55 protein-coding genes and 1 riboswitch (2 of these 56 running past the window's edge) are annotated in these 55,961 nt (G+C 73.3%); of the genes, 32 read left to right on the top strand and 23 right to left on the bottom strand.

All coding sequences use genetic code 11. The annotated features are described in order from the left end of the window. The 5 genes from infB to AC4OR8_RS11930 form a co-directional block, all read left to right on the top strand. Positions 1–428 carry the 3' portion of a translation initiation factor IF-2 gene (gene infB, locus AC4OR8_RS11950; protein WP_492165781.1) on the top strand. The gene continues 2,506 nt to the left of window position 1, outside the view, so the window shows 428 of its 2,934 coding nt (coding positions 2,507–2,934); its start codon lies beyond the left edge, outside the window; it ends in the stop codon at positions 426–428. 97 nt (positions 429–525) lie between these two features. Beyond that, positions 526–1,005, top strand: a complete 480-nt coding sequence (gene rbfA / locus AC4OR8_RS11945) for a 30S ribosome-binding factor RbfA (RefSeq protein ID WP_492165780.1) — start codon at positions 526–528, stop codon at positions 1,003–1,005. Then, the gene (truB, locus tag AC4OR8_RS11940; protein WP_492165779.1) at positions 1,002–1,874 is read left to right on the top strand and encodes a tRNA pseudouridine(55) synthase TruB; all 873 of its coding nucleotides are present in this window, start codon (positions 1,002–1,004) and stop codon (positions 1,872–1,874) included. The genes rbfA and truB overlap by 4 nt, the downstream gene beginning before the upstream one ends. Positions 1,875–1,937: 63 nt before the next feature. Further along, on the top strand, positions 1,938–2,885 hold the full coding sequence (locus tag AC4OR8_RS11935) for a bifunctional riboflavin kinase/FAD synthetase (protein ID WP_492165778.1): 948 nt from the start codon (positions 1,938–1,940) through the stop codon (positions 2,883–2,885). Continuing rightward, positions 2,882–3,913, top strand: a complete 1,032-nt coding sequence (locus AC4OR8_RS11930; protein WP_492165777.1) for a hypothetical protein — start codon at positions 2,882–2,884, stop codon at positions 3,911–3,913. Before AC4OR8_RS11935 ends, AC4OR8_RS11930 begins: the two co-directional genes overlap by 4 nt. A 258-nt stretch (positions 3,914–4,171) precedes the next feature. Here the strand turns inward: AC4OR8_RS11930 and AC4OR8_RS11925 are convergent, their stop codons facing one another. Genes AC4OR8_RS11925 through AC4OR8_RS11910 form a run of 4 tightly spaced genes read right to left on the bottom strand, consistent with a single transcriptional unit; the run spans position 4,172 to position 8,371 of the window. Further along, entirely contained in the window at positions 4,172–4,429 is a 258-nt protein-coding gene (locus tag AC4OR8_RS11925) for an HPr family phosphocarrier protein (RefSeq protein ID WP_492165776.1), read from the bottom strand. 36 nt (positions 4,430–4,465) lie between these two features. Then, the gene (locus AC4OR8_RS11920; RefSeq protein WP_492165775.1) at positions 4,466–6,673 is read right to left on the bottom strand and encodes a PTS fructose transporter subunit IIABC; all 2,208 of its coding nucleotides are present in this window, start codon (positions 6,671–6,673) and stop codon (positions 4,466–4,468) included. Next, on the bottom strand, positions 6,666–7,634 hold the full coding sequence (locus tag AC4OR8_RS11915) for a 1-phosphofructokinase family hexose kinase (RefSeq protein ID WP_492165774.1): 969 nt from the start codon (positions 7,632–7,634) through the stop codon (positions 6,666–6,668). Before AC4OR8_RS11915 ends, AC4OR8_RS11920 begins: the two co-directional genes overlap by 8 nt. Then, positions 7,631–8,371, bottom strand: a complete 741-nt coding sequence (locus tag AC4OR8_RS11910) for a DeoR/GlpR family DNA-binding transcription regulator (protein WP_492165773.1) — start codon at positions 8,369–8,371, stop codon at positions 7,631–7,633. The genes AC4OR8_RS11915 and AC4OR8_RS11910 overlap by 4 nt, the downstream gene beginning before the upstream one ends. 131 nt (positions 8,372–8,502) lie before the next feature. Here AC4OR8_RS11910 and ptsP point away from each other — a divergent pair, with 131 nt between their 5' ends. The 4 genes from ptsP to AC4OR8_RS11890 all read left to right on the top strand — a co-directional run bounded on the left by ptsP (position 8,503) and on the right by AC4OR8_RS11890 (position 14,586). Beyond that, positions 8,503–10,185, top strand: a complete 1,683-nt coding sequence (ptsP, locus tag AC4OR8_RS11905; RefSeq protein WP_492165772.1) for a phosphoenolpyruvate--protein phosphotransferase — start codon at positions 8,503–8,505, stop codon at positions 10,183–10,185. A 192-nt stretch (positions 10,186–10,377) separates the two neighbouring features. Then, positions 10,378–10,653: a 30S ribosomal protein S15 gene (gene rpsO, locus AC4OR8_RS11900; protein ID WP_492165771.1), complete on the top strand. Its 276-nt coding sequence runs from the start codon at positions 10,378–10,380 to the stop codon at positions 10,651–10,653. 312 nt (positions 10,654–10,965) lie between these two features. Next, a complete protein-coding gene (locus AC4OR8_RS11895) occupies positions 10,966–13,212 on the top strand; it encodes a polyribonucleotide nucleotidyltransferase (protein WP_492165770.1) in 2,247 nt (748 codons plus the stop codon). A 102-nt stretch (positions 13,213–13,314) separates the two neighbouring features. After that, the gene (locus AC4OR8_RS11890; protein ID WP_492165769.1) at positions 13,315–14,586 is read left to right on the top strand and encodes a M16 family metallopeptidase; all 1,272 of its coding nucleotides are present in this window, start codon (positions 13,315–13,317) and stop codon (positions 14,584–14,586) included. Between the two features lie 93 nt (positions 14,587–14,679). Here AC4OR8_RS11890 and AC4OR8_RS11885 read toward each other — a convergent pair whose 3' ends face one another. Then, positions 14,680–15,195, bottom strand: a complete 516-nt coding sequence (locus AC4OR8_RS11885) for a class I SAM-dependent methyltransferase (protein WP_492165768.1) — start codon at positions 15,193–15,195, stop codon at positions 14,680–14,682. 51 nt (positions 15,196–15,246) lie between these two features. Between AC4OR8_RS11885 and dapB the strand changes: the two genes are divergently transcribed. Further along, positions 15,247–16,008: a 4-hydroxy-tetrahydrodipicolinate reductase gene (gene dapB / locus AC4OR8_RS11880; protein WP_492165767.1), complete on the top strand. Its 762-nt coding sequence runs from the start codon at positions 15,247–15,249 to the stop codon at positions 16,006–16,008. Positions 16,009–16,540: 532 nt separating this feature from the next. Here the strand turns inward: dapB and AC4OR8_RS11875 are convergent. Next, positions 16,541–17,599, bottom strand: coding sequence for a zinc-dependent dehydrogenase (locus AC4OR8_RS11875; RefSeq protein ID WP_492165766.1), 1,059 nt, complete (start codon positions 17,597–17,599; stop codon positions 16,541–16,543). Between the two features lie 257 nt (positions 17,600–17,856). On the opposite strand from AC4OR8_RS11875, the gene AC4OR8_RS11870 reads away from it, so the two are divergent. Beyond that, positions 17,857–19,860 carry a PTS mannitol transporter subunit IICBA gene (locus AC4OR8_RS11870; RefSeq protein WP_492165765.1) on the top strand — a complete coding sequence of 668 codons (2,004 nt, stop codon included), beginning with the start codon at positions 17,857–17,859 and terminating at the stop codon, positions 19,858–19,860. A 92-nt stretch (positions 19,861–19,952) separates the two neighbouring features. Here AC4OR8_RS11870 and AC4OR8_RS11865 read toward each other — a convergent pair whose 3' ends face one another. Genes AC4OR8_RS11865 through AC4OR8_RS11855 form a run of 3 tightly spaced genes read right to left on the bottom strand, consistent with a single transcriptional unit; the run spans position 19,953 to position 21,564 of the window. After that, positions 19,953–20,258: an AzlD domain-containing protein gene (locus AC4OR8_RS11865; RefSeq protein ID WP_492165764.1), complete on the bottom strand. Its 306-nt coding sequence runs from the start codon at positions 20,256–20,258 to the stop codon at positions 19,953–19,955. Next, on the bottom strand, positions 20,255–21,007 hold the full coding sequence (locus tag AC4OR8_RS11860; protein ID WP_492165763.1) for an AzlC family ABC transporter permease: 753 nt from the start codon (positions 21,005–21,007) through the stop codon (positions 20,255–20,257). The genes AC4OR8_RS11865 and AC4OR8_RS11860 overlap by 4 nt, the downstream gene beginning before the upstream one ends. Beyond that, on the bottom strand, positions 21,004–21,564 hold the full coding sequence (locus tag AC4OR8_RS11855; RefSeq protein ID WP_492165762.1) for a GNAT family N-acetyltransferase: 561 nt from the start codon (positions 21,562–21,564) through the stop codon (positions 21,004–21,006). Before AC4OR8_RS11855 ends, AC4OR8_RS11860 begins: the two co-directional genes overlap by 4 nt. Before the next feature lie 77 nt (positions 21,565–21,641). On the opposite strand from AC4OR8_RS11855, the gene AC4OR8_RS11850 reads away from it, so the two are divergent. Continuing rightward, the gene (locus AC4OR8_RS11850; protein WP_492165761.1) at positions 21,642–22,655 is read left to right on the top strand and encodes an aldo/keto reductase family protein; all 1,014 of its coding nucleotides are present in this window, start codon (positions 21,642–21,644) and stop codon (positions 22,653–22,655) included. A gap of 82 nt (positions 22,656–22,737) precedes the next feature. Here AC4OR8_RS11850 and AC4OR8_RS11845 read toward each other — a convergent pair whose 3' ends face one another. Then, positions 22,738–23,325, bottom strand: coding sequence for a DUF3043 domain-containing protein (locus tag AC4OR8_RS11845; RefSeq protein ID WP_492165760.1), 588 nt, complete (start codon positions 23,323–23,325; stop codon positions 22,738–22,740). A gap of 177 nt (positions 23,326–23,502) precedes the next feature. On the opposite strand from AC4OR8_RS11845, the gene AC4OR8_RS11840 reads away from it, so the two are divergent. The 5 genes from AC4OR8_RS11840 (at position 23,503) to AC4OR8_RS11820 (ending at position 27,512) form a co-directional block, all read left to right on the top strand. Beyond that, positions 23,503–24,297: a PspA/IM30 family protein gene (locus AC4OR8_RS11840; protein WP_492165759.1), complete on the top strand. Its 795-nt coding sequence runs from the start codon at positions 23,503–23,505 to the stop codon at positions 24,295–24,297. Next, positions 24,294–24,572, top strand: a complete 279-nt coding sequence (gene pspAA / locus AC4OR8_RS11835) for a PspA-associated protein PspAA (protein WP_492165758.1) — start codon at positions 24,294–24,296, stop codon at positions 24,570–24,572. The genes AC4OR8_RS11840 and pspAA overlap by 4 nt, the downstream gene beginning before the upstream one ends. Positions 24,573–24,659: 87 nt before the next feature. After that, the gene (gene htpX / locus AC4OR8_RS11830; RefSeq protein ID WP_492165757.1) at positions 24,660–25,586 is read left to right on the top strand and encodes a zinc metalloprotease HtpX; all 927 of its coding nucleotides are present in this window, start codon (positions 24,660–24,662) and stop codon (positions 25,584–25,586) included. Then, positions 25,586–26,158 carry a PspA-associated protein PspAB gene (gene pspAB, locus AC4OR8_RS11825; RefSeq protein ID WP_492165756.1) on the top strand — a complete coding sequence of 191 codons (573 nt, stop codon included), beginning with the start codon at positions 25,586–25,588 and terminating at the stop codon, positions 26,156–26,158. Before htpX ends, pspAB begins: the two co-directional genes overlap by 1 nt. Positions 26,159–26,300: 142 nt before the next feature. Next, positions 26,301–27,512 (top strand): sensor histidine kinase, encoded by a 1,212-nt coding sequence (locus tag AC4OR8_RS11820; RefSeq protein WP_492165755.1) that lies wholly within the window; start codon positions 26,301–26,303, stop codon positions 27,510–27,512. 41 nt (positions 27,513–27,553) lie between these two features. Here AC4OR8_RS11820 and nadA read toward each other — a convergent pair whose 3' ends face one another. Beyond that, complete coding sequence (gene nadA / locus AC4OR8_RS11815; protein ID WP_492165754.1) at positions 27,554–28,738, bottom strand: quinolinate synthase NadA; 1,185 nt, start codon at positions 28,736–28,738, stop codon at positions 27,554–27,556. Positions 28,739–28,843: 105 nt separating this feature from the next. Next, positions 28,844–29,722, bottom strand: coding sequence for a GNAT family N-acetyltransferase (locus tag AC4OR8_RS11810; RefSeq protein WP_492165753.1), 879 nt, complete (start codon positions 29,720–29,722; stop codon positions 28,844–28,846). Positions 29,723–29,762: 40 nt separating this feature from the next. Between AC4OR8_RS11810 and AC4OR8_RS11805 the strand changes: the two genes are divergently transcribed. Both AC4OR8_RS11805 and erpA read left to right on the top strand, forming a co-directional pair. Next, positions 29,763–30,848 carry a glycerate kinase family protein gene (locus AC4OR8_RS11805; RefSeq protein WP_492165752.1) on the top strand — a complete coding sequence of 362 codons (1,086 nt, stop codon included), beginning with the start codon at positions 29,763–29,765 and terminating at the stop codon, positions 30,846–30,848. A 113-nt stretch (positions 30,849–30,961) separates the two neighbouring features. Further along, the gene (erpA, locus tag AC4OR8_RS11800) at positions 30,962–31,324 is read left to right on the top strand and encodes an iron-sulfur cluster insertion protein ErpA (RefSeq protein ID WP_492165751.1); all 363 of its coding nucleotides are present in this window, start codon (positions 30,962–30,964) and stop codon (positions 31,322–31,324) included. A gap of 123 nt (positions 31,325–31,447) precedes the next feature. On the opposite strand, the gene AC4OR8_RS11795 is transcribed toward erpA, so the two are convergent. Beyond that, a complete protein-coding gene (locus tag AC4OR8_RS11795) occupies positions 31,448–31,690 on the bottom strand; it encodes a hypothetical protein (RefSeq protein WP_492165750.1) in 243 nt (80 codons plus the stop codon). A gap of 151 nt (positions 31,691–31,841) precedes the next feature. On the opposite strand from AC4OR8_RS11795, the gene AC4OR8_RS11790 reads away from it, so the two are divergent. Further along, the gene (locus AC4OR8_RS11790; protein WP_492166416.1) at positions 31,842–32,783 is read left to right on the top strand and encodes a carbohydrate kinase family protein; all 942 of its coding nucleotides are present in this window, start codon (positions 31,842–31,844) and stop codon (positions 32,781–32,783) included. Here AC4OR8_RS11790 and AC4OR8_RS11785 read toward each other — a convergent pair. Together AC4OR8_RS11785 and AC4OR8_RS11780 are read right to left on the bottom strand one after the other, a co-directional pair. Then, on the bottom strand, positions 32,767–33,015 hold the full coding sequence (locus tag AC4OR8_RS11785; protein ID WP_492165749.1) for a sulfurtransferase TusA family protein: 249 nt from the start codon (positions 33,013–33,015) through the stop codon (positions 32,767–32,769). The genes AC4OR8_RS11790 and AC4OR8_RS11785 overlap by 17 nt on opposite strands. Then, positions 33,012–34,154 carry a cysteine desulfurase family protein gene (locus AC4OR8_RS11780; RefSeq protein ID WP_492165748.1) on the bottom strand — a complete coding sequence of 381 codons (1,143 nt, stop codon included), beginning with the start codon at positions 34,152–34,154 and terminating at the stop codon, positions 33,012–33,014. The genes AC4OR8_RS11785 and AC4OR8_RS11780 overlap by 4 nt, the downstream gene beginning before the upstream one ends. Before the next feature lie 92 nt (positions 34,155–34,246). Between AC4OR8_RS11780 and ctaC the strand changes: the two genes are divergently transcribed. The 4 genes from ctaC to AC4OR8_RS11760 all read left to right on the top strand — a co-directional run bounded on the left by ctaC (position 34,247) and on the right by AC4OR8_RS11760 (position 38,805). Next, entirely contained in the window at positions 34,247–35,140 is an 894-nt protein-coding gene (gene ctaC, locus AC4OR8_RS11775) for an aa3-type cytochrome oxidase subunit II (protein WP_492165747.1), read from the top strand. Further along, positions 35,137–36,924 (top strand): aa3-type cytochrome oxidase subunit I, encoded by a 1,788-nt coding sequence (ctaD, locus tag AC4OR8_RS11770; RefSeq protein ID WP_492165746.1) that lies wholly within the window; start codon positions 35,137–35,139, stop codon positions 36,922–36,924. The genes ctaC and ctaD overlap by 4 nt, the downstream gene beginning before the upstream one ends. Next, positions 36,921–37,337 (top strand): cytochrome c oxidase subunit 4, encoded by a 417-nt coding sequence (locus tag AC4OR8_RS11765; RefSeq protein ID WP_492165745.1) that lies wholly within the window; start codon positions 36,921–36,923, stop codon positions 37,335–37,337. The genes ctaD and AC4OR8_RS11765 overlap by 4 nt, the downstream gene beginning before the upstream one ends. 214 nt (positions 37,338–37,551) lie before the next feature. Further along, entirely contained in the window at positions 37,552–38,805 is a 1,254-nt protein-coding gene (locus AC4OR8_RS11760) for a L,D-transpeptidase (RefSeq protein WP_492165744.1), read from the top strand. A gap of 7 nt (positions 38,806–38,812) precedes the next feature. On the opposite strand, the gene AC4OR8_RS11755 is transcribed toward AC4OR8_RS11760, so the two are convergent. Continuing rightward, positions 38,813–39,745: a DMT family transporter gene (locus AC4OR8_RS11755; RefSeq protein ID WP_492165743.1), complete on the bottom strand. Its 933-nt coding sequence runs from the start codon at positions 39,743–39,745 to the stop codon at positions 38,813–38,815. Here AC4OR8_RS11755 and AC4OR8_RS11750 point away from each other — a divergent pair. Then, complete coding sequence (locus tag AC4OR8_RS11750; RefSeq protein ID WP_492165742.1) at positions 39,744–41,195, top strand: aminotransferase-like domain-containing protein; 1,452 nt, start codon at positions 39,744–39,746, stop codon at positions 41,193–41,195. The genes AC4OR8_RS11755 and AC4OR8_RS11750 overlap by 2 nt on opposite strands. A gap of 95 nt (positions 41,196–41,290) precedes the next feature. Here AC4OR8_RS11750 and qcrB read toward each other — a convergent pair whose 3' ends face one another. From qcrB to ctaE, 4 genes are all read right to left on the bottom strand, one after another. Next, positions 41,291–43,039, bottom strand: a complete 1,749-nt coding sequence (gene qcrB, locus AC4OR8_RS11745; protein WP_492165741.1) for a cytochrome bc1 complex cytochrome b subunit — start codon at positions 43,037–43,039, stop codon at positions 41,291–41,293. Continuing rightward, complete coding sequence (qcrA, locus tag AC4OR8_RS11740) at positions 43,036–44,118, bottom strand: cytochrome bc1 complex Rieske iron-sulfur subunit (protein ID WP_492166415.1); 1,083 nt, start codon at positions 44,116–44,118, stop codon at positions 43,036–43,038. The genes qcrB and qcrA overlap by 4 nt, the downstream gene beginning before the upstream one ends. 68 nt (positions 44,119–44,186) lie before the next feature. Then, the gene (gene qcrC, locus AC4OR8_RS11735; RefSeq protein WP_492165740.1) at positions 44,187–45,056 is read right to left on the bottom strand and encodes a cytochrome bc1 complex diheme cytochrome c subunit; all 870 of its coding nucleotides are present in this window, start codon (positions 45,054–45,056) and stop codon (positions 44,187–44,189) included. A gap of 57 nt (positions 45,057–45,113) precedes the next feature. Then, on the bottom strand, positions 45,114–45,758 hold the full coding sequence (ctaE, locus tag AC4OR8_RS11730) for an aa3-type cytochrome oxidase subunit III (RefSeq protein WP_492165739.1): 645 nt from the start codon (positions 45,756–45,758) through the stop codon (positions 45,114–45,116). Positions 45,759–45,831: 73 nt separating this feature from the next. On the opposite strand from ctaE, the gene AC4OR8_RS11725 reads away from it, so the two are divergent. From AC4OR8_RS11725 to trpD, 3 genes are read left to right on the top strand one after another with little or no spacing between them, the layout of a single operon-like run. Further along, positions 45,832–46,815 (top strand): cytochrome c oxidase assembly protein, encoded by a 984-nt coding sequence (locus tag AC4OR8_RS11725; RefSeq protein ID WP_492165738.1) that lies wholly within the window; start codon positions 45,832–45,834, stop codon positions 46,813–46,815. Between the two features lie 10 nt (positions 46,816–46,825). Further along, positions 46,826–47,236, top strand: coding sequence for an Rv3143 family two-component system response regulator (locus AC4OR8_RS11720; protein WP_492165737.1), 411 nt, complete (start codon positions 46,826–46,828; stop codon positions 47,234–47,236). Positions 47,237–47,241: 5 nt separating this feature from the next. Beyond that, positions 47,242–48,264, top strand: a complete 1,023-nt coding sequence (gene trpD / locus AC4OR8_RS11715) for an anthranilate phosphoribosyltransferase (protein WP_492165736.1) — start codon at positions 47,242–47,244, stop codon at positions 48,262–48,264. 38 nt (positions 48,265–48,302) lie between these two features. Here the strand turns inward: trpD and AC4OR8_RS11710 are convergent, their stop codons facing one another. The 3 genes from AC4OR8_RS11710 to AC4OR8_RS11700 form a co-directional block, all read right to left on the bottom strand. Continuing rightward, a complete protein-coding gene (locus AC4OR8_RS11710) occupies positions 48,303–49,778 on the bottom strand; it encodes a hypothetical protein (protein WP_492165735.1) in 1,476 nt (491 codons plus the stop codon). A gap of 106 nt (positions 49,779–49,884) precedes the next feature. Beyond that, positions 49,885–50,163, bottom strand: a complete 279-nt coding sequence (locus AC4OR8_RS11705) for an Lrp/AsnC family transcriptional regulator (protein ID WP_492165734.1) — start codon at positions 50,161–50,163, stop codon at positions 49,885–49,887. A gap of 64 nt (positions 50,164–50,227) precedes the next feature. Further along, positions 50,228–52,009, bottom strand: a complete 1,782-nt coding sequence (locus tag AC4OR8_RS11700; RefSeq protein WP_492165733.1) for a DEDD exonuclease domain-containing protein — start codon at positions 52,007–52,009, stop codon at positions 50,228–50,230. Between the two features lie 160 nt (positions 52,010–52,169). Between AC4OR8_RS11700 and AC4OR8_RS11695 the strand changes: the two genes are divergently transcribed. The 4 genes from AC4OR8_RS11695 to AC4OR8_RS11680 all read left to right on the top strand — a co-directional run. After that, positions 52,170–53,498, top strand: coding sequence for an NYN domain-containing protein (locus AC4OR8_RS11695; RefSeq protein WP_492165732.1), 1,329 nt, complete (start codon positions 52,170–52,172; stop codon positions 53,496–53,498). A 95-nt stretch (positions 53,499–53,593) separates the two neighbouring features. Next, complete coding sequence (locus tag AC4OR8_RS11690) at positions 53,594–53,800, top strand: hypothetical protein (RefSeq protein WP_492165731.1); 207 nt, start codon at positions 53,594–53,596, stop codon at positions 53,798–53,800. Positions 53,801–53,991: 191 nt separating this feature from the next. Next, positions 53,992–54,141: riboswitch (cyclic di-AMP (ydaO/yuaA leader) on the top strand. 64 nt (positions 54,142–54,205) lie between these two features. Then, complete coding sequence (locus AC4OR8_RS11685; protein WP_492165730.1) at positions 54,206–55,198, top strand: C40 family peptidase; 993 nt, start codon at positions 54,206–54,208, stop codon at positions 55,196–55,198. Between the two features lie 69 nt (positions 55,199–55,267). Next, positions 55,268–55,961: the 5' portion of a peptidase MA family metallohydrolase gene (locus AC4OR8_RS11680; protein ID WP_492165729.1), read on the top strand. Its footprint extends 527 nt past the window's final position; the window shows 694 of its 1,221 coding nt (coding positions 1–694); it begins with the start codon at positions 55,268–55,270; its stop codon lies off the right edge, out of view.

Below are 55,961 nucleotides of genomic sequence, written 5' to 3'. Positions count from 1 at the left end.
TCCGCCCGCAGGGCAAGGCGACCGAGATGGCCGACAAGGAGGGCGTGGAGATCCGGTACTACTCGGTGATCTACCAGGCCATCGAGGAGATCGAGGCGGCCCTCAAGGGCATGCTCAAGCCGGTCTACGAGGAGTCGGTGCTCGGCCAGGCGGAGATCCGCGCGATCTTCCGCTCGTCCAAGATCGGCAACATCGCGGGCTGCATGGTCACCAGCGGCCTGATCCGTCGCAACGCCAAGGTCCGGGTGCTGCGCGACAGCAAGGTGATCGCCGACAACCTCGACCTGTCCTCGCTGAAGCGGGAGAAGGACGACGCGTCCGAGGTCCGCGAGGGCTTCGAGTGCGGTCTGGTGCTGCGCAACTTCCAGGACGTCAAGGAAGGCGACATCGTGGAGGCCTTCGAGATGCGCGAGATCCCGCGCGCCTGATCCACCACCGAGCCGGCGCGGGGACCCCACCAGGTCTCCGCGCCGGCTCTTTTTCCCGGGCCGGTGCGCCGGCCCGCCGTGCGAGAGAGTGAGAGACATGAGCAGCCCCCGCGTGCGCAAGATCGCCGACCGGATCCAGGTCATCGTCGCCGAGATGCTCGAGCGCCGGATCAAGGACCCGCGCCTCGGGTTCGTCACCGTCACCGACGTCCGGCTCACCGGCGACAGCCAGCAGGCCACCGTCTTCTACACCGTGCTCGGCGGCGAGGAGGAGCGCACCGCCACCGCGGCCGCCCTCGAGTCGGCCAAGGGCGTCCTGCGCTCCGAGGTCGCCAAGCAGCTCGGCATGCGGATCAGCCCCACGCTGACCTTCGTCCACGACGCGCTGCCCGAGGAGGCCCGCGCCCTCGAGGAGGTGCTGGCCCGCGCCAAGGCGCTGGACGAGGCCGTGGCGGCTGCGCGCGGTGCGGCGTACGCCGGCGAGGAGGACCCGTACAAGAAGCCCCGTGAGGCCGACGCGGACCTCGACGACGAGGCCGACGACGCCGGTCCCGCCTCGGACGACGACCTCCGGTGACCACGGCTGCCGGCCTGGTCGTGGTCGACAAGGCCGGCGCCATGACCTCCCACGACGTCGTGGCGCGGGTGCGCCGGGTGATGGGCACCCGCAAGGTCGGCCACGCCGGCACCCTCGACCCGATGGCCACCGGCGTGCTGGTGCTCGGCGTCAACCGCGCGACCCGGCTGCTGGGGCACCTCATGCTCACCGAGAAGGCCTACGCCGCCACCGTGCGGCTCGGGGTGGCCACGACCACCGACGACGCGGAGGGCGAGGTGGTCTCCACCACCGACGCCTCCGGGCTCGACCCGGAGGCCGTGCGCGCCGAGCTGACCCGCCACGTCGGTGAGCTGCAGCAGGTGCCGACGGCGGTCTCCGCGGTCAAGGTGGACGGCAAGCGCGCCTACCAGCGCGTGCGCGACGGCGAGGAGGTCGTCCTCGCCGCCCGGGCGGTCACCGTGCACGAGCTGGTCGTGCACGACGTGCGCCCCCTCGGGGCGGTGGTCGACGTCGACGTCAGCCTGCGCTGCTCCAGCGGCACCTACGTGCGTGCCATCGCCCGCGACGCCGGCGCCGCGCTCGGCGTGGGGGGTCACCTCACCGCGCTGCGACGCACCGCGGTGGGGCCCTACGACCTCGCCGTCGCCCACGACCTCGACTCCCTGGCCGAGCAGGGCGAGCAGGCGCTGCTGCCGGTGGCCGACGCCGCGCGAGCGGCGTTCGTCTCCCTCGACCTCGACGACGTCGCGGCCGCCGACGTCCGGGTGGGGCGACGCCTCGACCTCGCGCTGGGCGGCCTGACGGCGCTGTTCGCCCCCGACGGGGAGTTCCTGGCGCTCTACGAGCCCCGCGACGGCGTCGCCCGGGCCGTCGCGGTCTTCGTCTGAGCCCGCACCGGCGCCGGACGACCCCGCCCCGGGTCGGCGGTGCGCGCCAGTAGGGTTCGTCCCGTGCAGATCTGGCGCTCCCTCGACGACGTCCCGGCCGACCTCGGCCGCACCGTGGCGGTGGTCGGCAACTTCGACGGCGTGCACCTCGGCCACCGGCGCGTGCTCGCCCGGGCCCGAGCGCTGGCCGACGGCGCCCCCGTCGTGGCGGTCACCTTCGACCCCCACCCGATGGCGGTGCTGCGCCCCGAGCACGCTCCGACGGCGCTGAGCACCATGGAGGCACGCGCCGCGCTCCTGGCCGAGGCCGGCGCCGACGCCGTGCTGGCGGTGCCCTTCGACCGCAGTGTCGCCGCCTGGACCCCTGACGAGTTCGTCGTCCGTGTGCTCGTCGAGGCGCTGCGCGCGCGGGTCGTGGTCGTCGGCGCCAACTTCCGCTTCGGCCACAAGGCCGCCGGTGACGTGTCGACCCTCGTCGAGGCCGGGCTCGCGCACGACTTCACCGCCGAGGGCATCCCCCTCGACGGCGGCCCGATGGTGTGGTCGTCGACGTACGTGCGCACCTGCCTGGCCGCCGGCGACGTCGCGGGGGCCGCGGAGGCCCTGGGTCGGCCCTACGCCGTGCGCGGGGTGGTGGTGCAGGGCGACCAGCGCGGCCGCGAGCTGGGCTACCCCACCGCCAACGTGCCGATCGACCTCGCGGTCGCCGCCCCCGCCGACGGCGTCTACGCCGGGTGGCTGCGCCGGCTCGACGGGCTCGAGGGGCCGGACGGCGAGCCGCACCCCGCCGCGATCAGCATCGGCACCAACCCGACCTTCGCCGGCACCCGCGAGCGCCGCGTGGAGAGCTACGTGCTCGACCGCACCGACCTCGAGCTGTACGGCGTGGAGGTGGAGGTCTCGTTCGTCGACCGGCTGCGCGGGATGGTCGCGTTCGCCGGCGTCGACGAGCTGCTGGTGCAGATGGCCGACGACGTCGACCGCGCCCGAGAGGTGCTGCTCGGCCCGTGACGACCTCGCACCCCACCACCCCGGACCGCGCGCTCGCCGCCGCCGAGGGGTGGTTCGCCCAGAACGGGCTCACCTACTTCGTGCCCGAGGAGCGGCGCCGCGCACGCGACGCGATGCGGCCCCGTCGCTTCCTGCTGCCGGCCGTGCTCACCGTGCTGCTCGCCCTCGCCGGCGGGGTGGCGCTGGCCTGGCTGTCCGACCAGGTGACCGCGGCCCCGGCGCTCCTGCTGACGGTCGCCGTCCTCGGCGCGGCGGCGTACGCGCTCACCGCGCTGCGGGCCGGGCCCATCGTGCGGTGGGCGCTCGGGCGCGCGTTCGGCAGCCTGCGCACCCTGCTGCCGATGATGACCCGCGCGCTGCCGCTGCTGCTGCTGTTCGTCACGTTCCTGTTCATCAACGCCGAGGCGTGGGAGCTGGCCGCGAGCCTGTCGACCGGCACCCTGTGGCTGGTCGTGCTGCTGTTCGCGCTGCTGGCGCAGGCCTTCCTGCTGGTGCGGCTGCCCGAGGAGGTCGACCGCACCGACGACGACGTCGACGACGCGTTCCTGCAGCGTGCCTGCGACGGCACCCCGCTGGAGCAGGAGTGCCGGAGGCTGGTGGCCGACCCCGCGGCCGACCCGGCGGCGTACGCCACGGTCACCGGCCTCGAGCGGTGGAACCTGGTCCTGGTGCTGGTGATCATCCAGGCCGTGCAGGTGCTGCTGCTGGCCGCCGGCGTGCTGGTGTTCTTCCTGGTCTTCGGGGGCCTGGTGATGGACCTCGACGTACAGGCCGGCTGGACCGGCAAGGAGAAGGACGCCATCGGCAGCCTGCCGCAGGTGTCGGTGCCGCTGTTCCAGGTGTCGCTGTTCCTCGCGGCGTTCTCGAACCTCTACCTCACGGTCTCCACCGTCACCGACGAGACCTTCCGCGAGCAGTTCTTCGGCAGCGTGCTGCGCGAGATGGAGCGCGCCGTCGGCGTGCGGGCGGTCTACCTCGCGCTGCGCGCCCGCGGCTCCGGCAGCACCACCGCCCTCCGCGCGCCGTAGCCGTCGTCGCGTCGGGGGAGCCTCCACGGACGCACGCGGGCCCGGTGCGCAGCAACTGCGCACCGGGCCCGGTGAGTGGTCAGCGCGTGCTGTGGTCTCGACACACTGGTCGCGACCTCGTTCCTCGGTCGCGCAGCTCGCTCGACCACCAGCAGCGCGCCCGCTCGCGTGTGCGGTCTCGACACGCTGGTCGCGACCTCGTTCCTCGGTCGCGCAGCTCGCTCGACCACCGACAGCGCGCCCGCTGGCGCGTGCGCGCTAGGCGTCGAGGTCCTTCTCGACGAGCGCCGCGATGACGTCGACGTCGGCCTGGGAGTCGCCGGAGACGGTGACGGTGTCGCCCTTGCCGGCGCCCAGGGTCATGATCAGCAGCGCCGAGCTGGCGTCGACGGGCTCGTCGCCCTCGACGGCGAGCAGCACCTCGGAGTCGAGCTCGCCGGCCGCCTCCGAGATGATCGCGGCGGGGCGGGCGTGCAGGCCGACGGCGGAGCCGACGGTGACGGTCTTGCTGGGCATGGTGCTCCTTCGGTGGTGGTGGACCTGACCGGGAGGTCAGGCGACGGGCTGGACGGCGGGGGTCTTGGCGGTCGACTTCAGCAGGATCACTGCCGCCGCGCCGACGAGGACACCGGCGAGCAGTGCGACCAGGAACCCCAGCACGCCGTCGACGGCGAACAGCACGAAGATGCCGCCGTGGGGCGCGCGGACGCTGACGTCGAGGGCCTGCGAGAGGCCACCGGTCACGGCGCTGCCGAGCATGATCGCGGGGATCACCCGCAGCGGGTCGGCTGCGGCGAACGGGATGGCGCCCTCGGTGATGAAGGACGCGCCGAGCAGCCAGCCGGCCTTGCCGTTCTCGCGCTCGGGCTGGTTGAACAGCTTCGGCCGGACGACGGTCGCCAGCGCCAGGGCGATCGGCGGGACCATGCCGGCGAGCATGACGGCGGCCATGATCTTCAGCTCGGGGGCGTCGCTGGCCAGCGAGGCGCCGCCGACGCCGGCTGCGGCGAACGAGTAGGCGACCTTGTTCAGGGGGCCGCCCATGTCGAAGGCCATCATCAGGCCGAGCACCACGCCGAGCAGGATCGCGTAGCTGCCGCTCATCGAGCTCAGCCCGTCGTTGAGCTGGTCCATGAGCCAGCCGATCGGGCGGCCCAGCACGACGAGCATGAGCATGCCGGCGATGATCGAGGTGAGCAGCGGGATGACCAGGACCGGCATGAGACCGCGGGCCCAGGTGGGCACCTTCCAGCCGGCGATCCAGTGGGCGATCAGGCCGGCGAGGACGCCGCCGACGATGGCGCCGAGGAACCCGGTGGCGGGCAGGCCCACCCCGTCGCCGTCGGCGACGGCGAAGATGTTGGCGGCCAGGCCGCCGACGATGAAGCCGGGGGCGATGCCCGGACGGTCGGCGATCGCGTAGGCGATGTAGCCGGCCAACGCCGGGATGAAGAACATGAAGGCGGTCTTGCCGATGATGAAGAAGAGCGCCCCGAGGTAGGCCATCAGGCCGGAGCCGAACAACGCGTGGTCGAGGCCCAGCGCCGCGGGGTCGGGGAGGTCGAACAGGGTGTTGTCGACCGCGATCTCGCCGTACGGGCCGACGATCTCGTAGCCGCCGAACAGGAACGACAGCGCGATCAGCAACCCGCCGGCCGCGACGAACGGGATCATGTACGACACCCCGGTCATCAGCACCCGCCGCGTGCGCCCGCCCCAGCTCTCGCCGGCACCGGCGCCGGAAGCGGCACCGCCGCCCGAGCCGGAGCCCGCCTCGGAGCCCTCGACGCGCGCGGCCGACGGGTCGTCGGCCTGGCGCAGCGCCTCCGCGATCATCACGTCGGCCTCCTCGATGGGGCGCTTGACGCCCGAGGAGACCAGCGGCTTGCCGGCGAAGCGGCTGCGGTCGCGCACGCCCACGTCGACGGCGAAGATCACGGCCTCCGCCTGGCGGATGACCTCGGGGGCCAGCGGCGTCGCGCCGGCCGAGCCCTGGGTCTCCACGGCCAGCTCCACCCCGGCGCGCGCCGCAGCGGCCTCCAGGGCCTCCGCGGCCATGTAGGTGTGGGCGATGCCGGTGGGGCACGCCGTCACGGCCACCAGACGCCGGGTGGCGGTCGCGGGGGCCGCAGCGGCTCCGCCGGTACCGGTCGTGCCGGTGCCCGACGTCCCGGTGCCCGACGTGCCGGTGCCGGCCGTGCCGGACGGCTCGGGCGAGTGGTCGGGGCCGACCTCGACCTGTCCCCGCGAGGCGGCGACGGCGGCCTGGGTGGCGGGAGGTGCCTTGGTGGGGGAGCCGGCGGCGCTCGACGTGCCGAGCACGTCGTTGACCAGCTCGACGACCTCCTCAGCGCTCTCGGCGGCGCGCAGGGAGTCGGTGAAGGCGGGCTTGACCAGCGCGCGCGCCAGCTTGGTGAGCAGCTGCAGGTGGGTGGCCTCCCCGCCCGCGGGGGCGCTGATGAGGAACGCCAGGTCGGCGGCCCCGTCCTTGGCGCCGAACTCCACCGGCGGCGAGAGCCGGGCGAAGGCCAGGGTGGCCTCGGGCACGCCGGTGGTGCGGCAGTGCGGGATGGCGATGCCGCCGGGCAGACCGGTCGGCGAGGTGGCCTCGCGGGCGAGGGCGTCCTCGACGAGCTGGTCGACGTCGGTGGCACGGCCGGCCTCGCCGACGGTCGCAGCGAGCGCCCGGATCACGTCGAGCTTCTCCGAGCCGAGGTCCGCGTCGAGGCGGACCAGGGCGGGAGTGATGAGGTCAGACACGTTCACCCTCCTGGGTGTCGAGCAGGTCGCTGACCGTGACCAGGTCCGGACGGACCTGGGCGGGCAACGGGATGGTGGTGCCGGGGAGTCCGGCGGCTGCGCTGCCGTAGGCGACGGCGAGCGCGAGTCGGTGGGGTGGTGCGAGCCGGCGCAGGTCGCCGAGCAGGTAGCCGAAGAGGCTGGAGTCGCCCGCGCCGACCGTGGAGACCACGGTGGTGGGCGGGGGAGCGGCGTGCCAGGCGCCGTCGGCGGTGACCAGCACGGCGCCGTTGCCCCCGAGGGTGGCCAGCACGGCGTGGACGCCGCGGTCGAGCAGCGTGCGGGCGGCGTCGGCCGCCGCGCGCGGGTCGGCCTCGAGCGCGTCGGCGTCGCCCCCGGTGAAGGAGGCCAGCTCCTCGCCGTTCGGCTTCATCAGGTACGGCGCAGCCTCCGGCAGGCGCTCCACGAGCGCGCGCAGCGGGGCGTCGCTGGTGTCGACCGCGACGCGGGCGGGGGTGTCGCGAAGGGCGGTGACGACGTCGGCGTACCAGCCCACGGGCGCTGCCGGCGGCAGGGAGCCGGCCAGCACGATCCAGTCGGCCGACCCGGCTCGTCGGCGCAGCGCCTCCAGCAGCGAGCCGAGCAGCTCGGGGGTGGCGTCGGGGCCGGGGCTGTTGAGCTTGGTGGTGGTGCCGTCGGGCTCGGAGATGGTGACGTTGACCCGGGGGCTGCCGGCGCCGGGCACCGGGCGGCAGTCGATGCCGGCGGCCAGCAGCTCCAGCACGAACGGGTCGTCGGAGGGAGCGGGCAGCACCGCGATCGACGGCACGCCGGCGGAGACCGAGGCGCGGGAGATGTTGACGCCCTTGCCGCCGGCCTGCGAGATCACCGAGGCCGCGCGCTGCACGGCGCCGCGCTCGAGCGGGCCGGCGAGGGTGACGGTGCGGTCGTGGCTGGGGTTGGGGGTGAGGGTGACGATCATGCGATGACGACCTCCACGTCGTGCTCCTTGAGCTCCACCACGGCGTCGGGGTCGATGCCGTCGTCGGTCACGAGCAGGTCGACCTCGTCGAGGCCGGCGAAGCGCACCAGCGCCTCCTGTCCCACCTTGGCAGCATCGGCCAGCACGACGACCTGACGCGCCGCAGCGACCATGGCGCGCTTGGTGGCGGCCTCGTCGTGGTCGGGGGTGCTCAGCCCGTGACCGGTGGAGATGCCGTTGGTGCCGACGAAGGCGACGTCGGCACGCACCCGGTCGAGCGCGGCGACGGTGTCGGCGCCCACCGCGGCCTGGGTGGTGGTGCGCACCCGCCCGGGCAGCAGGTGGAGCTCGATGTGGGGCACCGTGGCCAGCCGTGCGGCGATCGGCACCGAGTGGGTCAGCACGATCAGCTGGTGGTCGCGCGGCAGCAGGCTGGCGAGGCGGGCGGTGGTCGTGCCGGCGTCGAAGAGCACCACGGAGCCGGGGGCGGGCAGCAGGTCGAGGGCGGCCTGGGCGATGCGGTCCTTCTCGCCGACGTTGGCCTGGTCGCGCTCGACCAGGCCCGACTCGATCGCGGCGAGGGTGTGGGCCGGGATGGCGCCGCCGTGCACGCGGCGCACGAAGCCGATGCGCTCCAGGGTCGACAGGTCGCGGCGCACGGTCTCCGTGGTCACCTCGAACGTCTCCGCGAGGGCGGCGACCGACAGCCGTCCGCGGTCGGCGACGAGCTGGGCCATGGCCTGTTGGCGTTCCTCTGCGTACATTGCCTGCATCCCTCCTCGACGGTGTCGGCGGGTGATCTGTGTTCGTGTTGTTTTATCCCCGTTTTTGTTTGACTGTCAAGTGCAGCGGCGGTTACGTTGTGGTCATGGTCACCCAGACGCCGCTCGACCGTCTCGCGGGCACGCCCGTCGTCCCCGGCCTCGCCGCCGGCCCCGCGCTCGTGGTCCGCACCGCGATCGACCCGGTCGCCGTGAAGGCCTTCGACGCCGCCGCGCTCGACGAGGAGGCCGCGCTGCGCGCCTACGACGATGCCGTCGCGGCCGTGGTCGCCGGCTTCGAGCGGCGCGCCGCCACCGCCCAGGGTGCGGCCGCCGAGGTGCTCACCGCGAGCGCCGGACTGGCCCGCGACAAGGGGCTGCGCGGCGCGGTGCGCAAGCACCTGCGCGCCGGAGAGGACCTGCTGGTCGCGCTGGCCGCCGGCGTGGAGCAGTTCGCCGCGGTGTTCACGCAGATGGGCGGGCTGATGGCCGAGCGGGTCACCGACCTGCGCGACATCGAGCGCCGGGTGCTGGCGCACGTCGTGGGGGAGCCCGAGCCCGGCGTGCCGACGCCCGAGGTCGCCTCGGTCCTGGTGGCCGAGGACCTCGCCCCCTCCGACACCGCCGGGCTCGACCCCCGGGTCGTGGTCGCGCTGGTGACCGAGCGCGGCGGCCCCACCAGCCACACCGCGATCATCGCCCGCCAGCTCGGCATCCCGTGCGTGGTCGGCGTCGCCGGCGCGATGACGCTGCGCGCCGGCACCCCGCTGCTGGTCGACGGCGCCACCGGCGTCGTCGAGCTGCACCCCGACGAGGCCGACACCGCACGCCGTGTGGAGGCCGACCGGCTGGTGCGGGCGCGGGTCGAGGGCTGGGCCGGCCCCGGTCGGCTCGCCGACGGCACCGGCGTGGAGGTGCTGGCCAACGTCGCCGACGCCGAGAGCTCGGTGGGCGCGGCGACCGCCCCCGTGGAGGGCGTGGGGCTGTTCCGCACCGAGCTGTGCTTCCTCAACCGCACCGAGGAGCCCTCGGTCGAGGAGCAGGCCGACATCTACGCGCGGGTGCTGGCGCCGTTCGCCGGGCGCGGCCACGTGGTGGTGCGCACCCTCGACGCCGGCTCCGACAAGCCCGTCGCCTTCGCGACCCACGACGGCGAGGAGAACCCCGCCCTCGGCGTGCGCGGGCTGCGCCTGTCGTTCGACAACCCCGGCCTGCTGGAGCGTCAGCTCGACGCGATCGCGATCGCCGCCGAGCGCACCGGAGCCGACACCTGGGTGATGGCCCCGATGGTGGCCACGGTGGCCGAGGCGGCCGGCTTCGCCGAGGCCGTGCGGGGCCGCGGGCTGAAGGCCGGGGTGATGGTGGAGGTGCCGTCGGCGGCGCTGCTGGCCCACCGGATGCTGGAGGTCGTCGACTTCCTCTCGATCGGCACCAACGACCTCACCCAGTACGCGATGGCCGCCGACCGGATGGCCACCGACCTGGCCCACCTCACCGACCCGTGGCAGCCGGCGGTGCTCCAGCTCATCGCGATCACCGCCCACGCGGGCCAGGAGGCCGGCAAGCCGGTCGGGGTCTGCGGCGAGGCCGCCGCCGACCCGCTGCTGGCCTGCGCCCTGGTGGGCATGGGCGTCACCTCGCTGTCGATGGCCGCCGCGGCCGTGCGTCCCGTGGGCGCGCGCCTGGCCGACGTCGGCGCGGAGGCCTGCGAGGCGGCCGCCGAGGCCGCGCTGTCGGCCGCCGACCCCCAGGCCGGGCGGGCCGCCGTCGTCGCACTGCTCGGCGCCTGAGCCCCGCGCTTTTGGGTCCGCGCCCCGCTGCGCGGTAATCTCCTCCGGTTGCCCGCACCGCGCCGTACGGCGTCCGCGGGCAGCACCACTCGCTACACCGCCGTCCAACGGCCGCGGAACCAGAGTGCCCGGGAGAACAGGCCCCGGCGCGCCGCGCAGCGAACGCCCACCTCGGGCAGGAGAGGAGACCGCATGTCGATCGGTACCGACGCGGAGACCAAGAAGAAGATCATCGCCGAGTACGCCACGACCGAGGGCGACACCGGCTCGCCCGAGGTGCAGATCGCGCTGCTCAGCCACCGCATCAGCCACCTCACCGAGCACCTCAAGGAGCACAAGCACGACCACCACAGCCGTCGTGGTCTGCTCCTGCTCGTCGGCCAGCGCCGTCGCCTGCTGAACTACCTGCAGAAGACGGAGATCGGGCGCTACCGCTCGATCGTCGAGCGCCTCGGCCTGCGTCGCTGATCCCGCACCACCGGGCGGAGCGGCTGCCCTCTCGAGGGCAGCCGCTCCGTCGCATTTGCGGCTCCGGGCGATAGGCTCGGGACCGCACCACCGGAACACACCCACCAGGAGCGACCCGCACGTCGGCCCGGTCCTCGGTAGTGGCTCTCAGACCCGTCGTCGTGACGGCGCGCTGCGGGCCTCGATCGAAGACCGGCCCCCTCCCAGCAGCTATCGGGAGGGCACCCCGCGGGATCCTCGTCGCAAGACGTGCCGCCGCCACGAGCGCCGGACGCCGCGGTTCGCTCCGCGAGCACAGAACAAGGACTCCCCTTGACCGAGAACACCACGGCCGAGCCCGTGATCTCCGCCGTCGAGACGGTGCTGGACAACGGCCCGTTCGGCACCCGCACCGTCAAGTTCGAGACCGGGCTGCTGGCCCGCCAGGCCGCCGGCTCCGTCACGGCCTACCTCGACGACGACACGATGCTGCTGTCGGCCACCACGGCCGGCAAGCACCCCAAGGACCACTTCGACTTCTTTCCCCTGACGATCGACGTCGAGGAGCGGATGTACGCCGTGGGCCAGATCCCCGGCTCGTTCTTCCGCTCCGAGGGACGCCCCGGCGAGGACGCGATCCTCACCTGCCGCCTCATCGACCGGCCGCTGCGCCCGACGTTCAAGAAGGGCCTGCGCAACGAGGTGCAGGTCGTCATCACGGTGATGGCGCTCAACCCCGACACCCCCTACGACGTGCTGGCGATCAACGCCGCGTCGATCTCCACCCAGCTCTCGGGCCTGCCGTTCTCCGGCCCCGTCGGCGGCGTGCGCGTCGCACTCATCGACGGCCGCTGGGTCGCCTTCCCCAAGCACTCCGAGCTCGAGCGCGCCGTCTTCGACATGGTCGTCGCCGGTCGGGTCACCGACACCGGTGACGTCGCGATCATGATGGTCGAGGCCGAGGCCACCGAGCAGACCTGGACCATGGTCCAGAGCGGTGTGCAGGCCCCCACCGAGGAGGTCGTGGCCGGCGGCCTCGACGCCGCGAAGCCCTTCATCAAGCAGCTGTGCGAGGCGCAGGCCGAGCTGGCCAACGTCGCCGCCAAGCCCGTCCAGGACTTCCCGGTCTTCCTCGAGTTCGAGGACGACGTCTACGCCGCCGTCGAGTCCGCGGCCAAGGACGACGTGTCCGCCGCGATGACGATCGGTGACAAGCAGGAGCGCGAGTCGCGCACCGACGAGCTGAAGGCCGCCGTGCTCGACCGCCTCGCCGGTCAGTTCGAGGGTCGCGAGAAGGAGGTCGGCGCGGCGTTCCGTGCGCTGACCAAGCAGCTCGTGCGCGAGCGCGTCCTGCGCGACAAGGTCCGCATCGACGGTCGCGGCCTGGCCGACATCCGTCCGCTGCACGCCGAGGTCGGCCTGATCCCGCGCGTGCACGGCTCGGCGCTCTTCGAGCGCGGCGAGACCCAGATCCTGGGTGTCACCACCCTCGACATGCTCAAGATGGAGCAGCAGCTCGACACGCTGTCGCCGGAGAAGCACCGCCGCTACATGCACAAGTACGTCTTCCCGCCGTTCTCCACCGGCGAGACCGGCCGCGTCGGCTCCCCGAAGCGTCGCGAGGTCGGCCACGGTGCGCTCGCGCGTCGTGCGCTGCTGCCGGTGCTGCCCACCCGCGAGGAGTTCCCCTACGCGATCCGTCAGCTCTCCGAGGCCATGGGCTCCAACGGCTCCACCTCGATGGGCTCGGTCTGCGCCTCGACGATGTCGCTGCTGCAGGCCGGTGTGCCGCTGCGCGCCGCCGTCGCCGGCATCGCGATGGGACTCATCTCCGGCGAGGTCGACGGCCAGACGCAGTACGTCGCGCTGACCGACATCCTCGGTGCCGAGGACGCCTTCGGCGACATGGACTTCAAGGTCGCCGGCACCCGCGAGTTCGTCACCGCGCTGCAGCTCGACACCAAGCTCGACGGCATCCCGGCCGAGGTGCTCGCCTCGGCGCTGACCCAGGCCCGCGACGCGCGCCTGGCGATCCTCGACGTGATGGCCGAGGCCATCGACGAGCCCGAGGAGATGGCCGACACCGCGCCGCGCATCATCACGGTGCGCGTCCCTGTCGACAAGATCGGCGAGGTCATCGGCCCGAAGGGCAAGATGATCAACCAGATCCAGGACGACACCGGCGCCTCGATCTCCATCGAGGACGACGGCACCGTCTACATCGGCGCCACCAGTGGTGCCGCCGCCGACGCCGCGAAGGCCGCGATCAACGCGATCGGCAACCCGACGATGCCCGAGGTCGGCGAGCGCTACCTCGGCACCGTGGTCAAGACGACGAACTTCGGTGCGTTCGTCTCGCTGATGCCCGGCAAGGACGGCCTGCTGCACATCAGCAAGCTGCGCGGCCTGGCCGGTGGCAAGCGCGTCGACGCCGTCGAGGACGTCGTGTCGGTGGGCCAGAAGGTCCAGGTGCAGATCGCCGAGATCGACGACCGCGGCAAGCTGTCGCTGGTGCCCGTCGTGGAGGAGACCGAGGGCGGCGACGACGCCGTCGACGAGACCCCCCTCGAGGAGGCCTGACCCTTCGTGGTTCGCGAACCCCGGTCGACCCGCCCGAGCTCCTCGGGCGGGTCGACCGCTTCTCCGGCACGTCTCGAGCGCGCCACCACCACCCTGCAGACCGTGACCGGGCCCGAGGGCCAGGTCGTCTCGCAGGTGCGCCGCACCGTGCTGCCCGGCGGCCTGCGCGTGATCACCGAGCAGATGGCCGGCGTGCGCTCCGCCAGCGTGGGCGTGTGGGTGGGCGTCGGGTCCCGCGACGAGGACGACACCCTGCACGGGTGCTCGCACTTCCTCGAGCACCTGCTGTTCAAGGGCACCGAGGAGCGCTCCGCGCTCGACATCTCGATCGCCCTCGACGCGGTGGGCGGGGAGTTCAACGCCTTCACCGCCAAGGAGTACACCTGTTTCCACGCCCGGGTGCTCGACGACGACCTGCCGCTGGCCGTCGACGTGATCGGCGACATGATCACCAGCAGCCGCCTCGACACCGACGACGTCGAGGCCGAGCGTGACGTCATCCTCGACGAGATCGCGATGCACGACGACGACCCCGACGACGTCGTGCACAACCTCTTCGCCGAGCAGGCGTGGGGCTCCACCTCCTCGCTCGGGCGCTCCATCGCGGGCACCGAGGAGTCGATCACCGCGATGACCCGCGACCGCATCGAGCAGTTCTACCGGCGTCACTACCGCCCGGCCGCCATGGTCGTGTCGGTGGCCGGCAACGTCGAGCACGACGCGGTCGTCGAGCAGGTGGCGCGCTCGTTCGCCCGGGCGGGCTTCCTCGACGGCGACGAGGAGCCGGTCTCCCTGGCCGCTGCGGGCCCGCGCCTGGAGGTGCGCCCCGGCACGGTGGCCACCACCCGGCCCTTCGAGCAGGTCAACGTGGTGCTCGGCATGGAGGGCATCACCCGCAACGACCCCCGGCGGTTCGCCCTCGGGGTGCTCAACACCGCGCTGGGCGGCGGCACCTCCAGCAGGCTGTTCCAGGAGGTGCGCGAGCAGCGCGGCCTGGCCTACTCGGTGTACTCCTTCGAGAGCCACCACCTCGAGTCCGGCCTTGTCGGGGTCTCGGTGGGGTGCCTGCCCGCCCGCCTCGACGACGTGCTCGCGGTGGTGCGTGCCGAGCTCGCGAAGGTCGCCGCCGACGGCATCACCGCCGAGGAGCTCGAGCGCGGCAAGGGCATGCTGCGCGGTGGGCTCGTGCTGGGCCTCGAGGACTCCGGCTCACGGATGTCGCGGCTGGGCAAGGCCGAGCTGGTCTACGACGAGCTGCTGAGCATCGACGAGGTGATCGAGCGCATCGACGCCGTCACCCTCGAGGAGGCGCGCGCCGTGGCCGCCGAGGTGTTCTCCCGGCCCGAGGTGCTGGCCGTCGTCGGCCCCGCCTGACGCCACGCCCCCGACGTACGCCGGCGACGCCGTGGCCCCGCTCGGGGCCACGGCGTCGCCGTGCGTTGCGTCTCGCCGTGGCGGGGCGGAGCCTCAGCGCTTGCCGATGATGCCGACCACCGACGGCGCCTTGCGCTGCACCACCTGCACCCGGAAGCCCCCGTCGGCGAGCGCGGCCGAGGCGCGCTCCACGATCTTCGGCACCTCCTCGGGCCGGGTGGCCTCGAAGAACAGGTAGACCGCGCCGCCGGGCAGGACCCGCTCGTGGAGCAGGGCCACCTCGTCGGCGCAGTCGCGCACCCAGAACAGGTTGACGTTGAACGCGTAGACCTTGTTCAGCCGCTTCACCGGCACCCGCAGGGTGGCGAGGTCGATCTGGCGCACCGTCAGCCGGCCGCTCTCCACGTAGCGCGCGCAGCGTCGCTTCGTGCGGTCGACGCCGGACTCCGAGCGGTCGATCGCGAACAGCTTGCCGGTCTCGAGGCGGCTGCAGATCAGCTCGGCGCCCGCGCCCGGTCCGCAGCCGATCTCCAGCACCTGGTCGCCGGGCTGGACGTCCATGAGGTCGACCGACCAGCGGATGCGGGTCGGGATCGTCTGCAGCGCCATGGGGGCAAGACTGCCAGAAGTCGTCCGGCGGGTGACGGGTAGGTTGGCGCCGTGACCGCAGGTGAGAAGCTCAAGGTGGGGGTGCTCGGCTCCTCGGGCAAGGTCGGCAGCGAGGTCTGCGCCGCCGTGGAGGCCGCATCCGACCTCGACCTGGTGGCCCGCGTCGACGCCGGCGACGACCTCGACCTGCTGTGGCGCAGCGGCGCCGAGGCGGTGGTCGACTTCACCCACCCCGACGTCGTCATGGACAACCTGCAGGCCTGCGTCGAGCACGGCGTGCACGCCGTCGTCGGCACCACCGGGTTCGACGACGCCCGGCTCGCGGCGCTCGAGGACTGGCTGTCGAGGTCGCCGGCCACCGGCGTGCTGGTCGCGCCCAACTTCTCCATCGGCGCGGTGCTGATGATGCGCTTCGCCGCGGCCGCCGCGCCGTTCTTCGAGTCCGTGGAGGTCGTCGAGCTGCACCACCCCGACAAGGCCGACGCGCCCTCGGGCACGGCCCGGCGCACGGCGCAGCTGGTGGCGGCCGCGCGCCGCGACGCCGGCCTCGGTGCGGTGCCCGACGCCACCACCACCTCCCTCGACGGGGCGCGCGGCGCCGACGTCGACGGCGTACCCGTGCACGCCCTGCGCATCCGCGGCCTGGTGGCCCACCAGGAGGTCGTGCTGGGCGGGCTGGGGGAGACCCTCACCATCCGCCACGACTCCCTGCACCGCTCCTCCTTCACCCCCGGCGTCCTGGCCGCCCTGCGGGCCATCGGTGGCCGTCCCGGTCTCACGGTGGGCCTCGAGCAGCTGCTCGACCTCGGCTGACCCGCGCCGGCGGTCGGCTCCCGCCGGGCACCGGTGTGCGGACCTGCAGGTTCTCGCGTTGCACGAACATGGGGTGGGGCGCCGGTTCCGCTCCCTCCCGCCCCGGTGCAGGGTCGTCCCACGACGCCGCCGGTGTCGCCACGACCCGGGCTCGCCGCACGGCGGGTCCTCCCGGCTCGCGTTCCGGCCCTCCGTGGGGGAGGGGCCGGAGCGCGACAGAAGGCCCGCACCCTCGGGTGCGGGCCTTCTGGTCGTCGTGCTGCGGTGCCGGGTGCCGGGTGCCGGGTGCCGGTGTCCCGGTCGGCCTGGGTGCCTGGGTTGCGGTGGTCTCGATACGCCCCGTCACGGCCTCGCAGGCTCGGCCGTGGGGGCTACTCGACCTCCCCGTCGGACGCCGCGACCTCGGCGCTCCTTCGTCGCGCCGCGGTCACGGCTCGACGGTGGTCTCGATACGCCCCGTCACGGCCTCGCAGGCTCGGCCGTGGGGGCTACTCGACCTCCCCGTCGGACGCCGTTGCCCTCCTTCGTCGGGCTACGGCTCGACGGTGACCTTGATGGCGGCGCCTCGCTTGACGATGTCGAAGGCCTCGAGGGCCCGCTCGAGGGGGACGTGCTCGGTGATCAGGTCCTTCACCGGCACCTGACCGGTCGAGATGTACTCCAGGGCGCGCTTGTTGTGCTCCGGCGCCGAGCCGTTGGCGCCGTGGATGTGCAGCTGGCGGTAGTGCACGACGTTGGAGTCGCAGGTGATGGTCGGGTCGGTCTTCGGCAGGCCGCCGAAGAACGAGATGCGCCCGTTGCGCGCGGCCATCGCGATGGCCTGCTCCTGGGTGACGTTGGCGGCGGTGGCGGTGATGACGACGTCGGCGCCGCGCCCGCCGGTGAGCTCCATGACCTTCTCGACCACGTCGACCTCGGCGCCGTTGATGACCTCGTCGGGCTGCACGGCGTCGGCCGACATCGCGAGGCGGGACGCGTTGACGTCGACCAGGAAGACCTTGCCGACCTTGTGCACGCCCCGGGCGATGCGGATGTGCATGCACCCGATCGGGCCGGCGCCGAAGACGACAAGGGTGTCGCCCTCCTCGATGCCGAGCAGCTCCTGGGCGTTGATGGCGCAGGCGAACGGCTCGGCGGCGGAGGCCTCGTCGTAGCCCACGTTGTCGGGGATCCGGTTGAGCCCGTCGACCTTCAGCACCTGCTGGGGCACGATCATGTACTCGGCGAAGCCGCCGTCGTACTGGTAGCCCACCGACGTCTGGTTCTGGCAGACCGCCATCCAGCCCTTGCGGCACTCGTGGCACTCACCACACGGCACCGCGGCGATGACCTGCGCGCGGTCGCCGACCGCCCAGCTGCTCCCGTAGGTGGCGTTGACGTCGGCACCGACCTCGACGACCTCACCGGCGATCTCGTGGCCGATGGTGCGCGGCGGGGTGAGGTTCTGGTGGCCGTTGTGGAAGATCTTGACGTCGGTGCCGCAGGTGGAGCAGTTCTTCACCTTCAGCTTCACCTCGCCGGGCCCGCAGGTGGGCTCGGGCACGTCCTCGAGCCGGACGTCCTCGGGGGCGTAGAACCGCAGGGCCTTCATCTGATCCTCCAGGGGTCGTGGGGCCGGGCGGCGCGGCGGGCGCCGCGGGTGTGGTCCGGCTCCGGTGTGGGGTCGATCTCGTCGCGAGCGTACCGCATCTGTGTGGGACTGCACCCGGTTGTGTTGGTTTGCGCCTTGACGAAGGTCGATCCGGGGGGTTATAAACACATCCACAGGCGGCCGTGACTGCGATCACAAGCGCGCAGCAGCCCCTGCAGACCCGGCGACCGGAGCCGGGCACGTCGGAGAGAGGCGCCATGGCGACCACCACACACACCGCGACCGGGTCGGGCGGCCTGCGGGTCCAGGTCCAGCGGTTCGGCACGTTCCTGTCCAACATGGTCCTGCCGAACATCGGGGCGTTCATCGCCTGGGGCCTGATCACCGCCCTGTTCATCGAGACCGGCTGGATCACGCTCATCGGTGAGAACCTCGGCTACTCCGGTGGCTACGGGTTCGTCGAGGACCTCGGCGCCTGGGGCTCCGGCGCCGAGGGCACCGGCATCGTCGGCCCGATGATCACCTACCTGCTGCCGCTGCTGATCGGCTACACCGGCGGCAAGATGATGTACGACGGCAACATGCGCGGCGGCGTCGTCGGCGCCATCGCCACCATGGGCGCGATCACCGGCGCCTCGGTGCCGATGTTCCTGGGCGCCATGGTGATGGGCCCGCTCGGCGGCTGGTCGATGAAGAAGATCGACGCGCTGTGGGACGGCAAGATCCGCCCCGGCTTCGAGATGCTGGTCAACAACTTCTCCGCCGGCATCTGGGGAGGCGTCCTCGCCGTCCTCGGCTTCGTGGTGGCCGGGCCGTTCGTCGAGGCGTTCAGCGACGGTGCCTCGAAGGTCATCGACCTGCTCGTCGAGAACAGCCTGCTGCCGCTGACCTCGATCTTCATCGAGCCGGCCAAGATCCTGTTCCTCAACAACGCCGTCAACCAGGGCATCCTCACCCCGCTCGGCACCACCGAGGCCGCCGACACCGGCAAGTCGATCCTGTTCCTGCTGGAGGCCAACCCCGGTCCGGGTCTCGGCCTGCTGCTGGCGTTCATGTTCTTCGGCAAGGGCGCGGCGAAGGCCTCGGCCCCCGGCGCGATCATCATCCAGTTCGTCGGTGGCATCCACGAGATCTACTTCCCGTACGTGCTGATGAAGCCGATCCTCGTGCTGGCCGTCATCTCCGGCGGCGCGGCCGGCATCGCGACCAACCTGGTCTTCGACTCCGGCCTGCGCTCGCCGGCCTCGCCCGGCTCGATCATCGCGGTGTGGGCGGCCGCGCCCCCGAGCAGCCTGCTGGGCGTCACCGCCTCGGTCATCGTGGCGGCAGCCGTGTCGTTCCTGGTGGCCTCGTTCCTGCTGAAGCTCGACCGCTCCAGCGACGACGGCGACCTCGCCGGCGCCACCGCCGACATGGAGGCGCGCAAGGGCAAGAAGTCGTCGGTCTCCGCCGCGCTGAGCGGCACCGGCGCCACCCACACGGGCCCGATCAGCTCCATCGTCTTCGCCTGCGACGCCGGCATGGGGTCCTCGGCCATGGGCGCCTCGGTGCTGCGCAAGAAGATCCAGGGCGCCGGCTTCACCGACGTCAGCGTCACCAACAAGGCCATCTCCAACCTGCGCGACGACGTCGACCTCGTGGTGTCCCACCAGGACCTCACCTCCCGTGCCCGCCAGCGCACCGGCTCGGCGATGCACGTGTCGGTCGACAACTTCATACAGAGCCCGGCCTACGACGAGATCGTCGAGCTGCTTCGCGAGCGCAACGGCACGGGCGCCGCGGGCGCTGCGGCGCCGGTGGCCGACACCGGCGAGCAGGGTCTCGGCGACGCGCTGCTCGACCGGCGCGCGATCGTCCTCGACGGCACCGCCCGCACCCGCGACGACGCCATCACCGAGGCCGGCCGGCTGCTGGTGGAGTCGGGTGCCGCGGACGCCGCCTACGTCGACGGGATGCACGAGCGGGAGGCCTCGGTCTCCACGTTCATGGGCAACGGCCTGGCCATCCCGCACGGCACCAACGAGGCCAAGGCGTCGGTGCACCGCACCGCGATCTCGCTGGTGCGCTACCCGGGCGGCGTCGACTGGAACGGCAAGGAGGTGCGCTTCGTCGTCGGCATCGCCGCCGTCGGCAAGGACCACCTCAAGCTGCTCGGCCGCATCGCCGAGGTGTTCCTCGACGACCAGCAGGTGGCGCGTCTCGACGCGGCGACCTCGACCGACGAGGTGCTGGCCGTGCTCGGCCAGGTGCAGCCCGCCTGACCTGCCCGACCCGCCCCAGGACCCCGCGGCCCCGACCGGACGACCGGTCGGGGCCTCGGCCCGTCCGGGGGGTGCTGGCGCCGTCCCGCGCCTCAGAGCAGGCGGAGCAGGGCGGCGGTGGCGGCGGCGCCGACCACGACCACGAGGAACGGCGCTCGCGCGAGCAGCAGCAGGGCCGCGGCGCCCAGGCCGGCCAGCCGGGCGTCGACCTCGAGGCGCCCGTCGCCGGCGAGGACCTGCACCGCCACCAGCGCGGCGAGCAGCGCGACGGGCAGCAGGTCGGCGACGTGGCGCACGACGGGTCGCTCCAGCACCCGGCGGGGCACCGACAGCCCGGCGAGCTTGAGCAGGTAGCAGCCGACGCCGGCGCCGAGCACCGCCAGCCAGGTGGCGCTCACGCGTCCACCGCCCCGGTCGCGCGGGCGCGCAGGCCGCCGACGAGCAGGGCCACCCCGCCGGCCACCAGCACCGGCACGCCGGCGGCCGTCACGGGCACCGCGCCCAGCGCGACCGCCGCGGCGCCCACGGCGACCAGGCGGGTGGTCGCGTCGTGCAGCCGGGGCCACAGCAGCGCCAGGAACGCCGCCCCCACGGCGGCGTCGAGCCCCCACGTGCGGGGGTCGCCCAGGACGGTGCCACCGACCGCACCGGCCAGGGTGGCGGCGTTCCACAGCACGAACACGCTCAGCCCGGTCGAGACGAAGCCCAGGCGTGCGGCCGCCCGGCCGGGGCGGGCCACGGCCATCGCGGTCGACTCGTCGATCAGCAGGTGTGCCGCCAGGACGCGGCGTCGTCCCGACCACGCCAGCAGCGGCGCCAACCGCAGGCCGTAGAGGGTGTTGCGGGTGCCGAGCAGCAGCGCGGTGAGGGCGGCGTTGACCGGGGTGCCGCCGGCCGCCACGACCCCCACCAGCGCGAACTGGGAGGCGCCGGTGAACATCAGCAGCGACAGCACGCAGGTCTGCAGGACGTCGAGGCCGGAGGTCACCGCCACCGCCCCGAACGACACACCGTAGGCGCCGGTGGCCACGCCCACCCCGAGCGCGTCGCGCAGGACGCCGCGGCGCTCCGCGCGTCCGAGCGTCCCGGCGTCGGGACCGGCCCCGGGACCGGCGTCGCGACCGGGCTCGGGGGAGCGGTCGGTCACGGGGTGACGAGGGAGGTGTGCAGCCGCACCTGACGCACCGTGGTCGTGCCGTCGCCGTCCAGGTCGAGCTCGCGGTGCGCACCGTCGGCGCCCCAGCCGGCCGCGGTGAGGAAGGCGCGGGTGGCGTCGTCGTCGGCGCGGGCCCACGCGACGCCGCGGGTGAAGCGGTCGGCGGTCCAGGTGTCGGCGACGGCCTGCAGCAGCCGCGACCCGTGCCCGCGGCCGCGGTCGGCGGCGCCCACCACCAGCTCGACGAGCTCGGCGTCGGCCACGGGGTCGCAGTCGGGGTCGCCGGCCGGGGTCACCACGGCGAAGCCGGTGACGCGGGCCCGCTCCAGGGCGACCAGCACCCGGTTGCGGGCGTCGACCGGCGCGGCCAGCGAACGGGCCCACGCCTGCTCCGCGGCGGCCTCGGCGTCCGGGCCCGCGGGGAACGACGCGGCCGGCAGCACGCCGGCGTGCACCTCAGGCCAGGTGCGCAGCTGCAGCGCCGCGATGGCGGCGGCGTCGTCGGGCCAGGCGATCCGCACCGAGACGTCGGCCGAGGGGCTGCTCATGGGCCTCATCATGGCAGCCGGCGCTCGGGCTCCTGCCCGCCGTCGCCGGTCTGGGCGCGGTCGTTAGTGTCGAGGTCATGGAGATTCGTAACCTCGGAGCGAGCGGCCTGAAGATCTCGGCCATCTCGTTCGGCAACTGGCTCACCCACGGCTCGCAGGTGGAGGAGGACGCCGCCCTCGCCTGCGTGCGGCAGGCGCTGGAGGAGGGCATCACCACCTTCGACACCGCCGACGTCTACGCCAACACCGCGGCCGAGAGCGTGCTCGGTCGCGCGCTGACCGGCGAGCGGCGCGAGGGCCTGGAGATCTTCACCAAGGTCTACTGGCCCACCGGCCCCGGCGCCCACAACGACCACGGCCTCTCACGCAAGCACGTCATGGAGTCGATCAACGGCTCGCTGCGCCGCCTCGGCACCGACTACGTCGACCTCTACCAGGCCCACCGCTACGACTACGAGACCCCGCTCGAGGAGACGATGGAGGCCTTCGCCGACGTCGTGCACTCCGGCAAGGCGCTCTACATCGGTGTCTCGGAGTGGCGTGCGGAGGAGATCCGCGCCGCCCACGCGATGGCGCGCGAGCTGAAGATCCCGTTCGTCTCGAACCAGCCGCAGTACAGCATGCTGTGGCGCGTCATCGAGTCGGAGGTCGTGCCCACCAGCGAGGAGCTCGGCATCGGCCAGGTGGTCTGGTCGCCGATCGCCCAGGGCGTGCTCACCGGCAAGTACAAGCCGGGCCAGGACGCCCCCGCCGGGTCGCGGGCCACCGACACCAAGGGCGGCGCCGACATGATCAGCCGCTGGATGAAGGACGACGTGCTGGAGCGGGTGCAGCGCCTGCAGCCGATCGCCGACGAGGCGGGCCTGACGATGGCCCAGCTGGCCATCGCGTGGGTGCTGCAGAACCCCAACGTGTCGTCGGCGATCATCGGCGCCAGCCGCCCCGAGCAGGTCACCGACAACGTCAAGGCCGCCGGCGTGACGCTCGAGGCCGCCACCCTGGCCGCCATCGACGAGGTGCTCGACCCGGTCGTCGAGCGCGACGCCGCGAAGACCCGCTCGCCGGAGCGGCGCGACTTCTCCGACCGCTGACCTGCCCGCCCCGTCGTACGACGACACCGCCCCCCGACCGTCGCGGTCGGGGGGCGGTGTCGCGCTGCGGGCCGGGTGCGGCTCAGCGGTAGGTCTCGGGCAGGCTCTGGCCGAGCTTGACCTTGGCCTTCGGCAGCCGCATGAACTTCATCTGCAGCGCACGGGTGAGCGCGTAGTAGGTGGTGCCCTTCACCGGCGCGTCGGGGAAGCGGCGCTTGAGCTCGCGGCGCAGCCGCAGGCGCAGGAAGACCATGTCGAGCACGACGAGCAGCAGCGTGCCGAGCAGCACGGTGTTGCCGATGCCGGCGAGGGTGGCGTTGCCGGAGTAGGTGAGCACCATCGTCACCACGAGCAGCGGGATCATCAGCTCGATGAACGAGAAGCGGACGTCGACGAAGTCGCGGATGAAGCTGCGCACCGGGCCGCGGTCGCGGGCGAGGAAGTAGCGCTCGTCGCCGTCCTTCATCGCCTGGCGCACCTTCTGGCTCGACTCCACGCGCGCCGAGCGCTGGGCCGCAGCCTGCTCGCGGCGGGTGCGCGGGGCCTTGGCGCGGGCCCGGGCGGCGGCCTCCGCCTCCTTGCGGCTGGGCGTGGGGCGGCCCTTGCCGCCGACCTTGGTGGTCTCGGGGACCACGACGGTGGTGGTGTCGGACTTGCTGCGACCAAACAACGCGGTGACCTTCGTGACGGGCGGGGAGTCGAGGAGTGGAGACGGGCGGCCCCGCGGTCCGTCCCGGCGCCAGCCTACCGGCGTCGCGGACCCGACCCGGGTCCTCGCCCGAGGTTGCCGACGGCCGTAGGGTGAGGGACACACGATGAACCGTTCCGGGAGAGGGACCAGCACCCCATGAGCCTCATGAAGCGCATCAGCCTGATCTTCAGGTCGAAGGCCAACACGGCCATCGACCGAGCCGAGGACCCCCGAGAGACGCTGGACTACAGCTACCAGCGTCAGCTGGAGCTGCTGTCGAAGGTGCGCCGCGGGGTCGCCGACGTGGCCACCAGCCGCAAGCGGGTCGAGCTGCAGGTCAACCAGCTCGAGCAGCAGGGCGCCAAGCTGCAGGGCCAGGCGCAGAAGGCCATCGACATGGGACGCGAGGACCTCGCCCGGGAGGCGCTGACCCGCAAGTCCGGCCTCACCGGCCAGATCAACGACCTCAAGGCGCAGCACGCGCAGCTGCAGGGCGAGGAGGAGAAGCTCACCCTGGCCCAGCAGCGGCTGCAGGCCAAGGTCGAGTCCTTCCGCACCCGCAAGGAGACCATCAAGGCCACCTACACCGCGGCCGAGGCACAGACCCGCATCAACGAGGCGATGTCCGGCATCGGTGAGGAGATGGGCGACATCGGCATGGCCATGCAGCGCGCCGAGGACAAGACCGCCTCGATGCAGGCCCGCGCCGGCGCCATCGACGAGCTCATCGCCTCCGGCGCCCTCGACGACGCCAGCTCGCTGAGCCGCGGCGACGACATCACCCGCGAGCTCGACGCGATGAGCTCGCAGTCCGACGTGGAGTCCGAGCTGGCCCGCCTCAAGGGCGTCTCCGCCCCGGCGCAGCCGCAGGCCATCGAGAGCGGCGACGGCGGCGACATCCTGGCCGCCGAGCCGCAGAAGGCCGAGCAGCCCCGGGACGGCCAGGCATGATCGTCCGCATCCTCGGCGAGGGCCAGTACGACGTGTCCGACGCGGCGCTCGACCGCCTCAACGAGCTCGACTCCGCCGTCGAGCGCGCCGTCGAGGCCGGTGACGACCCCGCGTTCGCCACCGCGCTGCACGAGCTGCTCGAGGGCGTGCGCACCGTCGGCGTCGCCCACGCCATCGACAGCCTCGACGAGTCCGACCTGATCCTGCCGCCCTCGGACGCCACCCTCGACGAGGTGCGCCAGCTGCTGCAGGACGACGGGCTCATCCCCGGCTGAGCCCGCCACTGGTCCGTGGTGGGCGCCGCCCGGCGAGTCGTGCGGCGCTCACAGGATCCTCTTGGCCGAGCAGGGGAGACTGGTGCCATGGCCACCAACCGCTTCATCAAGGACCGCGGCCTCACCGCGCGGATGACGATCGTGATGTTCCTGCTCGGTGCCCTGTTCGTCGCGCTGGTCGTCGGGGTGGGCCTGGCGATCGCCGGGGACGACCCCGTCCTGATCCTGCTGGTCGCGGCCGTCGGCCTCGCCCTGGTGTGGTGGCAGTGGTACTCCTCCGACAAGGTCGCGATGCGGGCCATGGGAGCCCGTGAGGTCACCCCCGAAGAGGCTCCCGAGCTGCACGGCGTGATCGACCGGCTCTGCGCGCTCGCCGACATGCCCAAGCCCCGCGTCGGCGTCTCCGACAGCCGGCTGCCCAACGCGTTCGCCACCGGCCGCTCGCCCGACCGCGCCGTCGTCGTGGTCACCACCGGTCTGATGCGCACCCTCGACGCCGAGGAGCTCGAGGGCGTGCTCGCCCACGAGCTGTCGCACGTCGCCCACCGCGACGTCCTCGTGATGACGGTGGCCTCGTCGGCCGGCATCCTCGCCGGCACGCTCAGCCAGGGGGCGCAGTACGGCGCCTTCTTCGGCGGCGGGCGCCGCGACAACAACAACAACGGCCTGCCGATCTGGCTGGTCGTGCTGGTCATCAGCCTCGTCACCTACGCGATCAGCTTCCTGCTGCTCAAGGTGCTCTCGCGCTACCGCGAGCTCTCCGCCGACCGCTCGGGTGCCCACCTCACGATGAAGCCGCAGGCGCTGGCCTCGGCGCTGCAGAAGATCACCGGCGAGATCAACACCATCCCGCAGAAGGACCTGCGTGCCACGCAGTCGATGAACGCCTTCTTCATCGCCCCGGCGGTGCGCGGAGCCACGCTGAAGACCCTGACCTCGACCCACCCGTCGCTGGAGCAGCGCCTCGAGCAGCTCGCGCGGATCCAGGCCGAGCTGGGCCGGCCGGGCCTCTGATGGGCTTCCTCGACGCGATCCTCGGCCGCACGAAGCCGAAGCAGGCCAACCTCGACGCCCTCTTCCTGGTGCCGAGCGCCGCGATCACCCTGCAGGCCTCTGCCGGGCTGACCTCCACCGGCCAGGGCGCGGTCTGCTACCGCGCGGCCGGCGGGGCGGCGTTCGGGCAGGTGGAGGCCGAGGTGCTGGCCCTGCTGCGCGACGCCCCCGACGCCCCCGAGGTGCGCACCAGCACCGACGAGTTCGGGTTCACCTGGCTCGTCGTCGACCACGACCCCGAGGACGTCGCCGGGCTGTGCACCGACCTGCACGCGGTCAACACCACGCTGGAGGCCCAGGGCTTCGGGCCCGGGCTGCTGTGCTCCCTGCTGCCCTTCCAGGAGGCCTCCGGGCGCAAGGTCGGGCTGGTCTACCTCTACAAGCAGGGCACCTTCTACCCCTTCGCCCCCTCGGGGCCCCAGCGGCGCGACAACCTGACCGAGATCTCCCTGCGCACGCTCCTGGCCGAGGAGCTCCCGGTCGAGCAGGACATGTCGCGGTGGCTGGCCGTGTGGGGCGCGCCGGGTCTGTGACCGCCGTACGGGTGGCCCGGGCGGGTGGTCAGGTCGCACCGACCGGGTGGGGCCGGGCGCTGGGTCGGCGTACTAGGGTCTCGGCAGCGCTTGTCCTACCGGCGTCCCCGACGGGGCGTCCCCCCGCCCCCCGAGGAGTCGCGTGACCCACCAGGCCGTCCCCGAGGTCGACCGCCAGCGCGTGGTCGAGATCGACCGCTACCAGGTGCTCTTCGACCCCCCGCGCGACGATCTCGTGGCGCTCGTCGAGATCGCGGCGCAGGTCGCCGACGTGCCCATGGCCACGATCAACCTGATCACCGCCACCGAGCAGCACCAGATCGCCACGTCCGGCTTCGACGCCTCGGTGTGCGCTCGCGAGGACTCGATGTGCGACGTGGCGCTCGCCGCGGGCGCCCCCATCGTGGTCACCGACGCCTCGGTCGACCCGCGCTTCCGGGACAACCCGTTCGTGACCGGCGAGATCGGCAAGGTCCGGTTCTACGCCACCCACCAGCTGCGCGCGCCCGGTGGCACGGTCATCGGCACCCTCTGCGTCTTCGACGAGCAGCCGCGCGAGCTCACCGACGAGCAGGAGGAGGCGCTGGTCAAGCTCGCCGACCGGGTCGTCGACCTGCTCGAGCTCGAGCTGCGCAGCCGCGAGCTGGCCGGCTCGGTCGCCGAGCTGGAGGGCGCGCGCGCCGAGCTCGAGCGTTCCAACCAGCAGCTGGCCGCGTTCGCCGGCCAGGTCAGCCACGACCTGCGTAACCCCCTCACCGCGGTGGCGATGTCGCTGAGCATGATCGAGGAGGAGGTGCAGGAGCGGGCCGAGGACTCCGACCTGCCCTTCCTGGTACGTCGGGCACGCGGCGGGGCCACCCGCATGCAGTCGCTGATCGACGACCTCCTCGCCTTCGCCCGCGTCGGCGGCGAGCTGGCCCTCGTCGAGGTCGACCTCGACCAGGTGCTGCGCGACGTGCGCGACGACCTGACCACGGCCCTCGAGGGCGCCGAGGTGAGCGTCGAGGCGATGCCGACCGTCTCCGGCGACCCGGTGCAGCTGCGTGCCGTCCTGCAGAACCTGGTGGCCAACGCCGCCAAGTTCGTCCGCGACGGCGAGCCCGCCCGCATCGAGGTGCGCGCGGAGCGCCTCGAGGCGGCGTGGCGCATCGACGTCGTCGACCACGGCCCCGGCATCCCGCCCCACCAGCGCGACCGCGTCTTCGAGCCGTTCACCCGGCTCGCCACGCGGGTGCCGGGCTCGGGGATCGGCCTGGCCACGGTGCGGCGCATCGTGGACGCCCACGGGGGATCGGTCTCGGTCGCGGAGACCCCCGGTGGAGGTGCCACCTTCTCCGTGCTGCTGCCCGGCTGACCCGGCTGACCCGGCCCGGCGGCCCGGCGGCCCGGCGGGGCTCAGTCCTTGGCGGTCTTGCCCGGCAGGGCCAGCATCCGCTCGAGCGCGACCAGCGCCCAGGTCTCGGTCTCGGCGTCGACCTCGATGCGGTTCACCACGGTGCCGGCCACCAGCGACTCGAGGGCCCACACGAAGTGCGGCAGGTCGATGCGGTTCATCGTGGAGCAGTAGCACACCGTCTTGTCGAGGAAGGTGATGTGCTTGTCGGGGTGGGCGGCCGCGAGCCGCTTGACCAGGTTGAGCTCGGTGCCGATGGCCCAGCTCGAGCCGGCCGGGGCCGCCTCGATGGTGTTGATGATGAACTCCGTGGAGCCGACCAGGTCGGCGGCCAGGACGACCTCGTGGGTGCACTCCGGGTGCACCAGCACCTGCACACCCGGGATGGTCTCGCGCAGCTGCGCGACGACCTCGGGGGTGAAGCGGCCGTGCACCGAGCAGTGGCCCTTCCACAGGATCATCGTGGCCGCGGCGAGCGCCTCGGGGGTGACCCCGCCGTCGGGCAGGCGGGGGTCCCACACGACGCAGTCGCCCAGCTCGAGGCCGGTCTTCAGCACCGCGGTGTTGCGGCCGAGGTGCTGGTCGGGCAGGAACAGCACCTTCGCGCCGCCGGCCACGCCGCCCTTCTGCTGGAAGGCCCAGTCGAGGGCGACCTCGGCGTTGCTGGAGGTGCACACGACACCGCCGTGGCGCCCGCAGAAGGCCTTGATGTCGGCCGAGGAGTTCATGTAGGTGACGGGGACGACGGAGTCGGCCACCCCGGCCGCCTCGAGGGCCGCCCAGGCGGCCTCGACCTGGGTGAGGCGCGCCATGTCGGCCATCGAGCAGCCGGCGGCGAGGTCGGGGAGGATCACCTGCTGGGCCGACGAGGTGAGGATGTCGGCCGACTCGGCCATGAAGTGCACGCCGCAGAACACGATGAACTCGGCGGCCGGGCGTGCCGCGGCCTCGCGGGCGAGCTTGAAGGAGTCACCGGTCACGTCGGCGAACGCGATGACCTCGTCACGCTGGTAGTGGTGACCCAGCACGAACACCCGGTCGCCCAGCGCGGCCTTCGCTGCCTCGGCGCGGGCCACCAGGTCGGGGTCGGAGGCCGCGGGCAGGTCGCCCGGGCACTCGACGCCCCGCTCGGCGGACAGGTCGGTGCCGCGGCCGAGGGGCAGCAGGGGCAGGTCGACGGTCGTCATGACCCGATCGTAATCCTGGGCTCCCACGGCCCACGCATCCCCAGGCCGCTCGGGCTCCCCGCCCCGTCGGCCGGGCCCTCCGGCCGGGTCGCCCCGGGGCGGGACTCAGAGCAGGGCGCCGTGGTGGACGTACGGCACCGGCGGCGCCATGCCGCGCACCCCCAGGTGGCCCCGGGTCGCCAGCGCGAGGCGGGCGGTCATCGCGACGTCGACGGCCCACGCGTTGAGGCTGGTGACGTGCGGCACCTCGGCGTCCGCGCCGGGGTCGACCGCGGCCAGGCACTCCCACAGCAGGGTGCGGGCGGTGGCCTCGTCGCGGGCGGCGAGCAGCGCCGGGCCCGACGGCGAGGCCCAGGCGTAGCCGGAGCGGTCGTCGGCCACCACGAGGCGGGCCATCGCCGCGACCGCGTGGTGGTCGGGGCCGTGGGGCCCGCCGCGCAGGTGCCGGTCGAGGTCGTCCATCCAGGCGAGGTCGTCGGCCGTGCCGTCGCGCAGGCCCGACGTCACGGGGATCGCGGTGCGGTCGACGCGGCCGTGGAGCAGCAGCTGGGGGTGCAGCGCGAACCCCGCGGCCCAGTAGCGCCGCAGCGCCGCCGGGTCGTCGGAGGCCGACAGGAGGCCGCGGTCGCAGCCCGCGGCGTGCTGCTGGGCGGCCTCCAGGAGCCTCGCCCCGACGCCGCGGCCCTGCCGGCCGGGCCGCACCGCGAAGGTCGCCAGCAGCCAGAGGCGCTCGCGCCGCGCCGACGTCGCGAAGCCGAGCAGGCCGTCGGCGTCCTCGGCCACCCAGCAGCCGCCGGGGTCGGTGTCGAGGAAGCCGGCGGTGCGGGTGACCCACCGGGCGGCGCGCTCGGGTGGGCGGCGCGCGGGCTCGGGGAGCCCGGGGCGGTGCGTGGCCAGGTCGACCTGCAGGAACGCCTCGGCGCTGACGGCTTCGGCGGCCACCACGTCGTCGGCGCGCATGGGACGCAGGGACCAGCCGCTCACGGTCCCACCCTAGGAGCCCGCGATGGGCGAGGATGCTGCCATGCGCATCCTGGTGGCACCCGACAAGTTCGCGGGCACGCTGAGCGCGGTGGAGGCCGCGGCGGCGATCGCCACCGGCTGGCGCCGCCACGCCCCCGACGACGAGGTCGACCAGGCACCGATGTCGGACGGCGGCCCCGGCTTCGTCGACGTGCTGCACGCCACCCTGGGCGGCGACCTGGTGGCGGTGACCGTGACCGGGCCGACCGGCACCCCGGTGCCGGCGGCGGTGCTGGTCGTCGGCGACGCCGCCTACCTGGAGACCGCCCAGGCCTGCGGGCTCCACCTCACCGGCGCGCAGGGTGCGGAGACCGCCACCACCCGCGGCGTCGGGGAGCTGCTCGGCCACGCCGTCGACACCGGGGTCGGCACCGTCGTCCTCGGCCTCGGCGGCAGCGGGACCGACGACGCCGGCGCGGGCATGCTGGCCGCGCTGGGCGCGGAGGCCGACGTGCCGCTGGACGCCGGCCCGGCCGGACTCGCCGGGGTCGGTCGCGTCGACCTGGCCCCGGCACGCGCCCGCACCGCGGGGGTGCGGCTGGTGGCCGCCACCGACGTGGACGTGCCGCTCACCGGCCTCTTCGGGGCGACCAAGACCTTCGGCCCGCAGAAGGGCCTCACCGAGGACCGGCTCCCGATCGTCGACGGGTGGCTGGAGGAGTTCGCCACGGCCACCGACCGCCGCACGTCGTTGGAGAAGGGGGCGGGCGCCGCGGGTGGCCTCGGCCACGCCCTGCTGCTGCTCGGCGCCACCCGCGAGCCCGGCATCGCGCTGGTCTCCGAGGCCGTCGACCTGGAGCGCCGGGCCCGCGAGGTCGACCTGGTGCTGACCGGCGAGGGGGCCTTCGACTACTCCAGCCGCGCCGGCAAGGTGCCCTCCGGGGTCGCCGAGGTGGCCGGTCGGGCGCTGCGCCCGTGCGTGGCGCTGGCCGGGCAGGTGCTGGTCGGCTCGCGGGAGATGCGGGCACTGGGCGTGGAGTCGGCGTACTCGCTGGTCGACCTGGTGGGCGAGGACCGGGCGTTCGCCGACCCCGCGGGCTCGCTGGAGGCCCTCGCGGAGCGGGTCGCCCGCACCTGGTCGCGCTGAGGCCGCGGGCCGGCGGAGCCCCTCGGGGAATACCCGCCGGTGTGCGACCATTGAACCGAACGCAGAGCCGCCCAGGACACGGACGGCACCCTCGACGATCGGGAGCCACACACATGACCGAGCAGGTGGAGACCACCACGGAGCGTCGCTCCGACAGCATCAACCTGAGCCCGGTGGCGGCCGCGAAGGTGAAGAGCCTCCTCGAGCAGGAGGGTCGTGACGACCTCGCCCTGCGCATCTCCGTGCAGCCCGGTGGCTGCTCGGGGCTGCGCTACCAGCTCTTCTTCGACGAGCGCACCCTCGACGGCGACATCGTCACCGACTTCGACGGCGTGGCCGTCGTGGTCGACCGGATGAGCGTGCCCTACCTCAACGGCGCGATGATCGACTTCGTCGACAGCATCGAGAAGCAGGGCTTCACCATCGACAACCCCAACGCGACGGGCTCCTGCGCCTGCGGCGACTCGTTCCACTGAGCCACCCGCACTGCCGCTGAGCGGCAGGCCGCGTGACGACGGCCCCCACCGGAGCTCCGGTGGGGGCCGTCGTGCGTCTGGACGCCGCTCGGTCGGGGACGGTGCACCGCCGACCGGGTGCGGTCAGTCGAGGTGCAGCTGCAGCGCTGCGGCGAGGCGCTGCGCGGCCGCCGAGACCGTGATCTCGCGCTTGGCCACCTCCCGCGGGTAGTCGTCCCAGCGCAGGCTCGGGGTGGGTCCGGTGGCCCGGGTGGCGGCGTCGGCCAGGCCGAGGGCGTCGCCCACCGCACGGCAGTCGGCCACCATCTCACCCGGCGCGGCGAGGTCGTCGTAGGCGAGGCGGGAGGGGCCGCGGTAGGAGGTCATGGCGGCGACGCTAGGGGCTACCGTGGGGTAGTCCCAGCGGTACCCGCGGGTAGTGTTCGCCGACGTGCCCCCCACCCACGCCGCCCCGTCCGCCAGCGTCCGCCCGGGCGGCTCGCTGCTGATCGCGGGCTCGATCGCCACCGACCACCTGATGGGCTTCGGCGGCCGGTTCGCCGACTCGCTCGTCGTCGAGCAGCTCGACAAGCTGTCGGTCTCCTTCCTCGTCGACGACCTCGAGATCCGCCGCGGCGGCGTGGCGGCCAACATGTCGTTCGGCCTGGGCCGGCTCGGCCTGCGCCCGGTGCTGGTGGGTGCGGCGGGCGAGGACTTCGCCGGCTACCGGTCCTGGCTGGAGCGCCACGGCGTCGACTGCTCGTTCGTGCGCATCTCCGAGAGCCGGCACACCGCCCGGTTCGTGTGCACCACCGACACCACCGGCGCGCAGTTCGCCTCCTTCTACCCCGGCGCCATGAGCGAGGCGCGGCTCATCGAGCTGGCCCCCATCGTCGACAGCGTGGGCGCCCCGTCGTACGTGCTGGTCGGCGCCGACGACCCCGACGGCATGCTGCGCCACACCGAGGAGTGCCGCCAGCGCGGCTACCCGTTCATCGCCGACCCCAGCCAGCAGCTGGCCTTCGCCGAGGGCGGGGTGATCCGCGACCTCGTCGACGGCGCCGCGATCCTGTTCTCCAACGAGTACGAGTCGGCCATGATCGAGCAGAAGACCGGCTGGTCGGCCGACGAGGTGCTCTCCCGGGTCGGCACGCAGGTGACCACGCTGGGCGCGGCCGGCGTCCGGATCCTGCGCAACGGCGAGGACCCCATCGAGCTGCCCGCGGCCCGCGGGGTGACCGCCGTCGAGCCCACCGGCGTGGGCGACGCCTTCCGCGCCGGCTACCTCGCCGCCGCCGCGTGGGGCCTGGGCATCGAGCGCTCGGCGCAGGTGGGCTGCGTGCTCGCGGCGTACGTCGTCGAGACCGTCGGCACCCAGGAGTACACCTTCACCGCAGCGCAGTTCGCGGCCCGGCTGGAGGACTCCTACGGCGCCGACGCGGCCGCGGAGGTCACGCCGTTCCTCACGCCCCTGGGCTGAGCCGACGCACCAGCAGCCGCGGCACGCCGTCGGCGGCGACGTCCTCGCCGAGGTAGGCGTGGCCCCGCATCCGGCACCACGCCGGCACGTCCACGCGGGCGGCGGCGTCGGTGGCCACCACGGCGAGCACCCCGCCCACGGCGACCTCGCCGACGTGGCGGGCGAGCTCGATCACCGGCGCCGGGCAGAGCATGCCGCGGCAGTCGAGCTCGAGGTCGACCACCGTCGTCACAGCCCGACCTCGGCGCGCAGGTCGGCCACCACGCCCGGCAGCACGGCCAGGAACCGCTCCACGTCGTCGTCGGTGGTGTCACGGGTCAGCGAGAGCCGCACGTTGCCGTGGGTCAGGGCCCCCATCGCGGCCAGCACGTGGCTCGGCTCGAGGGTCGAGGCGGTGCACGCCGAGCCGCTGGCCACCCCGAAGCCGGCGCGGTCGAGCGCGGTGACCAGGGCCTCGCCGTCGACGTAGAGACAGCTGAACGTCACCAGGTGGGGCAGGCGGTCGTCGGGATGGCCGACGACCTCGGTGTCGGGCAGCGACGCCGCGACGGCGCGCACGCGGTCGACGAGCCGACGCTGGCGGGCGGCGACCTCGGCGCGCTCGGAGACCACGGCGCGCAGCGCGGCCGCAGCGGCCAGCGCGGCCGGCACGTTCTCCGAGCCCGAGGTGCGGGGGTCGACCCGGTCGTCGAGGGGGAAGGGGCTCACCCAGGGCGTGCCGTGACGCACCAGCAGGACGCCGACGCCCGCCGGGCCGCCCCACAGGTGCGACGAGGCCGCCGCCACCGACCACCCCTCGGGCAGGTCGACGCGCCCGGCCGAGGCCCGGGCGTCGACGAACAGGGGGACGTCGCCGAGGCCGGCGGCCACCTCGGCCACCGGCTGCAGCGTGCCGACCTCGTGGTTGGCCGACTGCAGGGCCACGGCGGCCACGCCGGGGGAGCGGCCCGCCCTCACCACGGCGGCGGCGTCGACGCGGCCGTGGCGGTCGACCGGCACCACCTCGTGGTCGCCGGTGCCGGTCCAGTCGAGGGCGTGCAGCACCGAGGAGTGCTCCACCGCGGAGTGCACCACGCCGCTCCCGGCCCGGGCGCGGGCCAGCCGCAGCCCCAGCAGGCCACGGTGCACCGCGTCGGTGCCCGAGGCCGTGAACGACACCTCGTCGCGGCGCACGCCGAGGCACTGCGCGACGACCTCGCGGGCGTTGTCGAGCAGCAGCCGGGCGTCGCGCGCGGGCCCGTGGAGGCGGCGCGGGTCGGCGTACCCCCGGGCGAGCGCGGCGAGCACGACGTCGCGGGCGGCGGGGTGCAGCGGCTCGGCGGAGGCGGCATCGAGGTAGGCGGCGCCGGTGCCGTCGGCGGGGTCGGTCACGCCGCCACGGTAGGCCACACCCTGCTCGGCTCGGGGTGGGGCGGTGACGTACCCTGAGGATCACCCGTGATTGTTGAGAGGAAGGCTCTTTCGTGAGTCTGTGGCATCCCCTGCGCCCTGCCGGGCGACGCGGCGCGACCCGCGCCACCCTGGCTGGCGTGCTCGGCGTCGGCGTGCTGCTGATGTCCGGTTGTTCCTCGGAGGCGCGGCGCCTGGCGATGCCGGAGCCCGTCACCGAGCAAGGCGAGTCCACCCTCGACCTGTGGCAGGGCGCGTGGGTCGCGGCCCTGGTCACCGGCGTCGTGGTGTGGGGCCTGATCGCCTGGGTCGTGGTGCGCTACCGCCGACGCAGCGACGACGAGATCCCGGTGCAGACGCGCTACAACCTGCCGCTGGAGATCTTCTACACGGTCGCGCCGATCATGATGGTCATCGTGTTCTTCGCCCAGACCGTGCGGGTGCAGAACATCGTGCTCGACGAGGACGAGCCGCCCGCCCAGACCATCGGGGTCGTCGGCTTCCAGTGGTCGTGGGCGTTCAACTACGCCCTCGACGACGAGGACGGCGACGGCGTCTCCGAGACCGACCGCTACGTCTACGAGAACGGCACGGCCGGCTACATCCCCACCCTCTACGTGCCGGTGGACTCGACCACGCGGTTCGAGCTGCGCTCGCCCGACGTGATCCACGACTTCGGCGTCCCCGGCTTCCTGGTGAAGATGGACGTCATCCCGGGCCGCGACAACTCCTTCCAGGTCACGGCCAAGCGCATCGGGACCTACGCCGGCAAGTGCTACGAGCTCTGCGGCACCTACCACTCCCGCATGCTGTTCAACGTGGAGGTGGTCTCCCAGGAGGACTACGACGCCTACCTCCAGAGCCTCGTCGACCTCGGTCGAGAGGTGCCGGAGCCCATCACCGGTGGAGAGTTCGCGGCCACTCAGGCCGGCGACCCCACCGCGGAGACCGAGGGAGCACCCGAGTGACCGCCACCGCAGCACAGCCGACGTCGAGCCAGGTGATCCCGCCGCGCAAGCAGCTCGGCCAGCAGCTGGTCACGGTGATGACCACCACCGACCACAAGCTGATCGGCAAGCTCTACCTGATCACCTCGTTCGTCTGGTTCCTGGTGGGCGGCCTGATGGCGCTGCTCATCCGCTCCGAGCTGGCCTACCCGGGCCAGCAGGTCGTCAACGACGAGCTGTACAACCAGCTGTTCACGATGCACGGCACGATCATGCTGCTGCTGTTCGCGACGCCGCTGTTCTTCGGGTTCGCCAACGTGATCATGCCGCTGCAGATCGGTGCGCCCGACGTGGCGTTCCCGCGGCTGAACATGCTGAGCTACTGGCTGTTCCTGTTCGGCAGCCTGATCGCCTCCTCGGGGTTCCTGACCCCCGGTGGTGCGGCGTCGTTCGGCTGGTTCGCCTACACCCCGCTGTCGGACGCCGTGCGCTCCCCGGGAGCCGGCGGTGACCTGTGGATCATGGGCCTCTGGCTGGCCGGTCTCGGCACGATCCTCGGTGCGGTCAACTTCATCACCACGATCATCTGCATGCGCGCGCCCGGCATGACGATGTTCCGGATGCCGCTGTTCGTCTGGAACACCCTGATCACCAGCCTGCTGGTGCTCATCGCGTTCCCGGTGCTGGCGGGCGCGCTGCTCAGCCTCGAGGCCGACCGGCAGCTCGGCGCCCACGTCTTCGACACCGCCCACGGCGGCGCGATCCTGTGGCAGCACCTGTTCTGGTTCTTCGGCCACCCGGAGGTCTACATCATCGCGCTGCCGTTCTTCGGCATCGTGACCGAGATCCTCCCCGTCTTCAGCCGCAAGCCGATCTTCGGCTACGTCGGCCTGGTGGCGGCCACCCTGGCCATCGCGATCCTGTCGGTCGCCGTGTGGGCGCACCACATGTTCGTGACCGGGGCGGTGGACCTGCCGTTCTTCTCCGGCATGACGTTCCTCATCGCGGTGCCCACGGGCGTGAAGTTCTTCAACTGGATCGGGACGATGTGGGGCGGCTCCCTGTCGTTCGACACCCCGATGCTGTGGTCGATCGGCTTCCTCACCACGTTCCTCTTCGGTGGGCTCACCGGCATCATCCTGGCCAGCCCCCCGCTGGACTTCCACGTCTCCGACTCCTACTTCGTGGTGGCGCACTTCCACTACGTGGTGTTCGGCACCGTGGTGTTCGCGATGTTCGCCGGGTTCTACTACTGGTGGCCGAAGATGACCGGGCGGATGCTCGACGAGCGCCTCGGGAAGCTGCACTTCTGGATCCTGTTCTTCGGGTTCCACCTGACCTTCCTCGTCCAGCACTGGCTGGGCGTCGAGGGCATGCCGCGCCGCTACGCCGACTACCTGCCCCAGGACGGCTTCACCGCGCTGAACCAGGTCTCGACCGTGGGTGCGTTCCTGCTCAGCGCCTCGATGATCCCGTTCTTCTACAACGTCTACGTCTCCCGCAACGCCCCGCTCGTCGAGACCGACGACCCGTGGGGCTGGGGCCGCTCCCTGGAGTGGGCCACCTCGTGCCCGCCGCCGCGCCACAACTTCGTGACGCTGCCCCGCATCCGCTCCGAGTCGCCGGCCTTCGACCTCCACCACCCGGAGATCGCGGCCATGGAGCTCGACCAGAACGCCGCCGCCGCCGACAACGGCTCGTTCGCCGACGCCCCCGACATGGACGGTCGCGAGGACCTCCTGCGCGAGCGCACCGGCAACGACGACCCGAGCGACGGCGCCACCGACGGAGGGACCCACCGATGAAGGCCGAAGCCTGGATCTTCGCGATCTGCACCATCTTCCTGGTGCTGGTGACGCCGGCGTACTGGTTCATCACCGAGGCCGGCAGCGTCGGCGGCGACTGGACCGGCACCTCCGCGCTGTTCATGACCATGCTGCTCACGCTCATGGTCACCATCTACCTGGCGTTCAACGCCAAGAAGATGGACGACCGGCCCGAGGACCGCAAGGACGGCGAGATCGCCGACGGCGCCGGCGAGCTCGGCTTCTTCCCGCCGTACTCCTGGTGGCCGCTGTGGTCGGCAGCGACCCTGGCGGTGATCGTGTTCGGCATCGCGATGGGCGCCTGGTGGCTCTCGATCATCGGCGCCGCCCTGGGTGCGGTCGCGGTGTGCGGCCTGATCTTCGAGTACTACCGCGGGGAGCACGCGCACTGACCTCACGACCGGTGCCGCACCCTGGTGTGGCCCCGGCGCAGCCCCGCACGACCGACCGACTCCGCGCAGCCCCCGGGCGCGCGGAGTCGGTCGTTGTGGTCCGCGCGGTTACCCTGGCCAGACGTGCCGCACGACCGCACGGACGTCTCGGCCCTGCGCGGCTGGTCGTCACCGCACGACCGACCCCGCCCGCCGTACCCCTGGAGTCCTCCGCATGCGCGTCACCACCCCCCGTCGTCCCCGTGCCCACCGTCGGTCCGGGGTGACCGGCCTGCTCGGCCTGGCCCTGGCGGCGAGCACGGCGCTGACCGCCTGCGACGCCGGTCGGCCTGCCGACCCGTCCGGTGCCTCCGGTGGCACCGGTGGTCGCGACGGCGGTGCCGGGACGCAGCAGGCGGCCGACGTGGCCCCTGCCGAGGTGACGACCAACGTCGCCGCCGCGGCCAGGAACGTGCCGGTCGACACCCTGGTGGCGGTGACGGTCGCCAACGCCGAGCTGAGCTCGGTGGAGGTCACCTCCCCGGCCGGACCGGTGGGCGGCGCGATGGCGCGCAACGGCTACTCCTGGAAGGCCGACGAGCGCCTCGAGCCGGGCACCGACTACACCGTCACCGCGGTGGCCCAGGGTGCCGAGGGCGAGCCGGTGCGACGCGTCACCCGTTTCCGCACCCAGGACCTGACGCTCGCCGAGCAGACGTTCCCCTCGGTGGCGCCCCTCGACGGCGAGACCGTCGGTGTCGGCATGCCCGTCGTGGTCACCTTCGACGTGCCGGTCACCGACCGGGCCGCGATCGAGAAGAACCTCACCGTGACCGCGAGCCCCGCTCAAGCCGGCACGTGGCGCTGGCTCAGCGACAACGAGGTGCACTACCGGCCCAAGACCTACTGGAAGGCCGGCACGGAGGTCAGCGTCGACGTGGACGTCAACGGCGTCGACGCCGGTGGCGGCATCTACGGCCAGGAGGACCGCGACATCGACTTCACCGTCGGCGACGCCCACGTCTACCGGGTCGACGCGAGCACCCACCAGATGACGGTGTTCAGCAACGGCGAGCAGCTCCGCACGATCCCGATCACGACCGGCAAGGCCGGGTTCACCACCCGGTCGGGCACCAAGGTGATCATGGAGAAGTTCGAGAGCCGCCGGATGAACTCCGAGACCGTCGGCATCGCCGCCGGGAGCGCCGAGGCCTACGACATCGCCGACGTGCAGTACGCCATGCGGCTGACCTACTCAGGGGAGTTCATCCACGCCGCGCCGTGGTCGGTCTCCTCGCAGGGCTCGGCCAACGTCAGCCACGGCTGCACCGGCATGAGCACCGAGGACGCCGCGTGGCTCTACGCGATGACCCTGCGCGGCGACGTCGTGGAGTACACCGGCACCGACCGTCCGATGACGCTGGACAACGGCTACGGCGACTGGAACGCCTCCTACGCCGACTACGCCCGCGGCTCCGCGCTCAGCTGAGCCTGCCTCAGCCGCTCCGCCCGGACGGACGCAGGCGAGCCCGGACGGCGCCACCGGCGCAGGCGACCACCAGCAGGCCGCCTGCTGCCGTCGCCGCCGTCACCTGCTCGCCGAGGAGCAGGGCTGCCCAGGCGATGCTGAGCACCGGCTGCAGCAGCTGCACCTGGCTCACGCTCGCCATCGGCCCGATGGCGAGCCCGCGGTACCACGCCACGAAGCCCAGGAACGCGCTGACCAGCCCGAGGTAGCCGAACGACGCCCACTGCGCCGGACCGGCGGTGGGCACCTCCTGGGCGACCGCGAGGCAGGTCAGGCCGAGCATCAGGGGTGTGGCGGCCACCAGGGCCCACGAGATGGTCTGCCAGGCGCCGACCTCGCGCGCGAGCAGGCCGCCCTCGGCGTACCCGACCGCGGCGGCGAGTACGGCGCCGAGGAGCAGCAGGTCGGCCGCGCCGAGACCGTCGACCCCACCGGAGTGAAGGGCGGCGAAGCCGACCCCGGCCAGCGCGCCGAGGCCCGCAGAGAGCCAGAACGCCGCCGGCGGCCGCTCGCGCCCACGGACGACCGCGGCCACCGCCGTCGCGGCCGGGAGCACCCCCACCACGACAGCGGCGTGACCGGCCGGCGCGGTGGTGAGGGCGTAGGAGGTCAGCAGCGGGAAGCCCACCACGACGCCGCCCGCCACCACCCCCACCCGCAGCCACTGTCGCCTGCTGGGGGGCCGCTGACGGGTGAGGGCGAGGGCCGCCCCGGCGAGCAGGGCCGCCAGCACGGCGCGCGCGGAGCCGAGGAACAGCGGCGAGAGGCCGTCCACCGCGACCCGCGTCAGCGGCACGGTCAGCGAGAACGCGGTGACGCCCAGCAGGCCCCACCACAGGCCGGCCGACGACGCCGGTAGCACGGGGGTGGAACGTGCGGTAGCGGTACTCTTGTCCGTCATGACCGACGGTAGCAGTGCCCGGATCGCCCTCGCGCTGCGAGCCTGGGTGCGCACGGCCGCTCCCGGGGCCCGGTTGCCGTCCACGCGGGCGCTCGCCGCCACCCACGGCGCTGGGCCCGTCACCGTGCAGCAGGCACTGCGCACCCTTGCCGCCGAGGGCCTGGTGGAGAGCAGGCCAGGTGTCGGCACGTTCGTGCGCCCCGGGCGCACGGTGCGGGCCGTGGACCACGGGTGGCAGACCGCAGCCCTCGGTGTGCCGCTGTCGGGGGCGTCCCGGCCCTCGCGCTCGGCACCGTCGACGGCCCTGCCCTCCGCCCTGCCCTCTGCCCTGCGCACCGGGGCGCACGACGTGGTCGCGCTGCACGCCGGCTACCCCGACCGCGCCCTGCTCCCGGAGCGCCTGGTGCGCCAGGCCCTGGCCCGCGCGGCACGGGGTGACGCCGCCCTGGAGCGGCCGCCGGCCGCGGGGCTGCCGGACCTGCGCACGTGGTTCGCCGGCGAGCTCGCCGCGGTGGCGGCCAGCGGCACCACCCCGGCCGCACCCGGTGACGTGGTGGTGGTGCCCGGCACCCAGGGGGCGCTGGGCTCGGTGTTCCGGGCGCTGGTCGGCGCCGGGCGCCCCGTGCTGGTCGAGTCACCGACCTACTGGGGCGCCATCCGCGCCGCCCACCAGGCCGGGGTGCGCCTGGTGCCGGTGCCGAGCGGCCCGACGGGCCCCGACCCTGTCGACCTCGACCGCGCCTTCGCCGAGACCGGGGCGCGCGTGCTCTACGCCCAGCCCGCCTTCGCCAACCCCACCGGCGCCCGGTGGTCGACCGCGCTCCAGGAGGACGTGCTCGCCGTCGTGCGGGCCCACGGTGCGTTCCTGGTGGAGGACGACTGGGCCCACGACCTCGCCCTCACCACCACGCCCGTGCCCCTCGCCGCCCGCGACGACTCCGGGCACGTCGTCTACCTGCGGTCGCTGACCAAGAGCGTGTCGCCGGCGTTGCGCGTGGGGGCGCTGGTGGCCCGCGGACCCGCCCGCGAGCGGCTGCTGGCCGACCGGGCGTCGGAGTCCCTGTACGTCAGCGGGCTCCTCCAGGCCGCGGCCCTCGACGTGGTCACGCAGCCGGCCTGGCAGTCCCACCTGCGCGGCGTGCGCCGGCAGCTGCGCGAGCGTCGCGATCTGCTCGTGGCGGCGGTGCAGGAGCACGTGCCGCAGGCCGAGCTCACCCACGTGCCCGCCGGCGGGCTGCACCTGTGGCTGCGGCTGCCCGACGGCACCGACCCGGCCCGCGTCGTCGAGGACTCCGAGCGGGTGGGCCTGCTCGTCGCGTCGGGCGACGAGTGGTTCCCGGCGGAGCCGACCGGGCCGTTCCTGCGCCTCGGGTACGCCGGTCCCGACCCGGCGTCGTTCGGGGCCGGTGCGCGGCTGCTCGGCCAGGTGCTGGCGCGCGCCACGGCGTGACGGGCGACCCCGCCCACTGGCCGGTGGGGGAGCGGAGACGCAGGACGGCCCCGGACCGTGTGGTCCGGGGCCGTCCTGCGTCTCGTACGGGTCGATCAGTGCTGGTCGCGCGGCTCCTGGCCCTCGCCCGCGTGGCGGCCGGTGACCTGGCGGTCGGAGGTGCCGCCGTCCATCGCCGACTGCAGCTCGAGCTCGTGCTCGGCGTGGTGGTGCGACGCCTCGAGCTCCTGCGCAGTGGGCTTCTGGACGTTGTCGGCGTACCACATCGTCGACAGCCGGCTGCGCAGCTTGGCCACGCGACCGGCGGGCGCCGGGATGCCGTTGGCGTCCACCTTGGTCTCGTCGGTCACCGGCACCTCCTCGCGGTCACGCGCCGTGAGGGTGTAGGCCGACGACGGCGACACGGGCAGGTGCCGCTCGCTGTAGCCGCCCTCCGGCGAGCGCATGATCACGCCCGTCTCGTAGCCGTGCAGCAGCTTCGCCTCGTCGTGGCGCTGGAGCGAGATGCACCAGCGACGAGCGATGAAGAAGGCCAGCAGGGGCCCGACGAACACCGCAGCGCGCATGAAGTACGTGATCTGGTTGATGCTCAGGTCGAGCTGGATGGCGATGATGTCGTTGCCGCCCGCGGCCCACATGAGGCCGTAGAAGGTCATCAGCGCCACCATGATCGCGGTGCGCGTCGGGGCGTTGCGCGGGCGCTCCAGCAGGTGGTGGTCCCGCTTGTCGCCGGTGATCCACGACTCGATGAAGGGCAGCATCAGCAGGATCGTGAACATCAGGCCCGGCAGCACGATGATCGGCAGCAGGACGTTCCAGGCGATCGTGTAGCCGAACAGGTGCGACTCGATGCCCGGCATGATGCGCAGCGCGCCGTCGGGCCAGCCCATGTACCAGTCGGGCTGGGAGCCGGCCGTGACCTTGGTCGGGTCGTAGGGGCCGTACTTCCACACCGGGTTGATCGTCAGGAGCCCACCCATCAGGGCGCAGACACCGAACACGATGAAGAAGAAGCCACCGGCCTTGGCGGCGTACACGGGGAGCATCGGGAAGCCCACGACGTTCTGCTCCGTGCGGCCGGGACCAGGCCACTGGGTGTGCTTGTGGTAGACGAGCAGCAGCATGTGGGCGGCGATGAGCGCCAGCAGCAGGCCCGGGATCAGCAGCACGTGGATGGTGTAGAGGCGCGGGATGATCGAGGCGCCGGGGAACTCGCCGCCGAAGAGGAAGAACGAGATGTAGGTGCCGACGACGGGGATCGACTTCACGAAGCCGTCGGCCGCGCGGATGCCCGTGCCGGAGAGCAGGTCGTCGGGCAGGGAGTAGCCGGTGAAGCCCTCGAGGGTGCCGAGGAGCAGCAGCAGCGAGCCGATGACCCAGTTGAGCTCACGGGGCTTGCGGAACGCGCCGGTGAAGTAGACGCGCAGTAGGTGGATCATCATCGAGGCGATGAAGAGCATGGCTGCCCAGTGGTGCATCTGGCGCATCAGGAGACCGCCGCGCACGTCGAACGAGAGGTGCAGCGTGGAGGCCAGGGCCTCCGACATCTCGATCCCGCGCAGCTGGTTGTACGAGCCCTCGTAGGCCACCTCGCCCATGCTGGGGACGTACCACAGCGTGAGGAAGATGCCGCTGAGCAGCAGGACCACGAAGCTCCACAGGGCGATCTCGCCCAGCATGAAGGACCAGTGGTCGGGGAAGATCTTGCGGAGGTTCTTCTTGGCCAGCGTGCCGAGACCGAGTCGGTCGTCGGCCCAGCTGGCGACCGCGCCGGCACGGTTCGGCTTGGAGACCGCCGTCGCGCCGGAGGTGGTCGTCGCCACCTTGCTCGTGTCGATGCTCACAGGTCAGCCTCGCCTTGGTCGCCGATGTCTTCGTGGGATCGCTCCCAGTAGCTGGGCCCGACGGGCTCAGTGAAGTCGCTCTGCGCCACCAGGTAGCCCTCGTCGTCGACCATGATCGGCAGCTGCGGCAGGTGACGCCCGGCAGGACCGAAGATGACGCGGCCGGAGTCGGCCAGGTCGAACGTGGACTGGTGGCAGGGGCACAGCAGGTGGTGCGTGGTGCGCTCGTTGAGCGAGATCGGGCACCCCACGTGGGTGCAGATCTTGGAGTAGCAGGTGATGCCGTCGACGGTCCAGTTGTCCCGGCCCTCGCCGGGGATGATCTCGTCGGGGTCCATGCGCAGCAGGATCACCGCGGCCTTGGACTTCGCGACCTGCAGCTCGATGCCCTCGATCTCGGGGTAGCCGTTCTCCTCGGTCGGGAAGATCGCCTCGGGCTCGGCGTTCACCAGGTCGCCGATCTCGAGGTCGGAGGCGCGGATCGGGGTGCCGACGACGTCGCGGACGATGCGCATGCCGGGCGCCCAGATGGTCGCCTCGAGACCGCTGGTGCCGGGGTCGGCCGCCGCGGCCTGGCCCGGGGTGGGGCCGAGGTCGCGCAGCAGCACGATGACGGGCAGGCCGAGCAGGCCGACCGAGCCGAGCAGCGTGTTGCGGATCAGGGGCCGCCGCGAGATGCCCGACTCGGCGAGCCCGTCGTTGAGGGCGGCCACGGTGGCGGCGCGGTCCTCGTCGGAGGAGCGCGCCGGGTGGCGCATCTCGACCATCTCGACGTCGGCCATCAGCTTGCGGGCCCACTGGATGATCCCGATGCCGATGAACAGCAGGGCGCCGCCGAGGGTGGCGCCGAGGGCGACCGTGGAGGCGCCGTAGTTGAGGACGGTGTCGTGGTTGTCGCCGATGCCGAGGGTGACGTAGGCGACGACGAACAGCACGGTGCAGATGGCGGAGAGCCCGAAGAACGCCGCGACCTGGCGCTCGGCGCGCTTCTCGGCCTTGGGGTCGACGTCGGTGGGCCGCCAGGTGTGGGCGGGCAGGCCCGGGTTGGCCAGGGGCTCCTCGGGCGGCAGGGCCGGCAGGTGCTGGCCGCTCCCGCTGGGCTCGAGGGCGGAGCTGCCGCCGGCGCCGGGCTGGTCGTGGGTGGTGGTCACTGGCTCACCTTCTTCGTGCTCACGCGGGTCGTGTGGGCGGCGATCCAGACGGCGAAGCCGACGAGGCCACCGATGCCGAGCACCCAGGCGAACAGGCCCTCGGAGACGGGTCCGAAGCCGCCGAGGCCGAAGCCGCCGTAGCCGGGCTGCTCCTCCAGGGAGCCGAGGTAGGCGATGACGTCGCGCTTCTCGTCGGGCGTGATGTTGCCGTTGGAGAAGGTGTCCATCGCCTGGGGGCCGGTCAGCATGGCCTCGTAGATGTGCTTGGGCTCGACGCCGCGGATCTGGGGGGCGTAGCCACCGCGGGGCATGGCGCCGCCGGAGCCCTCGAAGTTGTGGCAGGCGGTGCAGTTGGTGAGGAAGATCTGGCCACCGCGGACGATCGCGGCCTCCTGCTCCTCGGGGCTGAGCCCCTCGATGCTGTAGTCCTCCTCGTCCGGGATGCCCGGACCGGGGGCCAGCGAGGCGACGTACGCCGCGAGCTGGGCGATCTCCTCGTCGCTGTAGGCGACCGGCTTGTCGGGTGCCTGCTGGGCCGGCTTGGCCAGCGGCATCCGGCCCGTGCCGACCTGGAAGTCGACCGCAGCGGCACCGACGCCGACCAGCGACGGGCCGATGGCCTCGCCGTTCACGCTGTACTGGCCCTCGCCGTTCTGGCCGTGGCAGAAGGCGCAGCCGATGAGGAACAGCTTGCGCCCCGCCTCCACGTCGGCGGCCTGGGTCTCGGTGCTCTCCGCCTGGGCGGGGGAGAACGCCGCGTACATGCTGCCGGTCAGCAGCAGGCCGACCACCAGCATCATCATGCCGGCGAGGCGGCCACGACGGTGCCGGGAGAGTCGGCCGGCGGAGCGGTTCAGGAAGCGCACAGTAAATCCTCTGTCGTCTGTTGAGATAACTCTACATCTCTTGTGTAGGAATCGGGGTCACTGCACGAGGTAGATCGTGGCGAACAGACCGATCCACACGACGTCGACGAAGTGCCAGTAGTAGGAGACGACGATCGCGCTGACCGCCTGCTCGTGGGTGAACCTCTTGGCGAGGTAGGTGCGGCCGAGCACGAGGAGGAAGGCGATCAGCCCACCGGTCACGTGGATGCCGTGGAAGCCCGTGGTCAGGTAGAACATCGAGCCGTAGGCGGAGTCCTGGATGGTGATGCCCTCCTGGACCAGGTTGGCGTACTCCACCGCCTGGCCGGCGACGAAGATCGCCCCCATCAGGTAGGTGAGGAAGAACCACTCGCGCAGGCCCCACGTGCGGAAGGCCAGCAGCGAGCCGGTGCGGCCGGCCTGGCCCCGCTCGGCGGCGAACACGCCGAGCTGGCAGGTCAGCGACGACAGCACGAGGATCGTGGTGTTGATCGCGGCGAACGGCACGTCGAGCACCGCGGTGTTCGCCGCCCACAGCTCCGGGCTCACCGCGCGGATCGTGAAGTACGACGCGAACAACGCGGCGAAGAACATCAGCTCGCTGGAGAGCCAGATGATCGTCCCGACGCTGACCATGCTGGGTCGGTCGTGGTGCCCGTGAAGACGGGACGCGGGGATGGTTGCTGCTGATGCTGTCGCCACCCGGTCATTATGGCCTGCCCCGGCCCAGATCCCACCTCGGGCCCCTCACGCGGCGCCTCCTACAGTGGGAGGAGTGGACGCGACGCTGCTGACGACCTCGGGCACGGCCCTCGGCGCCGGCCCCTGGACGGTCGACGCGACCCTGCCGCCGCTGGACTTCGCGGCGTTCTTCACCGAGTGGTCGCTGGCCCCGGTGCCGACGGTGCTCAGCGTGTGGGCGGCCGGGCTCTACCTGCTCGGCGTGCACGCGATGCGCCGCCGCGGCGACCACTGGCCGGTCGGCCGCACGCTGTCGTTCGTCGTGCTGGGCATGGGCACCTTCTACGTCGCGACGGCGTCGGGCCTGGCGGCGTACGACACGACGCTGATCAGCGCCCACATGGTGCAGCACATGGCGCTGTCGATGCTGGTGCCGCTGGCCCTGGCGCTCGGCGCGCCGGTGACGCTGGCCCTGCGCACGCTGCCGGCCGCGCCGCGGCGCTGGCTGCTGGCGGTGCTGCACTCGCCGGTGGCGCGGGTGCTGTCGTTCCCGCCGCTGACCTTCACCCTCTACATCGTCTCGCCGTGGGCGCTGTACTTCTCCGGCTGGTACCGCGCCTCGCTGGAGTCGGCCTACGTGCACGAGGCGATGCACGTGCACCTGGTGATGGTGGGGGCACTGTTCTTCTGGCCGCTGATGGGCATCGACCCCGTCCCAGGCCGGGTGGGCTACCCGTTCCGGGTGCTGCTCGTCGTGCTCACGCTGCCCTTCCACGCCTTCCTGGGCGTCACGATCATGGGCCAGGAGACGCTGCTCGGCGGCGACTGGTACCCCTCGTTGCAGGACGGGCCGATGGGCTACTGGCTGCCCGACCCGCTCGAGGACCAGCACCTCGCCGGCGGCATCCTCTGGGGGACCGGTGACCTGATCGCGCTGGTGTTCTTCGCGGTGCTGTTCACGCAGTGGGTGCGCTCCTCCATGAAGGAGGCCACCCGCGAGGACCGTCGCCTCGACCTGATGGAGGCGCGGGCGTCGCGCGCGGCCCGCCCCAGCGCCCGCGAGGACGCCGAGCGGTAGCATCGCGGCCGTGACCAGCCCGAAGACCGCCCTGAAGGTGCTCGTCTACAGCGACGACGTCCACACCCGCGAACAGGTGATCCTGGCGCTGGGTCGCCGTCCGCACCCCGACCTGCCCGAGCTCGAGTACGTCGAGGTCGCCACCGAGCCCGTCGTGGTGCAGGTGATGGACGGCGGCGACGTCGACCTTGCGGTGCTGGACGGCGAGGCCGTGCCGGCCGGCGGCATGGGCATCGCCAAGCAGCTCAAGGACGAGATCTTCCGGTGCCCGCCGGTGGTCGTGCTCACCGGTCGACCGCAGGACGCCTGGCTGGCCACCTGGTCGCGCGCGGAGGCGGCGGTGCCCCACCCGATCGACCCGCTGCAGCTGGCCGAGACCGTGGTGACGCTGCTGCGCGCCCGCACGCCGGCCGCGACCTGAGCGCCGTGACCACCTGGCCCGAGGTGCTCGGCGGCCTCGTCGCCGCCCGCGACCTCAGCACCGCCCAGACCGCGTGGGTGATGACCGAGATCCTCGAGGGCAACGCGACCCCGGCACAGATCGCCGGCTTCGCCGTGGCGCTGCGCGCCAAGGGCGAGACCATCGAGGAGATGCTCGGCCTGGTCGAGACCATGACGGCCCGGGCCACGCCGATCACGGTGGAGGGCCGGCTGCTCGACGTCGTCGGCACCGGCGGTGACCGGTCGATGTCGGTGAACATCTCGACCATGTCGGCGATCGTGGCCGCGGGCGCCGGCGCCCGCGTGGTCAAGCACGGCAACCGCTCGGCCTCGTCGGCCTCGGGCTCCGCCGACGTGCTGGAGGCCCTCGGGGTGCGCCTCGACCTGCCCGCCGACCGGGTGGCCGAGCTGGCCACCAGCGTCGGCATCACCTTCTGCTTCTCCGCCGCCTTCCACCCCGCGATGCGTCACGCCGCGGTGGCCCGTCGCGAGCTCGGCATCGGCACCAGCTTCAACTTCCTCGGCCCGCTGACCAACCCCACCCGGCCCGCCGCGCAGGCGGTCGGCTGCGCCGATGCCGCCGTGGCCCCGGTGATGGCCGGCGTCTTCGCCGCGCGCGGCGTGGACGCGTGGGTCTTCCGCGGCGACGACGGGCTCGACGAGCTGACCACCACCACGACGTCGTCGCTGTGGGTGGTGCACGACGGCGAGGTCACCCCCACGAGCGTCGACCCGCGCGCGCACGGCCTGGCCGAGGCCACGGCCGCCGACCTGGCCGGGGGCGACCCCGCCCACAACGCCGAGGTGGTGCGCCGGCTCGTCGCCGGCGACCGCGGACCGGTGCGCGACGCCGTCCTGCTCAACGCCGGTGCGGCGCTCGCCGTGCACGGCGCCCCCGGTGAGCCGGTGGAGCAGGCCTTGTCGGCCGGCATCGCCCGGGCCGCCGACGCCATCGACACCGGCGCGGCCCAGGACCTGCTGGAGCGCTGGGTCGCTGCCTCCGCCTGAGGGTCGGTGCCGTGCAGCCGTGCAGAGAGGGTCAGTGGTCAGCGCCAGTCGGCTGGAGCGCGCAGCAGGTCCACGTCGTCGCTGTGGTGCACGACGTCCCAGCCCTCGAGGTCCAGCGCGTAGGCGAGGGGGCTGTCCGGCGGCAGCAGGGCCAGCTCGGCTCCGGTGCCCCGCACGAGGTCGTCCCATCCGGGGTCGAGGTCGGTGATCGCGCGGTTGCGTTCCAGCTCGGAGGTCGTGAAGGTGTCGCCGTAGCCGTGCATCACCAAGTCGATGTCGGGGTAGCGCCACATCAGGTAGCCGCCCCATCCCCAGTCGTCCAGGACCGGCGTCCCGGGTGGTAGGGCGCCCAGCTCGGCGTCGACCCACGCGGGCTGCGGGGGCGGCTCGGTGGCCCGGTCGGCCGCCAGCGGCACGAGCAGCGCCAACGAGGCCGCCGCCGCCGCTCCGACCACGGCGAGCTCTGTGCGACGCGGAGGTGTCGACGGCCCCACCAGACGCTGGAGGGCCGCTGCCGCCAGCGGCAGGGCGACCACGGCGGCCACCGGCACGGTGCGTTGGGAGTAGACCGCGAGTGCGCCCGCGAGGCCGAGCAGCAGCACGTCCTGCCAGGAGCCACCCCGGCGCGCCATCAGCGCCGCGGTGGCGGCGAGCAACAGCAGCAAGGCCGCGCCGGACCCCGTCGCCAGCTCTGGCGCACCCCATTCCTGGAAGTACTCGGCACGCGAGCCGACCGTCACCACGGCCGGCACGATCGCCGGCCCCACCGGGGTCACCAGTGCGGCCAGGGCACAGGCCGGCGCGACGGCGGCATACGTCGCGAGGCTGCGCCAGGTCAGCCCGCGGGCCTGGCGCTCAAGCCCCAGCCCGGCCACCGCCACCACACTGACCACGATGCCGAGCGGCCACATCCCGTGCAGCGTCACCCACACCCACGTGAGGGGCACCAAGCACCAGGCGCGCGTCGGGGAGAGTCGCGGCGACGTCCAGACGGCGACGGTGACGCCCGCCAGCAGGTAGCTGAGGACCTGCGGCCGCATCGACAGGCCGTACGCGGCGGCCAGCAGGGTGAGGACGACCAGTGGCACCGCCACCAACGGGTCGGCCCGCACCCGAGCGGCGAGGTGCAGGACCACGCTCAGCGCGACGAACAGCAGCCCGCACAGCCAGGCCACGCCGGCCAGGCCGAACCAGTCCTCGATCTGCGCCATCACCACCTGCGAGAGCCACTGGGTCGGCACCCAGTCGGCGGTCGCGAACGACGAGACGCTGCCAGGGGAGGTGATGCGCCAGTCGCCGACCAGCTCGGTGCCGAATCGGAGGTGGAAGTAGGTGTCGGTGTTCGTGAGCGGCTGGGCGGCGCGCAGAGCCATCGTGAGGAACACGGCGCCCAGCAGCGTGAGGGGCAGCCAGGAGCGCACAGCCCGGTCGACGACCGACGCCCGTTGCGGGGTCGAGGGCGACGGCCCCGGGCCGTCGCTGACGGGCGGGGCCAACTGCTCGATGCTGGCCACGGGGCCAGGCTAGGGCCGACGCACCGCCACCGCGGGCGAACCGGGTTCAACCACTCGGTCGAGCCAGGGCGACCGCCGAACGGATGACCGGGGCGACGCTGGCCGGTCAGTCGAGCCCGAGGGAGAACGCCGACTCGAGGTCGTGACGCGAGTAGGCGCGGAACGCGATGTGGGTCTCGGTGGATTGCACGCCCTCGACCTTGTTCAGCCGGTCGGCCACCACCGCGGCGACGTCGTCGTGAGCCCGCACGCGGATCAGGGCGATCAGGTCGATCTGGCCGGTCACCGAGTAGACCTCGGAGACGCCGTCGAGCGTGGCGATCGCCTCGGCCACCTCGGGGATGCGGGCCACGTCGGCCTTGACGAAGACGATGGCGGTGATCATGCGCCGCAGCCTAGCCGCGACAGCCGGTGCGCGGGTCCGGTGCGCGGAGGCGTGCGACGGCGCGTCAGCGCGCGGGGCGGTGCACCGGCGCGAGGTCGCGCCGGTCGTCGAACGGCACCAGGCTGCGCCGCGACTCCGCGACCGCGTCGTGCAGCGCGAGGTGGCGGGTGGCGCCGGCGACCGGGCACACCCACTCGCCGTCGACGTCGACGAGGCGCACGCCGGGCGACTCCAGCCAGCGCAGGATCTTCTCGCTCTCCTCGGCGGTGGCCGCCGGCACCGGGCCGAGGCCCGGGGCGACGGTCTCCGCGCTGGCGCGCAGCTCCTCGACGTACTGCCGGGCGTCGGCGCCGGTGGGGATGACGCCGGCGCCGGCCAGCCGGCCCCGGCGCACGACGTGCACCGCCCAGCGACCGTCGTCCTCGCGGCGGCAGGCGACGACCTCGGGACAGCGGGACAGCGCCGACAGCCGCTGGGTGCGGGCGGCGGCCCGCAGGAAGGCGGTGAGGCGCTCGCGGTGGACCCCGGCCTCCTCGAAGCGCTCGTCGGCGGCGAGCAGCTGCATGCGGGTGGTGAGGGTGTCGACCACGTCGTCGGGGCGCCGCAGCAGCGTCTCGCGCAGGCGACGCACCACCGCGCCGTAGGTGAGCTCGTCGACGCTGCCGTCGCACGGCGCCAGGCAGCGGCCCATCTCGGCCAGCACACAGGCGGCCCGCGACGGGCGCAGCGGCAGCCGACCGGAGCACTGGCGCACCGGGAAGGTGTCGTGGAGGGCGTCGAGGCTCTTCTGCGCGGTCTTCTTGGTCGAGAACGGGCCGAGGTAGTCGGCGTCGTCGTCGATGACCCGGGTGACCAGCGACAGCCGCGGCCACGGCTCCCGGGTGAGCTTGACGTAGTGGACCTTGCCGGATCGCCGCGAGCGGCGGTTGTAGCGCGGCTCGTGCTCGGCGATCAGCCGCAGCTCGCGCACCTGCGCCTCGAGGGGGGTCGCGCACTCGACGGCCGTGACCGACGCGGCCAGCCCGACCATCTCGCCCATCCGTGAGCGGGTCTCGGAGGCGGTGAAGTAGGAGCGCACGCGGGTGCGCAGGTCGCGCGAGGTGCCGACGTAGAGGACACGCGAGCGGTCGTCGCGGAAGAGGTAGACCCCGGGGGCGTGCGGGAGGCCCTCGGCGAGGTGGCGCTTCTTGCGCTGGGCGGTGGTCACCCGGGAGGAGAAGGTCTGCAGCTCCTCGAGGGTGTGCACGCCCAGCCCCCCGAGGCGCTCCATCAGCCCGTGGAGCACGTCGACGGTGGCGCGGGCGTCGGAGAGCGCCCGGTGGTTCGGCGTCGTGGCGGCGCCGAAGAAGCGGGCCAGCGACGACAGCTTGCAGTCGGGGGTGTCGTCGCGGGTGACCACGCGGCGGGCGAGCCGGGCGGTGTCGAGCACCTCGAACCGGGGCCAGGGCCGCTGCTGCTGGGCCGCGAAGTGCTGCAGGAAGCCCACGTCGAAGGGCGCGTTGTGCGCCACCAGCACGCACCCGGTGGCGAACTCGAGGAACGCGGGCAGCGCCGACTCGATCGTCGGCGCGCCGGCCACCATCCCGTCGCTGATGCCGGTGAGCACCGAGATGAACGGCGGGATCGCGGTGCCGGGGTCGACCAGGGTCTGGAACTCGCCCAGCACCTCGCCGCCGCGCACCTTGACCGCGCCGATCTCGGTGATCATCGACCCGCCGGCCGCCGACCCGCCCGTGGTCTCGAGGTCGACCACGCAGAAGGTGAGGTCGCGCAGCGGCCGGCCCAGCTCGTCGAAGCTGCGCTGGGACTCCCACTGCGAGGTGGGGGCGGTGGCCGTGCTGGTCATGGTCACCGAACCTAGATCGCGGCGCCGACAGTCGGTCGGCGGCGCGCGGCATAGGCTGGGGCTCCCCGGCGCCGGTCGCCCCGGCGCGAGTGCCCGGCGACCCGCCCCGAGCCAGCCCGAGCCAGCCCCGAGCCACCCCCGAGCAGCGAGGTCGCCCGCCATGTCCGCACCGGCCGACGCGCCCGCGTTCGCGGAGCTGCCCGAGACCGTGCGCGCGCGCCTGGTGGTCCTCGCCGCCGACGTGCTGCCCGACGTGCCGACGCTGCCGCCGGCGCTGCGGCGGGTGGCGTCGTTCGCACCCGCCCGGCGCGCCCGGCTCGGCGGCACCGCGCTGGCGGCGGCGCTGGCCGACGACGACGTGCGCGCCCGGGTGGGGGTGCAGGTCGCCGCCCGCCACGCCCGGGCGGTCGCCGGCCTGGGGACGCCCGACCCGGCGGAACCGGCCGACCTGGGTGATCCGGCCGAGACGGCGGCACTGGCGTGGCTGGTGCGGCCCGAGGGGTGGTCGCCGCTGCTGGGAGGGGCGGTGGCGCAACTCGTCGAGGTCGAGGCGCACGCCGACGACGTCCGCAGCGAGCGCTGGCGCCGGCGCGCCGAGGAGGCCGAGCAGGCCGTGCGCGAGCTGCGGGCCGACCACCGTCAGCAGGTGGCCGACTACAAGGACGAGGTGGCCGGGCTGCGCCGACGCCTCGGCGAGGCCCGCCGCGCCGGGCGGGGTCCTGACGACGCCGCGGCCCGTGCGGCGCTCGAGGCGGCGCACGCCGAGCGGGACGCCGCCCGCGAGGAGCGTGACCGCGTGCAGGCGGCCCTGGTCGAGCAGGAGCGCGAGCTGCGCCGCCTGCAGGGGCAGGTGGAGCGGCTCGAGGCGGCGGCCCGTGCCGGTCGGCGCGAGGTGCGCTCCGAGCGCGAGGAGGTGACGATGCGGGCCCGCCTGCTGCTCGACTCGGTGATCGAGTCGGCCGCCGGGCTGCGCCGCGAGCTCGCGCTGCCGCCCGTGCCCGGCGCGCCGGGTGACCGGGTGGAGGACGGCCTGCGCCGCGACGAGGTCGTCACCGGGGCCGTGGCCGCCACCGTCAGCCCCGGGGTGCTCGAGCAGCTGCTCGCGCTGCCCCGCAGCCGCCTGGTCGTCGACGGCTACAACGTGAGCAAGGCGGTGTGGCCGGGCTCGTCGCTGGAGGCCCAGCGCATGCGCCTGCTCACGTCGGTGGCCCCGGTGGTCGGTCGCACCGGTGCCGAGACCACGGTGGTCTTCGACGCCGCCGAGTCGACGCACCGGCCCCCGGTGAGCCCGCCCCGGGGGGTCAAGGTGCTGTTCAGCCCGGTCGGGGTGATCGCCGACGACGTGATCCGTGACCTCGTGGACGCCGAGCCCGCGGGTCGCACGTTGCTGGTCGTCACCGACGACCGGGCCCTCGGCGCCGACGTCACCCGGGCCGGGGCCCGGGTGGTGTCGGTGACGGCGTTCGTCGCGCTGCTGACCCGCAGCTGACCCGCAGCTGACCCGCAGCTGACCGGCAGCTGACCGGCAGCTGACCGGCACCGCAAGCGCGGGCACTGTCGGTGGGTCCTGCCAGCGTGCAGCCCATGACGACGAGAATCGACTGCGACACCTGCGTGGTGCGGGGACTGGCCTGCCACGACTGCGTGGTCACCGTGCTGCTGGGCCCGCCGCCCGAGCTGACCTTCGACGACGACGAGCGCACGGCGCTCGAGGCGCTGGCCGCCGGTGGCCTGGTGCCGCCACTGCGACTGGTGCAGGCCGTGGACACCCCGGGCGCCGAGTCGGCGTGACCCAGCGCGGCCGCGGTGTGACCCACGGGACTGCTGTGACGCACGGGGGTAAAGACCGTCGGATGTCCCGGGTTCTCCACCGACTCGGCGTGGTGCGGGTTTTGTGGAGGGTGCGGTGGCGGCTAGCCTCACGTGCTCAGGTGTCCGGCAGTAGTGGGCCGGCCGGTCCGCACGGACACCGCGTCGAGTCCGGGCCACGCCTGCCGTGTCCTGGAGCCGGGGACCCACTTCCCCACCTGGGGTGAATCTCCCGCGAGGCGTGCGCGAGCACGTGGAGCGGGCGTAGGGCATGTCGTGCCCGAACCCGTCAGCTCACCCGGTAGACGTACGACAACAAAGGGAGACCGCCCGCTCGTGCAGCACGGCCGGAAACGACTCAGCACCGCCCTCGTCGGACTCACCCTCGTGGGTGCCATCGGGATCATCCCCTCCTCCCCGGCCCAGGCCGAGCCCGACATCGACGATGTCGAGGCCCGCGTCGACCGGCTCTACCACGAGGCCGAGCAGGCCTCGGAGCGCTTCAACGACGCCCGCATCGAGCTCGAGGAGCTGAACAGCGACCTCGACGCCCTCAGCGCCGACGAGGAGCGCCAGGACGACCGGCTCGACGCCGTGCGCACCCAGGTGCGTGACTCCGTCGTGCGCCAGTACGAGGGCCAGGGCCTCTCCGCCGTCGGCCAGGTCGTCGTCGCCGACGACCCCAGCGCCTTCCTGTCGCAGATGTCGACGATGTCGTCGGTCGACAGCGTGCAGGACCAGCTCTTCGAGACCTACACGCTGGAGTCGAAGGCCCTCGACATCCGTGCCCAGGCCGTCGCGAAGCGCGCCGCCGACGTCGCCGACACCAAGGCCCAGCTGGCCGAGGAGAAGGCGACGATCGACGACAAGCTCGCCGAGGCCGAGGAGCTCCTCGGCCGGCTCGAGGCCGAGGCCCGCGCTGCGGTGCTCTCGCGCGACGAGGCCGCCGCCCGGGTGCCGGCCGCGACGACCACCGAGTCCGCCGACGAGGTCGCGCCCGCCGAGCCGGCCCCCGCCTCCGTGCCGGCCTCGGGCCGCGCCGCGGCCGCCGTGGCGTACGCGATGGCACAGGTGGGCGACGCCTACGTCTACGGCGCAGCCGGCCCGTCGGCCTTCGACTGCTCCGGGCTCACCATGATGGCCTGGGCCCAGGCCGGCGTCTCGCTGCCCCACAGCTCCAGCGCCCAGTTCTCCTCTGGCCCGCAGGTCAGCGCGGGCGACCTGATGCCCGGCGACCTGGTGTTCTACTACAGCCCGATCAGTCACGTCGGCATGTACATCGGCAACGGCATGATCGTGCACGCCGCCAACCCGGGCAGCGGGGTCACCACCGCGCCGCTGAACTCGATGCCCTACGTCGGCGCCGTCCGTCCGGGCTGAGCCCTGACCGACGCCCCGGCACCGGAGGCCGACCACCCACGACCGTGGGCGGTCGGCCTCGTGCTGTCGGTGGCGCTCGCGCTGGTCGTGGTCGTCGCCCTCGTGGTGTGGCGGGTCGCCGACGACCCGTACGTCGCCCCGCCCGGCCCCGGGGCCGCGGACGGCCCCGCGGTGGCCGAGCCCGGCCTGGCCGCAGCGGCCGTGCAGCGCCTGCAGGAGGCGGTGCGCGCGGGTGACGCGCCCGCCGCGGCGGCGCTGGCACCCGCCGACGACCCGGTTGCCGCCCGGAGGCTGCGGGCCATGGTGGTCAACGCCGAGCGACTGCGCCTCGACGACGTCGTCCTGCGCTACGTCGAGCAGACCGGCCCCGTGGGGGCCGACGGGTCGTGGACCGCTGCGGTGGAGGTGACCTGGCGCCTGCGGGGCTTCGACGCCGCCCCGGCCCGCACCGAGGTCGCCTTCGCGCTGCGCGCCGACGGCGACCGGGTGGCCGTGACGGGCGCCGGCGGGGGAGACCTCCGCACGCCGCTGTGGCTCGCCGAGCCGCTGCGGGTCACCCGCACCGGCTCCACGCTGGTGATGGTCGCCGGGCCGGCCGCCGCGCTGGCTCGCTACGCCCGGCTGGCGCGCACCGCGCTGCCCGTGGTCGAGCGGGTGGTGGCCGACCGGCGGCCGCGCCTGGTCGTGGAGGTGCCGGCCTCCGCCGGCCAGCTCGACGACCTGCTCGGCGTGGCGCCGGGCACCTACGGCGGCGTGGCCGCGG

This window comes from Nocardioides sp. FY1077, from assembly GCF_058681775.1.
The sequence above is the reverse complement of the archived record's forward strand: the minus strand, read 5'-3'. Positions and strand labels throughout refer to the sequence as shown.

Bases quoted from the DNA above. Each gene is read 5' to 3' on its own strand.
- pspAA (WP_492165758.1), top strand. From the start codon at position 24,294: ATGATCGTCCGCATCCTCGGCGAGGGCCAGTACGACGTGTCCGACGCG.
- AC4OR8_RS11875 (WP_492165766.1), bottom strand. From the start codon at position 17,599: ATGAAGGCCCTGCGGTTCTACGCCCCCGAGGACGTCCGGCTCGAGGAC.
- AC4OR8_RS11805 (WP_492165752.1), top strand. From the start codon at position 29,763: ATGCGCATCCTGGTGGCACCCGACAAGTTCGCGGGCACGCTGAGCGCG.
- AC4OR8_RS11705 (WP_492165734.1), bottom strand. From the start codon at position 50,163: ATGATCACCGCCATCGTCTTCGTCAAGGCCGACGTGGCCCGCATCCCC.
- AC4OR8_RS11795 (WP_492165750.1), bottom strand. From the start codon at position 31,690: ATGACCTCCTACCGCGGCCCCTCCCGCCTCGCCTACGACGACCTCGCC.
- erpA (WP_492165751.1), top strand. From the start codon at position 30,962: ATGACCGAGCAGGTGGAGACCACCACGGAGCGTCGCTCCGACAGCATC.
- AC4OR8_RS11765 (WP_492165745.1), top strand. From the start codon at position 36,921: ATGAAGGCCGAAGCCTGGATCTTCGCGATCTGCACCATCTTCCTGGTG.
- rbfA (WP_492165780.1), top strand. From the start codon at position 526: ATGAGCAGCCCCCGCGTGCGCAAGATCGCCGACCGGATCCAGGTCATC.
- ptsP (WP_492165772.1), top strand. From the start codon at position 8,503: ATGGTCACCCAGACGCCGCTCGACCGTCTCGCGGGCACGCCCGTCGTC.
- AC4OR8_RS11700 (WP_492165733.1), bottom strand. From the start codon at position 52,009: ATGACCAGCACGGCCACCGCCCCCACCTCGCAGTGGGAGTCCCAGCGC.
- rpsO (WP_492165771.1), top strand. From the start codon at position 10,378: ATGTCGATCGGTACCGACGCGGAGACCAAGAAGAAGATCATCGCCGAG.
- AC4OR8_RS11695 (WP_492165732.1), top strand. From the start codon at position 52,170: ATGTCCGCACCGGCCGACGCGCCCGCGTTCGCGGAGCTGCCCGAGACC.
- AC4OR8_RS11760 (WP_492165744.1), top strand. From the start codon at position 37,552: ATGCGCGTCACCACCCCCCGTCGTCCCCGTGCCCACCGTCGGTCCGGG.
- nadA (WP_492165754.1), bottom strand. From the start codon at position 28,738: ATGACGACCGTCGACCTGCCCCTGCTGCCCCTCGGCCGCGGCACCGAC.
- AC4OR8_RS11870 (WP_492165765.1), top strand. From the start codon at position 17,857: ATGGCGACCACCACACACACCGCGACCGGGTCGGGCGGCCTGCGGGTC.
- htpX (WP_492165757.1), top strand. From the start codon at position 24,660: ATGGCCACCAACCGCTTCATCAAGGACCGCGGCCTCACCGCGCGGATG.
- pspAB (WP_492165756.1), top strand. From the start codon at position 25,586: ATGGGCTTCCTCGACGCGATCCTCGGCCGCACGAAGCCGAAGCAGGCC.
- AC4OR8_RS11925 (WP_492165776.1), bottom strand. From the start codon at position 4,429: ATGCCCAGCAAGACCGTCACCGTCGGCTCCGCCGTCGGCCTGCACGCC.
- AC4OR8_RS11840 (WP_492165759.1), top strand. From the start codon at position 23,503: ATGAGCCTCATGAAGCGCATCAGCCTGATCTTCAGGTCGAAGGCCAAC.
- AC4OR8_RS11910 (WP_492165773.1), bottom strand. From the start codon at position 8,371: ATGGCCCAGCTCGTCGCCGACCGCGGACGGCTGTCGGTCGCCGCCCTC.
- AC4OR8_RS11690 (WP_492165731.1), top strand. From the start codon at position 53,594: ATGACGACGAGAATCGACTGCGACACCTGCGTGGTGCGGGGACTGGCC.
- AC4OR8_RS11790 (WP_492166416.1), top strand. From the start codon at position 31,842: ATGGGCTTCGGCGGCCGGTTCGCCGACTCGCTCGTCGTCGAGCAGCTC.
- AC4OR8_RS11885 (WP_492165768.1), bottom strand. From the start codon at position 15,195: ATGGCGCTGCAGACGATCCCGACCCGCATCCGCTGGTCGGTCGACCTC.
- AC4OR8_RS11755 (WP_492165743.1), bottom strand. From the start codon at position 39,745: ATGACGGACAAGAGTACCGCTACCGCACGTTCCACCCCCGTGCTACCG.
- AC4OR8_RS11750 (WP_492165742.1), top strand. From the start codon at position 39,744: ATGACCGACGGTAGCAGTGCCCGGATCGCCCTCGCGCTGCGAGCCTGG.
- AC4OR8_RS11915 (WP_492165774.1), bottom strand. From the start codon at position 7,634: ATGATCGTCACCCTCACCCCCAACCCCAGCCACGACCGCACCGTCACC.
- AC4OR8_RS11855 (WP_492165762.1), bottom strand. From the start codon at position 21,564: ATGAGCAGCCCCTCGGCCGACGTCTCGGTGCGGATCGCCTGGCCCGAC.
- AC4OR8_RS11850 (WP_492165761.1), top strand. From the start codon at position 21,642: ATGGAGATTCGTAACCTCGGAGCGAGCGGCCTGAAGATCTCGGCCATC.